The organism is Streptomyces sp. NPDC032472 (assembly GCF_040636955.1).
Lineage (GTDB): Bacteria > Actinomycetota > Actinomycetes > Streptomycetales > Streptomycetaceae > Streptomyces.
Genome location: NZ_JBEZVK010000015.1, coordinates 31,294 through 87,955, shown reverse-complemented (window position 1 = coordinate 87,955; position 56,662 = coordinate 31,294). Strand labels below are relative to the sequence as shown.

Below are 56,662 nucleotides of genomic sequence, written 5' to 3'. Positions count from 1 at the left end.
GTCATGCGCTTCCCACTCCTCCGACGAGATCCCTGCGTTCCGACATCCGGCACAACGCCGAGGGTGCGGCCCGGCATTCCCGGGCGGCGCCGCGTCGGTGCGCAGTCCGTCACATCGGGCGGGACGGAGGGGTCGGGGTCACGGGGACAGCCGATCCAGCCAGGCGGCGACCGCTTCCGTGATCACGGTGAGGGTCTGCTCCTGGGTCACCCCGGCCTTCTTCGGGACCGCGAAGCCGTGGTCGGCCTCCGGCACCTCGACGAGCTCGTACGGGGCCTGCGCGGTCGGCGGCGGGAACTCCGCGGGCCGGCCGAAGGGGTCGCGCCCGCCCTGGACGACGAGGGCGGGCCGCCCGGCCCCGGTCAGCTCCTCGGCCCGGGACTTCTCGGGCTTGCCCGGCGGGTGCAGCGGGAAGGACAGCGCGAGCACGGCGGCCGCGTCGAGCTCGGCGGCGGTCCGGCAGGCCACCCGGGCTCCGGCGCTGCGCCCGCCGGCCACGACCGGCAGGCCGGGCTCCGCCAGCGCGGGCCACAGCCCCCGCCAGCCGTCGTCCAGCACCTTGGGCGCGGCGGCCACCTTCTTGCCGGCGACCCGCCACGGCTGCTCGACCAGGGCGACCGTGATGCCGCGGGGCGGCAGGGCGGCGGCCAGCGCCTGCAGGTCGCGGGCCTCGATGCCGCCGCCCGCGCCGTGGCCGAGGGCGAGGACGTGCCGGGCGCCGCGGGCGGTGTGCCAGGTGATGCGGGCCGGGCCCGCGGGGGTGTCGAGGCTCTGGGTGCGCGTGGTCATGCCCCCCATCCTGCCGGGGCTAGAAGAGGGTGCCCTCTTCCGGCGCGGCCAGTTCCCGGAGCAGCTCCGGGCCGTTGTTGCGGACGTTGCTCACGGCGGTGGAGACCGGGAAGGCGCGCATCAGCCCGCCCGGCGGGGGCGCGAGCAGCTGCTGCAGGGAGCCCTCGGTGTCGGTGTTCGCCGGGTCCAGCCAGGCGTCCCAGCGGTCGGGGGTGAGCATGAGCGGCATCCGCGGGTGGATCTCGGACAGGGAGCGCGGCCCGTCGGCGGGGGCGACGGCGAGCGGTCCGGTCTCGGCTTCGGTGGTGATCACCGAGCAGGTCGCCCACCAGGCCTGCGGGTGCTCGTCCGGCAGGGTCCGGTCGCGCCAGAACTCGTATATGCCGGCCATGGCGAAGACGGAGCCGTCGGCGGGCAGGACGAAGTAGGGCTGCTTGCGCGCCCGCTTCTTCCTGCCCTCGACCTCCAGGCGCCGTTCGTCGTGGTCGGTGACCCACTCGTAGTAGCCGTCGGCGGGGATGATGCAGCGGCGCTGCGCGAAGGGGCGGCGGAAGGACGGCTTCTCGGCCAGGGTCTCGGACCGGGCGTTGATCATCCGGGCGGCGCCGTCGGGGTTCTGGGCCCAGGAGGGCACCAGGCCCCACCTCAGGACGCGCAGCTGGCGAACCGGACGCGGGCTCGCGGCGTCTTTGAGGGGGCGGTCCAGGACGACGTGGACCTGCTTGGTCGGCGCCACGTTGAAATCGGGGGCCAGGGACTCCTCGGGCTCCCACCGCTCGACGCCGAAGGCCTCGGCCAGGTCCTCGGGGCCGCGACTGGCTGCATACCGTCCGCACATGGCTGCCACACTGCCATGTCCCCCCGTCTCCACCGCAAGGAGTCCGCCACCCCATGGACAGCACCACCCCGGCCGGCCTGTGGGACCGGCTCACCGGCATACAGACCCCGCCCGCCCTGTGGCTGGTGATCGCGACCGGCCTGGCCGCGCTGGCCGCCGTCGCGCCGCACCCGGTGTGGCGGGTCTCCCGCAACGCGGTCACCATCGCCCACGAGGGCGGCCACGGCCTGCTGGCCCTGCTCACGGGCCGGCGCCTGCAGGGGATCCGGCTGCACTCGGACACCAGCGGGGTCACCCTCAGCCGCGGCAGGGCGACCGGCTTCGGGATGGTGCTGATGCTCGCCGCCGGCTACACGGCTCCGCCGCTGCTCGGGCTCGGCGGGGCCGCCCTGCTGTCGGCGCACCGGATCACGGTGCTGCTGTGGGCGGCGACCGCGCTGCTGCTGGCGCTGCTGGTGATGGTCCGCAACGCGTGGGGTCTGCTGACGGTGGTGCTGACCGGCGGCACCTTCGTGGCGGCGTCCTGGCTCGCCTCCGCCGAGGTCCAGGCGCTCTTCGCGTACGCGGTGGTGTGGTTCCTGCTGCTGGGCGGGGTCCGGCCGGTGTTCGAGCTGGGCGCGCAGCGCCGGCACGGCGGGGCTCCGGACTCGGACGCGGACCAGCTGGGGCGGCTGACCCACACCCACCCGGTGGTGTGGCTGCTGCTGTTCCACGTGGTCTCCCTGTGCTCGCTCATCGGCGGCGGGCGCTGGCTTCTCACCCTCTGAGACCGTGCCGCGGGCGCGGCTCGAACACGATGGGGGCTGCAACGGAGCCACTAAAGTGGTGGTCATGACCGAGACCCCCGCGCTCCCCGCCCTCTGGCCTGCCCCGCACGCCGACGGAACCGTCCACGCCACCGTCACCGTGCCCGGGTCGAAGTCGGTCACCAACCGCGCCCTCGTGCTCGCCGCGCTCGCCGCCGAGCCGGGCTGGGTGCGCCGCCCGCTGCGCTCGCGCGACTCCCAGCTGATGTCGGACGCGCTGCGCGCGATGGGCGTCGGCATCGAGGAGACCGCGTCCTCCAGCTCGCGCGGCGGCGCCGGCGGCGAGGCCTGGCGGATCATCCCCGCGGCCCTGCACGGCCCGGCCACCGTGGACGTCGGCAACGCGGGCACGGTCATGCGCTTCCTGCCCCCGGTCGCCACGCTCGCCTCCGGCGACATCCGCTTCGACGGCGACCCGCGCTCCTACGAGCGCCCGCTCGGCCAGGTCATCCAGGCCCTGCGCGGCCTGGGCGCCCGCATCGACGACGAGGGGCGGGGCGCGCTGCCCCTGACCGTCCAGGGCGGCGGGGCGCTGGAGGGCGGCTCGGTCGAGCTCGACGCGAGCAACTCCTCGCAGTTCGTCTCCGCGCTGCTGCTCTCGGCCCCGCGCTTCAACCAGGGCGTGGAGGTCCGCCACGTGGGCGCGACCCTGCCGTCGATGCCGCACATCCGGATGACGGTGGAGATGCTGCGGGCGGCGGGCGCCCAGGTCGACACCCCCGAGGCGGGCGGCGAGCCGAACGTGTGGCGGGTCGCGCCGAGCGCGCTGCTGGGCCGCGACATGGTGGTCGAGCCGGACCTGTCCAACGCCCAGCCGTTCATGGCTGCGGCCCTGATCACCGGCGGCACGGTCACCATTCCGGACTGGCCGAGCCGCACCACGCAGCCCGGCGACGAGCTGCGGCGGATCTTCACGGAGATGGGCGGCTCCTGCGAGTTGACGGACTCGGGGCTGGTTTTCACCGGCAGCGGCAAGATCCACGGCATCGACGTGGACCTGCGCGAGGTCGGCGAGCTGACCCCCGGCATCGCGGCCGTCGCGGCGCTGGCCGACTCCCCGTCCACCCTGCGCGGCGTGGCGCACCTGCGCCTGCACGAGACGGACCGGCTGGCGGCGCTGACCGCGGAGATCAACGGGCTCGGCGGCGACGTCACCGAGACCGAGGACGGCCTGCACATCCGGCCGCGCCCGCTGCACGGCGGTGTCTTCCACACGTACGACGACCACCGGATGGCCACCGCGGGCGCGGTGATCGGCCTGGCCGTGGAGGGCGTGCAGATCGAGAACGTCGCGACCACCGCGAAGACCCTGCCGGACTTCCCGAGGATGTGGACGGACATGCTCGCGGGCTCGGGAGCGTAGGGCAGCGTCATGCGCAGGTACGGCAAGCACACCGACGAGGACGACATCCGCTCCCGCCCCAACCCGAAGGGCAACCGGCCGCGGACCAGCAAGCGGCCCAAGCACGAGGACGCCGCCGAGGGGTTCGTCCTGACGGTCGACCGCGGTCGGCTGACCTGTCTGGTGGAGGACCGCACGGTCGTCGCCATGAAGGCCCGCGAGCTGGGCCGCAAGGCGGCCGTGGTCGGCGACCGGGTCTGGCTCGTCGGCGACCTGTCGGGCAAGAAGGACACCCTGGCCCGGATCGTGCGGATCGAGGAGCGCAAGTCGGTCCTGCGGCGCACCGCCGACGACGACGACCCGTACGAGCGGGTGGTCGTCGCCAACGCCGACCAGCTGGCGATCGTCACGGCGCTGGCCGACCCGGAGCCGCGGCCCCGGATGATCGACCGCTGTCTGGTGGCCGCGTACGACGCGGGGCTGGAGCCGCTGCTGGTGCTGACCAAGTCGGACCTGACCTCCCCGGACAAGATCCTGGAGATCTACGCGACGCTGGGCGTGAACTACGTGGTGACCAACCGCGAGGAGCTCGCCGCCGGGGACGCGGCGGAGCGGGTGCGCGAGCGGCTGAACGGCCGGATCACCGCGTTCGTCGGCCATTCGGGCGTCGGCAAGACCACGTTGGTGAACTCGCTGGTCGGCGAGGGCCGCCAGCGCGCCACCGGCCACGTCAACGCGGTGACGGGCCGCGGCCGGCACACCACGACCTCGGCGCTGGCGCTGCCGCTGCCCTCCGGGGACGGCTGGGTCATCGACACCCCGGGCGTGCGCTCGTTCGGCCTGCACCACGTAAACCCCTCCCGGGTGATCCTGGCCTTCCCGGACCTGGTCCCCGGTACGGAGGACTGTCCGCGCGCGTGCAGCCACGACGAGCCGGACTGTGCGCTCGACGCGTGGGTGGCGGACGGGCACGCGGATCCCGCCCGGCTGTTCTCGCTGCGGCGGCTGCTGGAGACGCGGGAGCGCCGCGAGGGGGACTGACCGTCCGGCACCGGTTCGAGCGGGTTTGCCGAGTGCACCGTCGGGCTAAATGCTTAATCGCACCGTGTGACGCGATGTCACCTGACGCGGGGAGGCATTCGCCATGGCGTGGCTGCTGGTCGTCGCCGCCGGACTGCTGGAGACCGGTTTCGCGGTCTGCCTCAAGCTGTCCCACGGGTTCACCCGCCTGTGGCCGACGATCGCCTTCGCCGCCTTCGCCCTCGGCAGCTTCGGCCTGCTGACCCTGGCCCTGAAGAAGCTGGACGTCGGGCCGGCGTACGCGGTGTGGACGGGCATCGGGGCCGCCGGCACGGCCATCTACGGCATGGTCTTCCTCGGCGACCTGGTCTCCACCCTCAAGCTCGTCTCGATCTCGCTGGTCATCCTGGGCGTCATCGGCCTCCAGCTGTCCGGCTCGGCTCACTGACCAGCCGCAGCAGTCCCATCAGTTCCCCGAGCCCCTGCTCCTCGGCCGGGGCTATCACGTACGACAGCGCCAGCCGCACGGCGAGCTCGCAGCGCTGCGCCCCTTCCGCCGCGGCGAACGCGGCCGCGGCCCGGTCGCGCACGGCCCGGGCCAGGTCCCCGGGCCCCGGCGCGGGCACGCCGGGCCGTGCCCCCCGGCCGGGCGGCACGGGCAGGTTCCCGTCCCAGCTGCCCGTCAGCAGGGCCCGTACGAGCGGACGGGCGCGGGCGGCGCGCACGGTCCACTCCGCGACCGAGGCGAGGCGCTCGCCGCTGCCGGCCGGGGACCGCAGGACCCGGTCCACGCCGTCGAGGTACCAGTCGGCCTCGCGGCGCACCAGAGCGCGGCCCAGCCCCGCCTTGCCGCCGAACTCGTTGTAGAGGGTCTGCCGGGACACCCCGGCGGCGGCCGCGACGTCGACCATCCGCACGGACGGCCAGGGGCGCGCCAAGAGCGCCACTCCCGCCGCCTCCAGCAAGGACTCCCGGGCTGCCGGCATCTGTGCCTCCCCGCTCGACTCCCCCGCCAGGATTTGACGGGCCGCCAGATCCTGTCAAGGGCGCCTGGGGGTCGCACTGTGGACGTCGTTCGCCCGCCCTGCACCGTCCCGATACTGTTCGGCCATGCCCGACTATGACGATGACCTGCGCCTTGCCCTCGAACTCGCCGACGCGGCGGACGCCGTCACCATGCAGCGCTTCCGCGCCCTGGACCTGAAGGTCGAGACGAAGCCGGACATGACCCCGGTGAGCGAGGCCGACCGGGCCGCCGAGGAGGCCGTGCGGGCGGGGATCGAGGCCGCGCGGCCGGCCGACGCCATCCTCGGCGAGGAGTACGGCCTGAAGGGCAGCGGCCCGCGCCGCTGGGTCGTGGACCCGATCGACGGCACGAAGAACTACGTGCGCGGCGTCCCGGTCTGGGCGACGCTCATCTCGCTGATGGAGGAGGGCGCGGACGGGGTCTTCCGGCCGGTGGTGGGCGTGGTCTCGGCTCCGGCGCTGGGTCGCCGCTGGTGGGCGGCGCAGGGCTCCGGCGCGTACGCCGGGGGTGCGCTGGGCGAGCCCGCGCGGATCGGCGTGTCGCAGGTGGGTTCGCTGGCGGACGCCTCGTTCGCGTACTCCTCGCTGAGCGGCTGGGAGGAGCAGGGCCGGCTGGAGGGCTTCCTGGACCTGACGCGGCAGTGCTGGCGCACGCGCGGCTACGGGGACTTCTGGCCGTACATGATGGTCGCGGAGGGCTCGCTCGACCTGTGCGCGGAGCCGGAGTTGAACCTGTGGGACATGGCGGCGATCGCGGCCGTGGTCCAGGAGGCGGGCGGCCGGTTCACCAGCCTGGACGGGGTGGACGGCGTCCACGGCGGGAACGCGGCGGCCTCGAACGGACTGCTGCACGACGAGATGCTCGGCTACCTGCGCCCCCGCGCCTGAAGCGGCCGCCGGTCCTGCGCCCGGACAACCGGGTGCGCCCTCTTGATGACCCTCCGTGGCCATGGGAATCTGAGAATCCTCCGCTTGTGCGCTTGTGAAGGCCTTCTCTAAGTCCCGGTCCTCCGGCCCTCCGGGCCTGCCGGGACGGCCTGCACGCGCCGCACCCCACCCGGGCGGAGGGACACTCCCAGGAGGTGGCTCTCTTCATGATCGTCCGTGACGCCATGAGCACCGTGATCCTCACCCTCGGCCCCGCACACACCCTCCGCCAGGCGGCCTGCCTGATGTCCGGCCGCCGGGTCGGCGCAGCCGTCGTCCTCGACCCCGACCACAGCGGCATCGGCATCCTGACCGAACGGGACATCCTCAACTCCATCGGCGCGGGACACGACCCCGACCGGGAGTCCGTGGGTGCGCACACCACCAACAACGTCGTGTTCTGCACCCCGCAGGCGACCCTTCAGGAGGCCGCCGAGGCCATGGCCCACGGCGGCTTCCGGCATCTGATCGTGCTGGAGCACGGCGGGCCCGTGGGCATCGTGTCCGTCCGCGACATCATCCGCTGCTGGGTGCCGGCCCGGCGCAGCACCGTGGCGGCATAGCCGCAAGGGCCGGACCCCCTCGGGGGTCCGGCCCTTCAGCTCTCGGCGAGCAGCGGTCAGCCGCGGAGGGCCTGGACCGCGACCTGGAGCCGCTTGCCGAAGTCGCCGTCCGCCCGGCGGAAGTTGTCGATGGCGCGCTCCGCGATGTCCTCACGGGAGACCTGGGCGATGAAGCCGGCCAGGTTCTCGACGAGGCGGCCCTTCTCGTCCTCGGACATCAGGCGGTAGAGGTTGCCCGCCTGGACGAAGTCGTCGTCCTCGGAGTGGACGGGGGCCGCGTGGTCGCCGGTGGCGCCGGAGACCGGGATCGGCTGCCACAGCGGGCGGTCGATCTGGTGCGGGCCGCCGAAGCTGTTCGGCTCGTAGTTCTTCGCGCCCTTGTGGCGGCCGTCGTAGAGGAAGCCGTCGCGGGAGTTGGTGCGCGCCTCGGTGGCGTGCGGGCGGTTCACCGGCAGGTGGTCGGCGTTGATGCCGACGCGGTAGCGGTGGGCGTCGCCGTAGGCGAAGAGGCGGCCCTGGAGCATCTTGTCCGGGGACGGGCCGATGCCCGGCACGAAGTGCGCGGGGCTGAAGATCGACTGCTCGACCTCGGCGAATATGTTCTCCGGGTTGCGGTTGAGCTCCAGCTTGCCGATCTCGATCGGCGGGTAGTCCTCGTGCGGCCACACCTTGGTGAGGTCGAACGGGTTGAAGCGGTAGGTCGCCGCGTCGGCCGCCGGCATGATCTGGACCTGGACGGTCCAGGTCGGGAACTCGCCGCGCTCGATGGCCTCGCGCAGGTCGCGCTGGTGGCTGTCGGGGTCCTCGCCGGCGAGCAGGTTGGCCTCGGCCTGGGTGAGGTTCTTGATGCCCTGGTCGGTCTTGAAGTGGTACTTGACCCAGAAGACCTCGCCCGCCTCGTTGTTCCACTGGAACGTGTGCGAGCCGTAGCCGTTCATGTGGCGGTACGAGGCGGGGATGCCGCGGTCGCCGAACAGCCAGGTCACCTGGTGGGTGGATTCGGGCGACAGGCTCCAGAAGTCCCAGACGTTGTCCGCCTCGGTCGAGCCGGTGTACGGGTCGCGCTTCTGGGTGTGGATGAAGTCGGGGAACTTGATGGCGTCCTTGATGAAGAACACCGGGGTGTTGTTGCCGACGAGGTCGTAGTTGCCCTCTTCGGTGTAGAACTTCAGCGCCCAGCCGCGGGGGTCGCGCACGGCGTCGGCGGCACCGAGGTTGCCCGCGACGGTGGAGAAGCGCAGGAACGTTTCGGTCTGCTTGCCGACCTCGGAGAGGAACGCGGCGCGGGTGTACTGCGTGACGTCCGCGGTCACCGTGAAGGTGCCGTAGGCGCCGGCGCCGCGGGCGTGCACGACGCGCTCCGGGATGCGCTCGCGGTTGAAGTGGGCGAGCTTCTCGAGCAGCAGCTGGTCCTGGACGAGGACGGGCCCTCCGACGCCGGCGGTCTCGCTGTTCTGGTTGTCGGCGACCGGAGCCCCGGCCTCCGTGGTGAGCGGTCCCTGCGTCACGTGCGCCTCCTGCGTCTTTGGTGCCATGCCGTGCATGTCCTGTCCTTGGCCTTTGCCGTACTCGATCCTACGATGGACTTTGTCTAAGTCAAGCAAGCATCCAAGTCCACACGTGATCGGGAGTTACACCCGGTCCCTCACTGTTAGGCTGGTGCCATGAGTGACCTGCTGGAACGACTTCGCGAACGCGGATGGCGCATGACCGCACAGCGGCGCGTGGTGGCGGAGGTGCTCGACGGTGAGCACGTGCACCTGACGGCGGACGAGGTCCACGCGCGCGCGGTGGACAAGCTGCCCGAGATCTCCCGGGCGACCGTCTACAACACCCTGGGCGAGCTCGTCTCCCTCGGTGAGGTCCTGGAGGTCTCCACGGACCGACGGGCCAAGCGGTACGACCCGAACGCCCACCGGCCCCACCAGCACCTGGTGTGCGCCCGGTGCGGCGCGATCCGCGACGTGCACCCGGCGGGCAACCCGCTGGCCGACCTGCCGGACGCCGAGCGCTTCGGCTTCGTGGTCTCGGCGGTCGAGGTGACCTACCGCGGCGTGTGCCCGGAGTGCGCGGGCGCGTAAGAGCGAACAACAAGGGCCGGATCCTGCGGATCCGGCCCTTGTCCGTGCACGGGACCCGGTCGGCCGGTCGCCATCGGTACCGGTACCGGGAAACGCCGAAGGCCCGGATCCAGGGGATCCGGGCCTTCGGTCTTCAGTAGCGGGGACAGGATTTGAACCTGCGACCTCTGGGTTATGAGCCCAGCGAGCTACCGAGCTGCTCCACCCCGCGTCGGTAAACCCAACCGTACGGGACGTCCCCCGGCAGATGCAAATCGGTTGAACGGTGTCCGATCGGTCCGGTCAGGCGGACTGCTCTTCGGCGAGGGCGTCGCGCAGCCGGGCGGCCCGCTCCGCGACCTCCGCGGGCCCCAGTTCCATGGCGCGCACGCACCACTTCTGCCCCTCGGCCAGGTCCCCGTGCCGGGCGGCGAGCAGCCCCAGGCGCAGGGCGGCCCGGCCGTGCCCGGCCACCGCGGCCCGCGTCCACCACAGGGCGGCCTCCGGCTCGTTGCCCTCGCGGGCCAGGAGCAGCCCGAGGTTGAACGCGCCGTTGCGGGAGCCGGCCTCGGCCGCCTCCCGGTACCAGCGCGCCGCCACGGCCATGTCGCCGCGGGCCGCGGCCAGCATCCCGACCCGGACCTGGGCGCGCCGGTGCCCGAGCTCCGCGGCGCGCTCGTACCACTCCTCGCTCTCCGTGCGCGCGGCGCCGCCGACCGGCTCGCCCAGCGCCGGCGGCTCCGGCGGCGGGGCCAGCGACTCCAGCAGCGCGGCCAGGCGGAACGCCGCCTCCGCGCTGCCGCCGCCCGCGGCGCACCGCAGGTGCCGCTCGGCCGCCCGCTCCTCGCCGTCGCGCACCAGGGCGATCCCGACCTGGAGGGCGGCGTCCGTGTGGCCGGCCGACGCGGCCCGCTCGTACCACTTCAGCGCGGCCCGGTCCTCGTCGCGGCTCGCGAAGAGGATCCCGAGGTTGAAGGCGGCGTCCACGCTGCCCGCCTCCGCAGCCTTGGAGAACCACGGCTCGGCCCCGGCCGCGTCCCCGGCCTGGAGCAGCATGATCGCGAGCGCGTTGGCCGCCTCGCGGTGGCCCGCGTAGGCGGCCCGCCGGTACCAGTGCTCGGCCTGCGCGGTCCGGTCCTGTGCGGCGCACAGCAAAGCAAGGTTGTACGCCCCGTTCTGGTCGCCCGCGTCCATGGCGGTCCGGTACCACTTCTCCGCGGTCTCGGTCTCGCCGCGGGCGGCGTGCAGGGCGCCGAGCGCGTTGGCCGCGTTGCCGTCGCCGTCCTGGGCGGCCCGCTTCCACCAGGAGATCGCGCTCTCCTCGTCGCCGGCGTCGCGCAGCAGGAAGCCCAGCGCGCACGCGGCGCGCGCCTCGCCCTGCTTGGCGGAGGTCAGGTACCAGCGCCCGGCCTCCTTGAGCTCGCCGCGCGCCTCCAGCAGCGCGCCGAGGTGGAGCGCGGCGCCGCGGTGGCCGCGGGCGGCGGCCTGGCGGTACCACTGCTCGGCCTCGGCGGGGTCACCCTTCCTCAGGTGGCGGGCCAGGCGGTACGCGGCCTCTCGGTGCCCCTGTTCGGCGGCCTGCCGCAGCCAGCGCTCCACGCCCTTGTCACCGCGGTGCTCCAGGAGGTCGGCCAGCCCGTACGCGCCCAGGGCGTGGCCGGATTCCGCCGCCTGGCGCAGCCAGTACTCGGCGGCGGGCTCGTCCCCGCGCTCGCGGAAGTGGCGGCCCAGGGCGTGCGCGGCCGGGGCGGATCCGGCCACGGCGGCGACCCGCCACCAGCCGGCGGCCTCGTCGGGGTAGCCGCGCTGGAGCAGCAGGACGCCGAGGTTGTTCGCGGCCGCGCGGTCCCCCTCCGCAGTGGCGCCGCGCAGGTACGGCTCGGCTGCGTCCAGGTCGCCGCGGCGCAGCAGCAGGGCTCCGAGCACGCTCATCGCGCCCGGGTCGCCCCGGTCGGCGGCGACCCGGTGGCGGGCCTCGAGCTCCGTGTCGCTCGAGGCATCGGCCTCGGCAAACAGCTCGTCCGCGAAACCCGCATCGGTCAGTGCGGTCTGCGCGTTAACGACCGGTGCCCCCTTGGTGACTGCTGCATCCGCTTCGGCTTCGGCCCTCACAAACCGCCCTGTCTCCAGCAGAGTTGACCTGTCCCCCATAAATCCCATCGTCGCATCACCTGCTACCCGCGTACACCTGGTATGTCGCAGCCTGTGAGGTCACTACAGCGTTTTGTCGACATGCCCACAGAGAGACAAGTCAAACACGCTCCCATGACAACTCACCCGCCCCAGCTACCCCGTGACCCGACGTGTCGATCGCAGACATGACGAAGGCCCGGATCCACCAGGATCCGGGCCTTCATCTTCAGTAGCGGGGACAGGATTTGAACCTGCGACCTCTGGGTTATGAGCCCAGCGAGCTACCGAGCTGCTCCACCCCGCGTCGGTGAAACCACAGTATCACGACGCGGGACGGGATCCTTACGGCTTGGGTGCCGGCTGCTTCGCCTCCGCGTCGATCGCCCGCTTCAGCGCCGCCTGCAGATCGGCCTGGGCCTTGCCGTACGCCGCCCAGTCACCGGCCTTCATCGCCTTGTCGGCCTCCTCCACGGCCTTCTGCGCATCCGCGAGCGCGGCCTTGACCGTCGGGTCCTGGGCCGTTTGCGGCGGGGTGGTCGTACCCGGGGGCGTGGTGGTGCCCGGCGGGGTCACCGGGGTCGTCGGCACCGTCGGCGCCTCCGCCCCGAACACCACGTTCAGCGCCTTCTCCAGCGAGTCCTCGAACGCGGTCTGGCCGCCGTACGTCACCAGCACCTTGCGCAGCAGCGGGTACTTCAGCCCCGAGCTGCGCACGTACACCGGCTCCACGTACAGCATCCCGCCGTCGAGCGGCACCGCCAGCAGGTTGCCGTACTCCACCTCGGAGTCGCCGCCGCGCAGCAGCCGGATCGACTCGGCGATCTTCGGCTCGGACTGGAACTTGCTCTGCACCTGCTTGGGGCCGTCGACCGGCTTGCTCGTCGGCAGCTTCAGGATGCGGATCTTGCCGTAGTCCGCCGAGCCCGGGTCGGCGTTCACCGCCATGAAGGCGCTCAGGTTGTCCCGCTCGTTCGGCGTGAACGTCGTCGTGAGCGAGAAGACCTGGTCCTTCTCCTTCTGGTCCGGCATCTTCATCGACAGGTAGTACGGCGGGACCGCCGTGCCGGCCTTGGTCGTCGGGTCGTCCGGGACGTCCCAGGCCTCGCTGCCGCTGAGGAAGGTCTGCGGGTCCGTGACGTGGTACCGGGTCAGCAGCTCGCGCTGGACCTTGAAGAGGTCCTGCGGGTAGCGCAGGTGGTCCATGAGCGGCTTGGCGATCTCGCTCTTCGGCTTGACCGTGCCGGGGAAGGCCTTCATCCAGGTCTTCAGGACCGGGTCCTCGGTGTCCCACTGGTAGAGGCTGACCGTGCCGTCGTACGCGTCGACGGTCGCCTTCACCGAGTTGCGGATGTAGTTGACCTGGTTCTCCTGCGCCACGACTGCGCGCTGGCTGTTGGTGAGGGAGTCCGCGGTGCTCTGGCCGAGCGTGGTGCGCGAGGCGTACGGGTAGCCGTTGGTCGTCGTATAGGCATCGACGATCCACTTGATCCGGCCCTCGACGACCGCCGGGTACGGGGCGCCGTCGATGGTCAGCCACGGGGCGACGGCCTCGACGCGCTCCTTGGGCGTGCGGTGGTACAGGATCCGCGAACCGTCGCCGATGGCACCGGAGTAGAGGATCTGCGGCTCGTTGAAGGTCAGCGCGTACGCCGCCCGGTTGATCGGGTTGTCGAGGTTGACGCCGGAGTCGCCCTTGTAGCTCGTCTCCTTCTCGCCCTTGTCGTCCGAGTAGTCGAGCTCCTTCTGCGGTCCGCCGACGATCGAGTACTGCTTCGTCTGCTCGCCGTAGTAGATGCGCTGCTCGAAGTCCGTGCCGAAGAGCCCCTTGGAGGGCAGGTCGGACTGGGTGAAGTCGGGGGCGCCCTGGTCGCCGACGGTGGTGCCCTTGGCCGCGACCACGCCGTAGCCGTGCGTGTACTTGAAGTGGTCGTTGATCCAGTTGTTCTTCGGGATGCCGCCGATGTTCAGCTCGCGCAGGCCGATCACCGTGTCCTGGCCGCTGTAGCGGTCCACGGCCAGCGTGGACGGGAAGGCGTAGTAGCCCTTGACCTGCTGCAGCTGTTGGAAGGCCGGGGAGACGATGTTCGGGTCGAGGAGGCGGACGCTGGCCGTGGTGTTGGCCGCCTGGCGCACCTTGGCCTTGTCGTCGCTCTGCGGCACGCCCTGGTAGTCCTTGACCTCGGACCCGTCGATCCCGTAGGCGTCGCGCGTCGCCTTGATGTTCTTCTCGACGTACTGCGATTCCTTGGCCTGCTCGTTGGGCTGGACCTGGAACTTCTGCACGATCGCCGGGTAGAGCCCGCCGATCAGGATCGCGGAGAGCACCATCAGGCCGAAGCCGATCACCGGCAGCTGCCAGGTGCGGCGCCACAGCGTCGCGAAGAACAGCACGGCGCAGATGGCGGCGATGGCGACGAGGATGGTCTTGGCCGGCAGGTAGGCGTTGGCGTCGACGTAGCGCAGGCCGGTCCAGTTGTCGGCGGCCTTGAAGTCGCTGGACTTCACGGCCAGGCCGTAGCGGTCGAGCCAGTAGGCGACGGCCTTCAGCGTGACGAAGAGGCCCAGCAGCACCGAGAGGTGTCCGGTCGCCGCGGCGGTGGCCCGGGCGCCGGGGCTGGTCACGCGCAGACCGCCGTACAGGTAGTGCACGACGACCGCGGCGATCACCGACAGCACGACCGCGGCGAAGCCGAAGCCGAGCAGGAAGCGGTACCAGGGCAGGTTGAAGGTGTAGAACGACACGTCCAGGTGGAACTGGGGGTCCTTCGTGCCGAAGGGCACCCCGTTCACGTACATCAGCCAGGTCTTCCACTGGCCCGCCGCCGAGGCGCCCGCGATCATGCCGACGAGCGCGGCGATGCCGAAGAGCAGCCACTTCCGGTACGGGGCGACGCTCATCCGGTAGCGGTCGAGGCTCTGCTGCTCCATCGACATGGCCGAGAGCGGCGGCCGCAGCCGGTACGCGAGCCAGATGTTCAGCCCGACCGCACCCGCCATCAGCAGGCCGAAGACGGCGAAGAGGCCGATCTTGGTCCACAGGGTGGTGGTGAAGACGGAGGAGTACTTCACGGAGCGGAACCAGAGCCAGTCGGTCCAGAAGCCCGCGAACATGATGAAGGCCATGCCCAGGACGGCCAGCACGCCCAAGGTCATCAGAAGCGTGCGGGCGCGCCGGGAGGGGCGGCCGACTCTCATCCGTGGCCCGGAAGGGCCTGAGCCGCGGTCCGGCATCTGGAAAGCCAAGGTGCGCACCTCGAAAGCTGGGTCTCGTTACTGGACATTTCTAAAGCTGGGCACCCGATCGTAGAGCCCACTCATGCAACTCACTGAGGCTTTGGCCAGTTCCCGGTATCCGCCGGAAAGGAGGCAGGATGTTGTCCATGTCCAACGTTTCCCCCTCCTCCGGCACCCCCATGGCGGCCAGCCCGCTGACCCGTGCCTGCCTCGAGATCGACGAGTACGCAGCCGGCCTCGGCTGGGACCAGCCGGCCCGGCTGTTCGCGCTGGTCGACACGGCCCGGCTGCGCAAGCAGGAGCCCCGCCTGGCGGCCCAGCTCGGCCTCGACACCGACGACGCGGGCCGGTCCTCCCTCACCCCGATCGAGCAGGACAAGCTGCCCGCCGGGACCGCTCTCGACAAGTTCCTCGGCACCGTCGCCTGGCCCGACGCGGTGGTCGGCTGCGCGCTGACCGTGGAGCGGCTGATGCTGCCGCCGTCCGCGGAGGCCTCCGTACCGGAGGGGCTGAGCGACAAGCAGCTCGCGAAGTGGGTCGCCGGGCACCCGGAGCGGCAGGAGGTCCGCCTGACCGTGGCCGTGCTGCGCGACGGCTCGCGCGAGTCGGCCGTACGGCTGCGCGAGAAGGACTCGCCGAACGAGGTGCTCACCGGCGCGAGCCTGGTGCCGGGGCTGGCCGAGGCGCTGGCCGCGACCTTCTCGTAGCGGCCGCCGACGTCCGCGGCCGGGGCGGGCGGTCAGGGCTTGTCGCAGCGCGGCAGCCCGGCCGTGTCCCCCTTGCCGATCTTCTCCACGGCCTGCTTCGCCTCGGCGAGGGTGGAGACCTTGACCAGGGTCAGGCCGCCGGGGGTGTCCTTGGCGGCCGCGGCGCAGTTCTCGGCGGGGGTCAGGAAGTACCGGGCGCCGGCCCTGCGGGCGCCGATGGTCTTCATCTCGATGCCGCCGATGGGGCCGACCTTGCCGGTCTCCTCGATGGTGCCGGTGCCCGCGACGAACTTGCCGCCGGTGAGGTCGCCCGGGGTGAGCTTGTCGACGATGCCGAGGGAGAACATCAGGCCCGCGCTGGGGCCGCCGACGTCGGCGAGCTTGATGTCGATCGGGAACGGGAAGGTGTGGGCGGTGCCCGCGCGGATGCCGACGATGGCGTGGCCGTCGTCCGGCGCCTTGCCCGTGGTGACCGTGAGCTCGGTGGTGCCGGTGGGCTCGCGGTGCGCCTTCTGGGCCTCGGCCGCCTCGGCGGCGGGCACGAGGGCGAAGGTGACGGGCTCACCCGGCTTGTGCTTGGTGACCAGCTTGGCCACGTCCCCGGGGGCGGTGACGGGGGTGCCGTCCACGGAGCGGATCACGTCGCCGGCGTGCAGCTTGCCCTCGGCGGGGCTGGCCTTGACGACGGAGGAGACCACGACACGGGTCGGGACGTCGATGCCGAGCTCCTTCAGGGCCGCCACCTTGGCGGCCTCCTGGGACTGGCTGAACTCCTCGGCGTTCTCCTGCGTGGACTGCTGCTCGGTCTTCCCGTTCGGGTAGAGGTTCTCGTGCGGGACGACGATGTTGTCGCCGGACATCCAGCCGTAGACCGCTTCGATGACGTTCATCTCGTAGTCCGCACCGGTGACGCGGACGGTCGTCATGTTCAGGTGCCCGGTGGTCGGGTACGTCTTGCGCTCGCCGATGCTGATGACCGGCTCGCCGTGCGAGTCGCCGAGCGTGTTCACGGTGGGGCCGGGGCTCATCTCGGAGTACGGGACCGTGGTGAACACCCCCGTGCAAAGCAGCGCGAACAGCATGAGGGTGGCGGCGAGCATCGTCGCAGTGCGGCGTGGCATGGATCGACAGTACGGGACGGCCCTTGGAGGCGGCCGCCGGGGCCGGTCCGCACAGGGGCCGGGCACGGAGGTCTCGGGGCGTTCTCGGCGAAGTATGGGAAGCTTCTCGGCGGAAGCCTCGGCGGAAGTCTCAGGCCGTTCTCACGGGACGCGTCAGACCGCGTCGGAACCGGAGTGGGCCGCTGCCTTCGCCCTGGTCTGCTCGGACCTGTCCATGGCCTCCCGGAACCGCGCGTACCCCGCCAGCTCGGATATGTCGCCCTGGGTGCGGTCGCGGGCCGCCCAGCTGCCCCATATCGCCGCGCCTATCGCGGCGACCAGCGGAATCAGCAACCACGCCAATGACGCCATGGACGTGCCTCCCTGCCCCGAAAGTACGTGTCGTCGTGGCTTCAACGCTCGTGCCCGTGGGGGGGTTACGCAAATCGAGGGCGTGTTGCGCGGCCGATCGGGTGGACAGTACTCCCTGCGTGGGACGGGGCCGCGGGCGGGGGGCCTGTGCGTCGCCCCCGCCCGGTACGGCGGCCGCGGGCCGGCGTCAGCAGGCGCCGACCCACTCCTCGGTGCCGTCCGAGAAGCGCTGGTGCTTCCAGATCGGGACCTCGTGCTTGAGGTCGTCGATGAGCATTCGGCAGGCCTCGAAGGCCTCGCCCCGGTGCGGGCAGGAGACCGCCACGACGACCGCGAGGTCCCCGACGGCCAGATCGCCGATGCGGTGGACGGCGGCCAGGGCGCGGACGGGGTACTTGTCCACCACGCGCTCGGCGATGCGGCGCATCTCGGCCTCGGCCGTGGGGTGGCAGGAGTAGCCGAGCGCGTCCACGTCGGCCCCGCCGTCGTGGTTGCGCACCGTGCCGACGAAGAGCGTCGTGCCTCCCGTGGCGTCGTCGCCGACGGCCTGGAAGACCTCGTCGATCGACAGCGGGGTCTCGCGGATCGCGAGCAGCCGGATCGGATCCGGAGCGGCCTGCTCGCCGGGGTGGTCGAAGTGCGGTGCCATGCAGCCATCGTGCACCACCGCTCTCATGTCGCGGTATAGCCGATTCGACCGGGTGTACGGACCAGGGGTATGGAGCCTCCTACAGGATCAGCGGCCGGGCGACGGGGCCGTACCGCCCCGGACGGGCCGCGGGCACCGGACGGGGCGCGGTCAGATGCCCCGGCGCCTGCGGGCCCGGCGGACCACGGCGGCGGCGCCCAGCAGGGCCACCGTCGCACCGGCGGCGCCCGCCGCGGTGGCGTCCTTGCGGCCCAGCCGGCGGCCCGCGACGGTGTGCCGGCCCGCGACCTCCTGGAGCAGCTCGGCCAGCACCTCCTCGTTGGTCCAGCGCGGCCGCCAGCCCGCCGCGTGCAGCCCGCTGACGCTGACCACCCACGGGTGCATCGTGTACGCGAGGTCGCCCGCCGGGGACGGCGTCAGCCCGATCCGGTGCAGCCGGGCCGCGGCCCCCAGCGCCACCGCCGAGGGGAGCTCCATGCGGCGGATGCCGCTGAGCTCCTCGACCTCCTCCTGCTCCAGCCAGCCCTCGCAGCCGACCGCGAGCTCGCCCTCGACCTTCTCCAGGGCGGCGTACTCCAGCGCGCTGACGAGGTCCTCGACGTGGCAGAACTGCCAGGTCGGGCGGGATCCGGCGACCACGAGCAGGCGCGGGGACTCGAAGTAGCGGGTCAGCGCCGTGTCCGTACCGCCGACCAGCACGGCCGGGCGGATCACCGTGACGTTCAGCCCGGGGTGGGCGCGCGGCGCGCGGCGGCCCAGCCGCTCGATCTCCAGCAGGTCGCCGACGCCGGTGGCCTCGGCCGTGGCCCGCAGCTCGGAGTCCTCCGACAGCGGGATGTCGTTGTCCGGCAGCGCTCCGTAGACCATCGCGGAGGTGCACAGCACGACGCGGCGCACCCCGGCCGCGGCGGCCGCCGTCAGCACCGTCTGGGTGCCGCGCACGTTGTACGCCGTACGGGCCGCCGGGTCGGTCTCGAGGTCGAGGTCGAGCGCGAGGTGGACGACCACGTCGCTGCCGCGCAGCTTGTCGGCGATCGCGGGGTCCCGTACGTCCAGGACGTGCCACTGGGCGTCCGCGCAGTCGCCGCGCCGCTCGTCGATCGCGACGACCTGCTTGACCTCCTCGGAGGCGGCCAGGCGGCTCACCAGGGCCGCGCCGACGCCCGACGCGGCGCCGGTCACGGCGATCACCGGGCCGGACCGCCGGTGAGCCGGGTGGTTTCGCGGCTGGCGAACACCCTGGGCGCTGTCGCCGTGCTCAGGGCGGTTCTCGTCGTCGAGCGGCGCACGGCCGTGCTTATCCGAAAACTGCGGATCCGGGGAACTCACCAGGCGTCTCCAGCGGTTGTCTTCAGTGGGGACGCGCCGTGACGCGTACCCACCAGGTGATGTCCATCCTGCCGCAGCCCAGGAGTCGGCGGAGCACCGAGCCCGGAACCGGGTGTGGTGTCTACGCTGGGTGGTGTTGTGGGACCACTTGCCCGCCGGCACCGCCGGCGGCCCTACGAGCCGAGGAAACCCGTGAGCGACACCCCATTCGGATTCGGCCTTCCGCCGGAGGAGCCGGAGAGCGGCGACGAGGGCAAGAAGAAGGGCGGCGGCCAGGGCGGCCCCAATCCGTTCGGGTTCGGCGGCTTCGGCCTGCCGGGCGGCGGCGGCGCGGGCGGGCAGGGCGGCGCGGACAACCCCTTCGCCGCGATGTTCGGCCAGATGAACCCGGCGGACCTGGGCGCTGCCTTCCAGCAGCTCGGCCAGATGCTGAGCTACGAGGGCGGTCCCGTGAACTGGGACATGGCCAAGGACATCGCCCGCCAGACCGTCGCCCAGGGCACCTCGGACGGCGTGAAGGACACGAGCGTCGGCATCGCGGAGCAGTCCGCCGTGGCGGAGGCCGTGCGCCTCGCCGACCACTGGCTGGACGACGTGACCTCGCTGCCCTCCGGCGCGACCACGTCCGTCGCGTGGAGCCGCGCCGAGTGGGTCGAGGCGACGCTGCCCGTGTGGAAGGAGCTCGTGGACCCGGTCGCCGAGCGCGTCGGCGCGGCCATGGGCAGCGTCCTGCCCGAGGAGATGCAGGCCATGGCGGGCCCGCTGCTCGGCATGATGCGCTCCATGGGCGGGGCCATGTTCGGCCAGCAGATCGGCCAGGCCGTGGGCGTGCTCGCGGGCGAGGTCGTCGGCTCGACCGACATCGGCCTGCCGCTGGGCCCGGCCGGCAAGGCGGCCCTGCTGCCGCTGAACATCGAGAGCTTCGGCAAGGACCTCGGCGTCCCGTCGGAGGAGGTGCGGCTGTACCTGGCCCTGCGCGAGGCGGCGCACGCCCGGCTGTTCGCGCACGTGCCGTGGCTGCGCTCGCACCTGTTCGGCGCCGTCGAGGGGTATGCGCGCGGCATCAAGGTCGACACCTCCAAGCTGGAGGACGTGGTCGGCCAGATCGACCCGACCAACCCGGAGCAGCTGCAGGAAGCCCTCCAGGGCGGCATGTTCCAGCCGCAGGACACCCCCGAGCAGAAGGCCGCGCTGGCCCGTCTGGAGACGGCCCTGGCGCTGGTCGAGGGCTGGGTGGACGCGGTGGTGCACGAGGCGGCCAAGCCGCGGCTGACCTCGGCGGACGCCATGCGGGAGACCATGCGCAGGCGGCGCGCCTCGGGCGGCCCGGCGGAGCAGACGTTCGCGACGCTGATCGGGCTGGAGCTGCGCCCGCGCCGGCTGCGGGACGCCTCGCGGCTGTGGGCGTCGCTGACCGACGCGCGCGGCGTGGAGGGGCGCGACGGTCTGTGGGAGCACCCGGACATGCTGCCGACGGCCTCCGACCTCGACGACCCGGACGGCTTCGTCCACCGCGAGCAGCTGGACTTCTCCGAGATCGACAAGATGCTCGGCGAGGCCGCGCAGCGGCGTGACCAGGGCGACCAGGGCGACCAGGGCGACCAGGGCGACCAGGGCGACCAGGGCGAGGGTGGAGACAAGAAGTGAGCCTGTACGAGGACGCCGTCCTGGTCCTGAAGGGGTACGAGGGCCGGGACGAGCAGCAGAGCGCCCTGCGCGAGGTCTACCTGGAGCACCTGGCGGCGCATCCGGACGGGGTCTACAAGCCCTGTCAGGCCGGGCACGTCACCGGCAGTGCGCTGGTGATCGACCCGGTGGGCGGCCGCGTGCTGCTGACCCTGCACAGGAAGCTGGGCCTGTGGCTGCAGATGGGCGGGCACTGCGAGCCCGGTGACGCCACGCTCGCCGGGGTCGCGCTGCGCGAGGCGGTCGAGGAGTCGGGCATCGGCTCCGGGCTGACGCTGCTGGCGGGCGGGCCGGTGCGGCTGGACCGGCACCCGATCCCGGCGCCGTGCAACTGGCACCTGGACGTGCAGTACGCGGCGCTGGCTCCGGCCGGCGCGGTGGCGGAGATCAGCGACGAGTCGCTGGACCTGCGCTGGTTCCCGTACGAGGAGGTCGCGGCGGTGGCCGACACCTCGGTCGTGCGGCTGGTCGAGGCGACCCGGGCGCGGCTGGGCGCGTGAACGCGTGAACTGACGCCGCGAGGGGCGGGGCCGCCGGTGCGGCCCCGCCCCTCGGCGGTGGTGCGGCGGTCAGTTCCAGACGTTGTTCTGGTTCTGGGCGTGGGCCCCGTGCTGGCCCATGCCGAACTGCGCGGCGAGGCCCTGCCCGAGCTGGGCGCTCTGCGGCGGCAGCACCTCGCTGGGCTGCACCAGCGCGAAGCCGGTGCCGAGGAAGCTGAGCTCCCAGCCCTCGCCGGTGTTGCCACGGCGGCGCCAGACGCCCGAGGAGTGCGTCTGGGCCTGCATCTGCACGCGCAGCGAGGTGGACCAGGCGACGATCGCGTCGGCGTCCGCGTTGACGTACTTGTCCGGGGTGACCTGCATCATCAGCGGCTGCCCGGAGGTCATCAGCGCGACCTTGCCGCGGCCGGTGATGTTGAGCTGGTACTTGCCGGAGCCGGAGATCCCGTACTGGCTGTCCACCGCGATGACCTCGGTGTGCAGGGTGGAGTCCATGGCCAGGACGTAGCTGCTGTCGACGGTGAGGCCGTCCTGCTCCACGTCGAGGACGTGCACGTGCTGGGCGAGGTTGGCGAAGTAGACCGTGCCCTGCCCGGAGCAGCGCATCAGGTCGAGGCCCTCGCCGGTGCGGCTGCGGGCGTTGCGCTGGTTGTTGGTCTGGTATTCGCCGTCGAAGTCCATGATCCCCTGGTAGGCGACCATGGAGCCCTTGCGGGCGAGTACGTCGTCTGAACCGGCCAGGGTGACCCGCAGCAGCTGCGGGTTCTGGACGGTGTACCGGTCCTGGGACTGCTGCTCGGCGTGGCCGAAAAGTGAGCTCTGCATGATGTGTGTCCGCTCCCCCTCAGCCCCGGGTCCGGAGCCGGTCGGTGCTGTCCTCGCTGGGCTGTACGACGACGATCCCCTGGCCGGAGAAGGCCATCTGGTAGGCCTCCCCGCTGCCGCGGCCGATCATCGACGAGGCCTTGAAGCTGCGCTTCCCCTTCACCTTGAGGTTCGGCGACCAGGCGACGAGCGCGTCCGGGTCGACGTACGTCTCGTCCTCGCCGCGGCCGCAGTCGACGACGATCGGGGTGCCGCGCGAGGTGATCGCGACCCAGCCGGTGCCTGAGATCTGCACGTTGAACAGGCCCTGGCCGGCGAACTTTGCCATGCCCTTGACCCGCTCGACGCCCCACTGGAGGTGGGCGTCGAAGGCGAGGACGTTGGTGCCGTTGACCGAGAGGGCGTCGTTGTTCAGGTGGATGACGACGACGTCGGCGCCGTAGTCGGCGAGGTAGAGCAGGCCGTCGCCGGTGCACTTCATCAGGGGGGCGCCCTCGCCGGTGAGCCACTGCGAGGCCATCTGGCGCAGGGCCGGCGGGTTGGGCTCGTACTGGACGAAGCCCTCGTAGGCGACCATCGAGCCGGTGCGGGCGAAGAGGTCCTGGCCGCTCTGCATGGCGACCTTGAGCATGGCGCGCCCGTGGTTCTCCATGCGGGCCGTGACGGGGGTGGGGGCGTAGCCCGCGAGCTGCTGGTTCATTGCGTTCATGACGGGCTCCCTCAGACCTCGTACGGCTGGACGACGATGAAGTTGCCGGGGGCGCCGCGGAACTGGAGGTTCACGGTCTCCCCGCTGTGGCCCGGGTAGGCGTTGCGGCGCAGCCGGACCTGGCTGGAAACGATCACCTGGGAGGCCGCGGACCACGCCACGATGGCGTTGCTGTCGGCGAAGGTGGTCGGCGTCACGGGCAGGACGACGGGGGTGCCGTGCGTCTTGACGATCACGGTGCCGGTGCCCTGGAAGAGCATGGTGAACAGGGCGCCGCCGGGGATCCCGTGGCCCTCGATGCGGCGGACCTCGTGGTGGAGGGACTCGTCGAAGGCGAGGACGCTCTCGGAGGAGACGCAGATGCCGTCGCCCTGGAGCTCGATGGCGTGCAGGTGGGCGCCGTTCTCGGCGAGGAAGACCTGGCCGCGGCCGCTGCAGCGCATCAGCTGCATCTCCTGGCCGGTGGCGTTGCCGACGATGCGGCCCGCGAAGCCGGCTCCCTTGTAGCTGAAGTCGACCTTGCCCTGGTACAGGACCATGCTGCCCTGGCGGGCGAGCACGGGCTGGCCGCCCATCGCCAGGTCGACGCGCATGAGCTGCTGGTTCTGCGCCGTCCAGCGGGCGCCCGTGGGCACCTCCTTGTACGGCTGGAGTGCGGCGCCGAGGCCGCCGCCGGGGGCCTGCGGGGCAGCCTGGCCGTAACCCGGCTGGGGCTGCTGGCCGTACGGGGGCGGCTGCTGGCCGGGGACCTGGCCGTAGCCGGGCTGGGGCTGCTGGCCGTAGGGCGCGGGGGCCGGGGCCGGCGGGGGGACCTGGCCGTAGCCGGGCTGCTGGTGGCCGTAACCGGGCTGAGGGACCTGGCCGTAGGAGGGCGGGCCCGGCTGCTGCGGCGGGTGGGGCGGCTGTCCGTACGGGGCGGGGGCCTGCGGCGCCTGCGGGGTGACGGGGCCCACCATGGTGGGCGCCGAGTGCACCGGGGCGGCCGGGGCCGGCTGCTGGTACTGCGGGGCGGGCGCCTGGGGCTGCGGGGCCTGGGGAGCCTGCGGGGCCTGGGGCGGCTGGGGAGCCTGAGGCGCCTGGGGCGGCTGGGGGGCCTGGACCGGAGCCCCGAAGGACGGGGCGGGGGCGGGGGCGGGGGCGCCACCCGGCGGCGGGGCGAATCCGGGGGCGCCGGCCGGGGCCGGGGCGGCCGGCTGTGCCTGCGCCTGCTGCTCCTGCTCGTCCTCCTCGGCGACCTCGCCGCCGAAGTTCTTCAGCAGCGCTGCGAGTCCGCCGTCGAAGCCCTGGCCGACGGCGGCGAAGCGCCACACGTCCTTGAGGTAGAAGTCGCCGAGCATCACCGCGCGCTCGGTGCTGAACTCCGCGCCCGTGAAGGAGTACCGCACGACCTCCTCGCCGCCGGCCACGATCCGGATGTAGCCCGGGCCGATCTGCGACATCTGGCCGGCGCCGTCGATGGTGGCGGTGAAGGACAGCTTGTGGATGGCGGCCGGGATGCGGTCCAGCGTCACCCGGAACGACTCGGTGTCGCCCGCCTGCGGGCCGAGCTGCTGGATGGACTCCTCCGGCGACTTCGGCTGGTTGTAGAAGACGAAGTAGCGGTCGTCCGACAGCCGCTCATCGGCGTCGAGGCCGAAGCAGCTGATGTCGAAGGCGAGTCCCGGCCCGGCGATCTGGACGCCCACGTACAGATCGGTGCCTGCCGTCAGATCGCTGATCCTGGCCTTGTGACCGCGTTGGAATTCCCTGGCCATACGTAACGACCGTCCCCCATCCCGACAGTGGATTGCGTGCCGCTCAGGCTAGCCCCATCCGCGGACATCCGGCCAAGTCGGTACCGACCCGGTACACGGCGCCTCACCCGCCGCGGGGCTCCGGGACCTTGGGGAGGCGCTCGGCGGCGGCCACCCCCTCCAGGTAGCCGCGGGCCCGCTCGGTGCGCGGGTAGGCCTCCAGCAGCTCCCAGAAGCGCGGCCCGTGGCCCGGTACGAGGAGGTGGGCCAACTCGTGCAGCAGCACGTAGTCGACGACGTACTCCGGCATCCCCTGGAGGCGGTGCGAGAGGCGGATGCTGCCCTCGGCGGGGGTGCAGGAGCCCCAGCGGGTGTTTTGGTTGGTGACCCAGCGCACGGAGCGCGGGCGGGCGCGGCCGCCGAGGTACTGCTCGGACAAGCGCTCGGCGCGCCCGGTCAGTTCGGCGTCCCCGAGGGTGCGCCGGCTCTCCTGCGCCGCGAGCCTGTCGAGCATGACGCCGACCCAGCGCTGCTCCTCGGCCTCGGACATCCGGGCAGGGATGAGCACGACCGTACGGTCACCCTCGCGGTAGGCGGACACGGTCCTGCGGCGACGCGCGCTCCGGCGGACTTCGACGGCGCGCTGCATGGGGTCGGCGGACACGCCCATGACCGTACCCGCTCGCCGCGGCCGACGTCCCGCCGCTCCACGGTTCGAACATGATCGATTCGAAGCCGGTGTGGAATGCACCCTCAATCTCCATCTCATATGCCTTATAGGGGCTGCCTGTGGACAAATGCGCGCACGGATCGCGGAGGGCGGGCACTCTGCGGGGGACGGCAGAACGTGTGCGGGAGGGGGCAAGGCCATGTATCCGAAGGTGAAGCCGGCGCTGGCCAGGGCGTGGCGGGATCTTCAGACGGTGCAGTTCGGGGTGACGCCGGCGCATGCGGTGGTGCTGGGTCCGGTGGACACGGCGACCGGGTCGCTCATCGACCGGATCGACGGGACGCGGGGCATGGACCGGCTGCGGGCGGAGGGGTCGGGGATGGGCCTGCCGGAGGGGCAGGTGGACGCGCTGGTGCGGCGGCTGGCCGCGGCCGGGCTGGTCGACGACGCCACGGCGGGCGGTCCGCAGGCCCAGGCGGTTCGCAAGCGGCCGGAGACACTGGAGCGGCTGGGGCCCGACCTGGGTTCGCTGTCCCTGGTGCACCGTGAGCCGGGCGGGGACCTGCGGGGTGTCGCGGCGCGGCGGAGGTTACGGGTCCAGGTGCGCGGCAGCGGCCGCGTCGGCGCGATGATCGCCGCGGTCCTGGCGGGAGCCGGTGTGGGGCGGGTCGAGGTGCTCGACGGGGGCCGGGTGGAGCCGGCCGACGTGGCCCCTGGCGGGCTCGGGCCCGGCAGCATCGGCCGGCTGCGCGCCGAGGCCGCGGCGCGGCTGGTGCGCGAATCGGCTCCGGGGCGGGCGCCCGGGGCCTCTGAGCGGGAGGGCCCCGAGGGGGCGACGGCCCTGGTGGTGGTCGCACCCCGGGACGGGTTGCAGTCCTGGGCCCCCGACCCCGGCACCGCGGCCGACTGGATCGCCGCCGGTACCCCGCACCTGTACGCCGGGGTGCTGGAGGGCACCGGGCTGGTCGGGCCGCTGGTGCTGCCGGGGGTCACGGCGTGCGCGGGCTGCATGGAGCGGGAGCGCATCGAGCGGGACCCGGCCTGGCCGCGGATGCTCGTGCAGTGGCGTTCGGCGCACCGCCGGCGGGCCACCGCCGCCTGCGACCTGGGGGTGGCCACGGCGGTGGCCGGCCTGGCCGCGGCCCATGCGCTGTCGTTCCTGGACGGGGAGCTCCCGGCCTCCACCGCGGCCCGCTGGGAGGCCGCCCTGCCGGGGCTGCACTGGGAGCGCACCGCGGTCCGGCCCCATCCGGACTGCCCGTGCGCGGCGGCCTCGCTCGCTGCGGAGCAGGAACCCTCGGCGGAGCAGGAGCAGGAGGTCCGGCCGTGAGGCGGCTGTCACCCGAGCGCGGCGAGCCGCTCCTCGACGACGCGGCAGAACTCCGGGATCCGCGGCTGCGCCCAGGCGAGCACCGGAATCAGACCCCGCAGGGTGATGAGCAGCTCGTGCACCGTCCCCCTGGGCGGGTTGAGGTCCAGGAACTGCGCGAGGTACCGCTCGGCTTCGTCCCAGCGGGGCCACATGCAGTGAACGAGTACGAGGTTGCTGTAGTCGTCAGGATCACCGGGGGCGGAGAGGAGTTCGGCCGCCCGTTCCAAGTGGTGGTCGCGCTCGGGGTGCCGGAGCACGTGCAGCACCACGGCCGTTTCGAAATGGGTCCAGCCGTCGTCGGGGTCGAGTGCGATCGCCCGCGTGAGGTCGGCCAGAGCCTGGTCGTACTGTCCGAGCACGCGCCGGGCAAAACCCAAGCGGATCAGCACGGGCGCGCTGTCCGGGCGGACCTCGTCCGCACGGCGGTAGGCCGCCAGGGCCTCCTCGGTCCGTCCCAGCTTGAAGAGGACGTCCCCCCAGTCGCTGAGAGCCCAGGGGTCATCGGCCCCGAGTTCGATGGCACGGGCGTGGTCGGCCAGGGCTTCGTCGTACCGGCCGAGCAGTTCATGCGTCAGTCCCCGGCGCTGGTAGGCCCATCGGTAATCCGGGCTGAGCTCGATTGCGCGATCGAAGCCGACCAACGCCTGTTCGAGCATGTTCATCAGCCGGTAGGTCTCGCCGCGGTCGGCGAGGGCCCAGGCGTAGTCCGGTGCGAGCTCGATGGCCCGGGTCAGGTCGGCGAGCGCCTCCTCGTACCGGTCTGCCAGCCGGAGGGTGTCCCCCCGGGCAGCGAACGCCACAGAGTGGTCGGGCTCCAGTTCGAGGGCACGGGTGTAGTCGGCCAAGGCCTCCTCGTACCGTTCGCGGGCCCGGTGGCAGTCGCCTCGGGCGACGCGGGGCCAGGCGAAGTCAGGATCGAGCTCGATCGCCCTGTCCAAGGCGGCCAGAGCCTCCTCGTACTGCCCGGTGTTCGCGAGGACCCAGCCCCGGTTCGCCAGGGCCCAGTCGTTGTCCGGGTCGATCTCGAGGGCGCGGTCGAAGTCGGCGAGAGCCTCGCTGAACCGGCCGGTGCTGCGATGGAGGACGCCGCGCTGGATGAACGCCCCGTAGTTGTCCGGAGCCAGCTCGACGGCCCGGTCGAAGTCGGCCAGTGCCTCCTCGTACCGGCCGAGGTTGTGGCGGCAGTAGCCTCGGCAGATCAAGCTCCAGACATCCGGGTCGAGTTCGAGGGCGCGGGTGTAGTCCGCGACGGCTTCTTCGAAGTGTTCCGTGAGCTCGTGGGTCCGGCCGCGGCCGTAGTGGGCGCGCTCGGTCTCCGGGTCGAGGGCGAGGGCCTGCGCGTAGTCGGCCAGGGCCTCGGGGTACCGCTCGGCGTTGCGGTGGTCGCGGCCGCGGAGGGTGAAGGCGAGGCAGCGGCCAGGGGTGTCGAGCGCGGCACGGGTCAGCAGGAGGGTCAGGGTGGCGGTGCCCGGGTCCGGCTGGTCCAAGGCCGTGCGGAGGCGTTCGCCCCAGACGGCGAGGTCCGCGGACTCGGAGTCCCGGCCGGCCTGGTCCAGCGTCTCGACCCAGCGGCGCAGGGTGGTGATGCCGTCGTCGTAGGCGTCGAGGAGCTCCCTGAGAGCGGCGGGGAGGGCTCCGCGGGCGTCGGCGCAGAGCCGGTGGTAGGTCTCCTGGAGGCGGTGGCTTCGCCAGTTCTCGTCCGACCACCAGCCGTCCGATGGGGCGGCGGCCTCCTCCAACCGGTCGCGGCGTTGCCGGAAGGCGTCGGCCAGGCGGCCGTGCAGCTGTTCCCAGCGCGCGGGGGACTGCCGGCGCTGCAGGCGCAGCATCGCGGTGCGGACGACCTGGTGGTAGCGGCAGTGGCCGGAGCGGTCGGTGACGAAGGGCATCGAGCGCAGCCAGCCGAAGAGTTCGGCCGCCTCCTCCTCGACGGCGGCCCGGTACACGTCCTCGTCCAGCTCCTGGGGGAACGCGCAGGCCAGGGCGGCAGCCCGGCGGGCGGGGTCGGTCTCCCACTTCAGGAACCGCTCCACGGCGGTGCCGCTGGGGTCCCCGATCTCCTCCACGCTGCCGGGCTGGGTCTCGGCGAGGGTGGACACCAGAACCGGGAGCCGGCCCGACAGCCGCAGGATCACCTCGACGACCCGTTCGTCCGTGACCCCCTTGCCGGCGAGCAGCGTGCGGGCCTCGGTGTCGGTGAAGACCTCCAGCGGCCATTCGGTGACCAGGTCGTGCCAGTCCTCCCAGCAGCGGGCGGCGAGGCGGGACTGTCCGGCGAGGACGACCAGCACGTTCGCGGGGAGTTCCCCGTGGCGGTCGCTGACCAGGATGTCGCGCAGCCACGTGTCGAGCATCGGCCCGGTGCGCTCGTAGGTGTCGAAGAAGAGCACGATCCACGGGTTCTTCCGTGCGACCTCGGTGAGCTCTTCCAGGAAGACGGGGGTGAGGGCGTCCAGCGGGGAGAGGACCAGTTCGACGTCGCCGTGGCTGCGCAGCCGGGTGCTCAGGAGGGCCTTGACCCGGTCCGCGCCGGCGGCGACCTGGTTGGGGTCGACCGCGCCGGTGAAGGCGCCGACCCCGGGGATCATGCCCAGCCCGACCAGGCCCAGCTGGGAGGCGACCACGCTGGAGGGAGAGGGAGAGGGGGCGCCGCCGGCGGCCGGATCGGTTCCGGGGGCGGCTATTCCGGCGTCGGCCTCGTGCCGGCGCTGGCGGTAGGTGGCCAGCAGTTTGTCGAAGCCCTTCAGCGGGGCGCCCTGCTGGGCGAACTGGGCGCTGATGAGCTCCATCGTCTCGATGACGTCGGCGACGGATTCGTCGGCATAGGCGGTGACCGCCTGGCCTTCGCGGGCGATGGTCTCCAACTGGCGCACCAGGGTCGACTTCCCGACGCCGGCCTGCCCGCGGACGTGGAAGAGGAACTGCGCCGCCTCGTCCGGGGGCCGGCGCAGGGTGTCGCGGAAGGCCGACACCTCCCCCTGGCGGCCGATGAAGCCGCTGGAACGCCGCCGTCGGATCAGTTCCTGCCTCGAAGGCCCCCGCCCCGCCATCCACAGCCCTTTCGCGATCGGTCACGGTTGCTGCCCGACCATGGTGTCCCACCCGGGGGGACCGCGGTCCCCGATGGCCGGATTCGAGCCCTGGCGGAGGGGAGCCGGTGCGGGCCCGACGGGTGGGAAGGGCCATGACAGGATGCGTTTTGACCGCAGGCACGGGGAGGGCACCCCTGAACCGCCGCTTGCGCCACGGCTGTCTGGGAATTGGAGGGGCGCATGTCTGATCTTCCCCGGAAGGCGGTCACCCGGACCGTCAAACTGGCCGCTCTGCCGCTCGGCATAGCGGGTCGGGCCACCTGGGGGCTCGGGAAACGGATCGGGGGCAAGTCGGCGGAGATCGTGGCGCGGGAGATCCAGCAGCGCACTGCCGATCAGCTGTTCCGCACGCTCGGGGAGTTGAAGGGCGGTGCCATGAAGGTGGGGCAGGCCCTGTCGGTCTTCGAGTCGGCGCTGCCCGAGGACTTCGCCGGGCCGTACCGGGCGGCGCTGACCAAGCTGCAGGAGGCGGCTCCGCCGCTGCCCGCGCAGACGGTGCACCAGGTTCTGGCGGAGCGGCTGGGTGCCGATTGGCGGGATCTGTTCGAGGAGTTCGAGGACAAGCCGGCCGCGGCGGCCTCGATCGGGCAGGTGCACCGGGCGGTGTGGCACGACGGCCGGCAGGTCGCGGTCAAGGTCCAGTACCCGGGAGCCGGGGAGGCGCTGGTGTCGGACCTGAAGCAACTGGGCCGGTTCGCGGGGCTGCTGGGGCCGCTCGTTCCCGGCATGGATCTCAAACCCCTGATCCAGGAGATGCGCGAGCGCGTCGTGGAGGAGCTGGACTACGAGCTGGAGGCCGAGGCGCAGCGCACCCACGCCGATGCGTTCGAGGGCGATCCGGACGTGGTAGTACCGGATGTCGTGCACCAGGGCGATCAGGTGCTGGTGACGGAGTGGTTGGAGGGGACCCCGCTGTCGGAGGTGATATCCGACGGCACGCAGGAGGAGCGCGACCGCGCGGGGCAGTTGCTGGCCCGGTTCCTCTTCACGGGGCCCGCGCGCACGGGGCTCCTGCACGCCGATCCGCACCCGGGGAACTTCCGGCTGCTGACGGGGCCGGACGGTCGGATGCGGCTGGGCGTGCTGGACTTCGGCACGGTCGACCGGCTGCCGGGCGGGTGGCCCAAGCCGATCGGCACCTCGCTGCGGATGACGCTGGAGGGGGACGCCGAGGGGATCTACGGGCACCTGCGCGCCGAAGGGTTCGTGCGGGAGTCCATAGAGCTGGCCCCGGAGGCGGTGCTCGACTACCTGCGGCCGATCATCGAGCCGGCCGAGGCCGAGGAGTTCACCTTCACCCGGTCGTGGCTGCGCGGGCAGGCGGCCCGCATAGCCGATCCCCGCTCCCCCGCCCACCAGTTGGGTCGGCAGATCAACCTGCCGCCCTCGTACCTGCTGATCCACCGGGTCACGCTGAGCACGATCGGGGTGCTCTGCCAGCTGGGGTCGACGGTGCGGCTGCGGGCCGAACTGGAGGCCTGGCTCCCGGGGTTCCTGCCGCCGGAGTGAGCGGACGGGGGCTGCGTACCGGGTCGGTCACCACCAGGACGAGTCGAGGCGGCCCTCGATCGCCCGGAGGTTGGCGCGCGCGCAGTCCACGCAGAAGTACTGTCTGGCACCGTTCTCCACGGAGCAGGTCCAGGTCGGCGGGGCGACGTTGTCGGGGGCCCGGGTGCCGCAGCGCGCGCAGACGACGGGCTGCGCCTCGGGTCCCGGCGAGGCGGGATGGGGAGTCGGCTGGTCCACCTCCAGACGATATCCCCGCGGGGCCGCGGAGCGGTCCGCAACGCACCGGGGGGACCGGTCCGTTCGGACCGGTCCCCCCGGGAGGCTGCCGCGCCGCCGGCCGACGGCGGTCGTTGTCGGCCGGCGGCGGTCGTTGTCGGCCGGCGGCGGTCGTTGTCGGCCGGCGGCGGTCGGCGGCGATCGGTGGCCGTCAGTGCATGACGGCCATCGCCAGTGCACGGCGGGCGCGCAGGGAGACGCGCTCGGCTCGCCGCTGCATGCGGCGGGCGGCGACCAGGCGCAGGGCGCGACGCTCGGCGTCGACCTCACGCATCCGGTCCTCCATATGTGCACGGGCCAGGGCTTCTGGGATGAGTTGCATTTCGCGGGTCCTGTTCTGACGCGAGGTGATCGCGCCGGCGGTGATGAAGTCTGCGGTGGCGGAGCCGTTCGGCTTCTCGCTCGTCGTGTGGGCGGTCATGGGGGCCTGCTTCAGGGGGTCGTGCGTCAGGGGGCGGTCGATGGTTCCGATGGCGGTCATGCCGAGGCAACCGGGTTCTTGCGCGGGCGGCCACGGGGACGCTTGCGGGCGACGACCACACCCTGGACGAAGAGCTCGCCACCCCAGACACCCCAGGGCTCGCGGCGCTCGACCGCGCCGGCGAGGCAGGCCTCGACCAGCGGGCAGGTGCGGCACAGGGACTTGGCGTACTCGACGTCGGCCGGGGACTCGGCGAAGAAGACCTCGGGGTCGTAGGTGCGGCAGGCGACGGGTACGCCGAGGTTCTCGATGGCGTCGTCGAGCGCGGTGAGCGCGGTGAGGGGAGTCAAGGTGGAGTCCTCCGGGACTGCGGGCGGGGAGATCGTGTGGGTCTGCGGTACGGACGGGGCGTGCGCTTCGAGTTGCACGGTGTTTTCTTCCTCGTCTTGTTCGTCTAGTCGTTCCGGCCGGGTCGGCCGGGGGCGGCTGGTACCTGGTCTTGCCAGTCCCGAGGCTCCTTCGGGCTGCCGGCCCCCGTTCGGGGGCAAACAGAAGGGCCGCGGATCCCGGGTGGGGTTCCGCGGCCCTGAAGGCGCCGGCCTGATCATCGGATCAGGCTGGATCACTCCAGGGTTCGAGCCCACGGAAGGCCCACATCAGGTCGTGCTGGTGCTTCGTCTGCTTCGTCTGCTTCGTCTGCGTTCCGGCACCGGCCGCGGCGGCAAAGCCATAGGCCTGGGCCTGGGCTTCTGCCAGTACTGCCACCGGTGCCTGGGTCGGTCGCTCATTCCGCTCGCTCGCGAGCAGCGCGGCAGGCGCGGCCGCCATGGCGCGGTTGCCGGCGGAAATCGCAGACAGACCGGTACCAGGGAGCGGGAGGAGGGAGACGGAACCGAGCAGGGTGGAGCCGAGGGTGCAGGAAGCGACGACCGAGCGATCGGTCATTTTGGTGCTGGTCATGAAGCTGGTCACTGGTCTCGCCTCCTCTCGGCGTCTCGGGGACGGGGGCCCGGGGGCCTGTCCCATGCGTATTCGGATAAGTACAGCACGGATCCGGAGCTTCGTGTGAAGCCACCGTTTCCGTTGCTAAGAACCTATGGGGATCCGACGGGCATGTGCAAACTATTTTTCCGACGAGTTTCTACGCGTCGGCCCCGGCGCCGTCGCCGGGTTCCTGACCTGCGCAGATCGCCAGAACATCGGCTCCGTACCGGTCGAGCTTGCGGACCCCCACTCCGGGGATCGAGGCGAGCTCCCCGTCCTCGCCCGGTGCGGCCTCGGCGATCGCCATGAGGGTCTTGTCCGTGAACACGCAGTACGCGGGCAGTCCCTGCTCCTTGGCCCGGGCGGCGCGCCACTCCCGCAGCCGCTCGTAGAGCCCCTCGTCCATGTCCGAGGGGCAGTCCTCGCAGCGCAGCAGCTTGAGCTCGCCGGCCTCGGTCAGCGTCCTGCCGCAGACCCGGCAGCGGGCGGGGCTGCGGCGGGCGCGGCCGCGCCCTGGGGCGGCCGGCCCGGCGGCCGGGGCGCCGGCCCGCGGGGCGAGGGCGCCGGAGCCCGGCCGCAGGCCGTTCAGGAAGCGGCTGGGCCGACGGGTCGCCCGGCCGCCCGGGGAGCGCGAGAGCCCCCAGGAGAGCGTGAGGTGGTGCCGGGCACGGGTGACGCCGACGTAGAGCAGCCGGCGCTCCTCCTCGATCTGCTCGTCGGTCTTGGCGTACGTGATCGGCACCATGCCGTCGGTCAGGCCGACGAGGAAGACCGCGTCCCACTCCAGGCCCTTCGCGGCGTGCAGCGAGGCGAGGGTGACGCCCTGGACCGTCGGGGCGTGCTGGGCGGCCCGGCGCTCCTCCAACTCGATCGCGAGGTCGGCGAGGGTGGCACCGGACCGGGCGCGGGCGAAGTCCTCGGCGAGGCGGACCAGCGCGGCCAGCGATTCCCACTGGTCGCGCACCGCGCCGGAGCCGGCGGGCGGCTCGGCGGTCCAGCCGGTGGAGCTGAGGACGGCCCGGACCTGGGAGCCGAGCTCGACGACGTCGTCGAGCAGCGGGTCGTTGCCGCCGGAGCGGGCAGCGCCGCGCAGCGCGAGGAGCGCCTTCTGCACCTCGGCCCGCTCGAAGAACCGCTCGGCGCCCCGCAGCTGGTAGGGGACCCCGGCGTCGGCGAGGGCCTGCTCGTACACCTCGGACTGGGCGTTGATGCGGTAGAGCACGGCGATCTCGCCGGCCGGGACGCCGGCGGAGATCAGCTGCCGGATCCGGGCGGCGACGCCCTCGGCCTCGGCGGGCTCGTCGGCGTACTCGGCGTAGACCGGGGCGGGGCCCGGCTCGCGCTGCGAGACCAGCTCCAGGCGGTGCTCGGCGGCGCGGCCCCGGGCCTGGGCGAGCAGCCCGTTGGCCAGGTGGACGACCTGCGGGGTGGAGCGGTAGTCGCGGACCAGCTTGACCAGGGTGGCGTTCGGGTAGCGGGTGCGGAAGTCCAGCAGGTGGTCGGGGGTGGCGCCGGTGAAGGAGTAGATCGTCTGGCTGGCGTCGCCGACGACGCAGAGGCTGTCGCGGTCGCCGAGCCACAGCTCCAGCAGGCGCTGCTGGAGCGGGCTGACGTCCTGGTACTCGTCGACGACGAAGTGCTGGTACTGGCTGCGGATCTGCTCGGCGATGTCGTGCCGGTCCTGGAGGATGCCGACCGTCAGCAGCAGCACGTCCTCGAAGTCGATCATGGCGCGGTCGCGCTTGAGCTGCTCGTACGTGGCGTAGATCTGGGCGATCTCGGCCATGTCGCGGGGCGCCTCGCGGCCCGCCTTGAGGGCGGCCGCCGGATAGTCGGAGGGCACGGTCTGGGTTACCTTCGCCCACTCGATCTCGCCGGTGACGTCGCGCAGCTCCCCGCGGTCCAGCCGCAGCCGGCAGCGGGCCCCCGCCTCGGCGACCAGCTGCACCTTGCGCTCGACGAGCCGGGGCAGGTCCCCGCCGATCGCCCGGGGCCAGAAGTACTGCAGCTGGCGCAGGGCGGCGGAGTGGAAGGTCCGCGCCTGGACCCCGCCCGCGCCCAGGGAGCGCAGGCGGCCGCGCATCTCGCCGGCGGCCCGGTTGGTGAACGTGACGGCGAGCACACTGGCGGGCATGAGCTGCCCGGACCGGACGCCGTAGGCGATGCGGTGGGTGATCGCCCGGGTCTTGCCGGTCCCGGCGCCGGCCAGCACGCACACCGGCCCGCGCAGGGTCGTCGCGACCTCGCGCTGCTCCGGGTCCAGGCCCAGGAGCACCGCGTCGGCCGACTCGGCCGCTTCGGCGCCGGCGGGGAAGGACGGGAAGTGCGTTGCTGCTGTCACCCCAACATGCTGCCAGGTCCGGTGCGGCGGGCGGGACCTTCGATCCACAGGGCACCCCCGCCGGTCGTACTTGACGTACCGGTCGCCCCGCGGGTGCGGGAATGGCTCCCCGGTCCCGTACGTTCGAGTACTCGGCACCACGCCCAGAGACCCACCCACGAAGGAGCGCAGCATGCAGGACACGGGTTCCGTGACGATGTACAGCACGACCTGGTGCGGCTACTGCCGCCGGCTGAAGACCCAGCTGGACCGGGAAGGCATCGCGTACAACGAGATCAACATCGAGCTGGACCCGGAGTCCGCGGCGTTCGTCGAGAAGGCGAACGGCGGGAACCAGACCGTTCCCACCGTGCTCGTCGTCTCGCCCGCCGGCACCGAGTCGGTCATGACGAACCCGAGCCTCGCCCAGGTGCAGCAGGCGCTCGCCGTCTGACCGGGTCCGCCGCGACCCGCTGCCGGCGCCACGGAAAGGCCCCCGCCCCAGGCGGGGGCCTTCCGCTGTGGTGACGAACCTCGCGGGGTGGACGAACCTCGCGGGGTGACGAACCTCGCGCCGCGGCTACGCGGCCGGCCGGGGCAGCGGCTCGCCGTACCAGCGCTCGACCAGCCGGGCCGCGATCGAGATCCCCGACGGCGGCAGCACCTCGCCGGACTCGATCGCCGCGCGCAGGTCCTCGCGGGAGAACCAGCGGGCCTCCTCGATCTCCTCGCCGTCGACGTTGATCTCGCAGGAGACGGCCCGGGCGGTGAAGCCCAACATCAGGCTGTACGGGAACGGCCAGGGCTGGCTGGCGACGTACTCGACCTCGCCGACCTGCACGCCCGCCTCCTCCCAGACCTCGCGGACGACGGACTGCTCGATGGACTCGCCCGGCTCCACGAAGCCGGCCAGCGTCGAGAAGCGGCCCTCCGGCCAGTGCACCTGTCGGCCCAGCAGCGCGCGGTCCCGGTCGTCGGTGACCAGCATGATCACCGCCGGGTCGGTGCGCGGGTAGTGCTCGGCACCGCAGCCCGGGCAGCGGCGGATGTGCCCGGCGGCCGCGACCACCGTGCGCTCGCCGCAGCGCGAGCAGAAGCGGTGCATCCGCTGCCAGTTCTCCAGCGCCACCGCGTGCACCATCAGCCCGGCGTCGCGCGGGGACAGCAGCAGCCCGGCCTCGCGCAGGCCGGCCGGGCGGGCCGACTGGTCCATGCGGCCCGGCAGGGCGTCCTTCTGCAGCGCGAAGTACCGTACGCCGTCCTCGTCGGTGCCCAGGAAGTAGCGGTGCGTCTCGGTGAGCGGGGCCTCGAAGGCCGGGGTCATGACGATCCCGGTGCCCCCGTCGGGGGTGTCGTCGATCAGGACCTGGCCGCCGGAGACCACGAAGACCCGCGTCGTCGGGTGGCTCCACGCGGCGGCGAGCCAGGCCTCGTCGAGGCGGTGGTGCGCGGCACGGTCGATCCCGCTGGGCGCGGCGAGCGAGATCGGGTGCTCGGTATGGATGCTCACAGGTACTTCCAACTCCCCCGGTGGCTGGGACGGGCAGGCTCGGTGACGCGTGACGGGCGGGCGGTGCGGGCGCGGGCGCGGGCGGTGCGGCCGCGGGTGGTTCAGGCGGGCTTCCAGGTGGCGGCCAGGTCGCTCCACAGGTAGGCGGCCGTCTCGACGCCCTTCAGGAGGAGGTCCAGCTCGACCTTCTCGTTCGGCGAGTGCCAGCCGTCCGACGGCACCGAGATGCCGAGGAACAGCACGGGCGCGGACAGCACGTCCTGCAGGTCGGCCGCCGGTCCGGAGCCGCCCTCGCGGGTGAAGCGGACCTTCTGGCCGAAGGCGCGGCCCATGGCCCGTACGACGGACTGCAGCGCCGGGTGGTCCAGCGGCGTCAGGCACGGGCGGGTCGGGGCGCCGAAGACGATGGAGTGGCGGATTCCGTCGGGGATGCGGGCCGCGACCCAGTCGCGTACGGCGGCCTCGACCTCGTAGGGGTCCTGGCCGGACACCAGACGGAACGACAGCTTCAGGTGGGCGGAGGCGGGCACGATGGTCTTGCCGCCGGGGCCCTGGTAGCCGCCGCCGATGCCGTTGACCTCGGCGGTCGGGCGGGCCCAGACGCGCTCCAGCGTGGAGTAGCCCCGCTCGCCGGCGGCCGCGTGCGACTTCGCGGTGCGCAGCCACTGCGCCTCGTCGAACGGCAGCTCGGCGATCAGCGCCCGCTCCTCGTCCGTCAGCTCGGCGATGTTGTCGTAGAAGCCCGGGATCGTGACCCGCTCGTCCGCGTCGTGCAGCGCCGCGACCAGGCGGGCGGCGACAGTGGCCGGGTTGGGCACGGCCCCGCCGAAGGCGCCGGAGTGGATGTCCTGGTCGGGCCCGTGCAGGTCGATCTCGCAGTCGGCGACGCCGCGCATGCCGGTGCACACGGTCGGGGTGGTCTCGGACCACATGCCGGTGTCGGAGACGATCACGACGTCGGCGGCGAGACGGGCCGCCTCGCGCTCCACCAGGGCGCGGAAGTTCGCGGAGCCGGACTCCTCCTCGCCCTCGATCAGCAGCTTCAGGTTCACGGCGGGGGCGTCGGCGCCGGTCGCGGCCAGGTGGGCCCGTACGCCGAGGGTGTGGAAGAACACCTGGCCCTTGTCGTCGGCGGCGCCGCGCGCGTACATCCGGCCGTCCTTGACGACGGGCTCGAACGGCTCGGTGTGCCAGCCGTCGGCCAGGGCGGCGGGCTGCACGTCGTGGTGGCCGTAGACCAGGACGGTCGGGGCCTGCGGGTCCCGGCTGGGCCACTCGGCGAAGACGGCGGGCGCGCCGGCGGTCTCCCAGACCTCGGCGGTCGGGAAGCCGGTCTCCTTGAAGTGGGCGGCGAGCCACTCGGCGCTGCGTCGTACGTCGTCCGCGTGCTCGGGCTGCGCCGAGACCGAGGGGATCCGCAGCCACGCCGCGAGGTCCTCGAGGAAGGCGGTGCGGTGCGTGTCGATGTACGTGCGGACGACGTTGTCCGCCGGGAGGTCGCTCATGCCACGAGCCTATCTGCCCGTCCGGTGGCCGCTGTCGGGGCCCGATCCGCCTTGGAGGATCCGCTCAAGGCGGGCCCGTCCGGGCAGGTTGCGGGGCCGGACCACCCGGCCGCTGCGGACGTGGAGGAAGGCGGCGCCGACCCGGTCGAGGGGGGTGCCGGTGGCCTCCGCCCAGGCCAGGCGGTAGATCGCGAGCTGGAGGGGGTCGGCCTCGGTGGTGCGGCCGGTCTTCCAGTCGACGACCTCGTACGCGTACGGGGCGCCGGGCTCCGGATCGCGGTACACGGCGTCGATCCGGCCGCGGACCACCCGGCCCGCCAGGGTGAGCTGGACCGGGACCTCCAGGCGGTACGGGGTCCGCTCCGCGTACGGGCTGCGCTCGAAGGCGGCCTTGAGGGCGTCGAGGTCGGCCTCGTCGGCCACGTCCTGGTCGGAGCCGGGCAAGCCGGTCTCCGGGTCGAGGACGTCGAGGAACGGGAGCGGGAGCTCCTCGAAGCGGGACTCCACCCACGCGTGGAAGCGGGTGCCCTGGCGGGCGGCCGGCTGGGGGGGCCTGGGCATGGGGCGGGCGAGGTCGCGGGCGAAGCCGGACTCGTCGGCGGCGAGGCGCAGGAGCTGGCTCGCCGAGAGGGCGGACGGGAGCTCGACGTCGCGGACCGCTGCGCGGGCACGGCGGAGCTCGCCCTCCAGGGCGTCGAGGTCCCGGTCCCAGGACGCTACGGCGCGTGCCTCCTCGGCACTGAGCCCGTGCGCCCCGGCGGGGGCGTCCCCGGCCTCTGCTGCCGCGTCGCCGGGCGGCCACAGATCCGCGTCGTCCCCCGGCGAGGTGGGCGCGGGGAGCCACGGCCCGGCGTGCGGGCTGCCGGGGGCGCCTTCCTTCCCCGCCCCGCCCCTTCCCGAAACCGGGGCTCCGCCCCGGACCCCGGAGCGGGGCACGGCCGCTTCCCGACCGGCGTCGGTGAGGTGCTCGCCGGGCAGCCACAGGTCGCCCTCCCGCTCCGCCGCGGGCGCGCCGGTGCCGTCGGCGGGCAGCCGGAGGTCGTCGGCCCCGGTGTCTCCCACCGGCGCGTCCGGACCGGCCGCGGGCGCGGCTGCCTCCGCCCAGGGGTCACCCGGCCACCACAGGTCGTCGGCCGGCTCCGGCGGGGCGTCGGTGGGCCAGGGTTCCTCGGCGTAGGAGGGGTCCTCGCAGTGCGGGGGCCACAGGTACGGGTCCTCGGCCGCCGCCGGGGCGGGTGCTGCCAGGTGGGACTCGACCAGGGCTGCCGCCTCCCGGCGCAGGGCCAGGGACACGGGGTCCAGGGGCAGCGGCCAGGAGTGGTCGGGGGCCGAGCCGGCCGCCAGGGCGGGGTTCTCCTCGTCCGGGTCCGGCTCCGGGGCCCAGGCCTCGATCTCGCCGTGGCCCGCCACGCAGTGGGCGTACAGCGCCTGGAGGAACGGCGACGGCCCCCGTCGCTTCTTCTGCGTCGGGCCCCACCAGTGGCCGGAGGCCAGCAGCAGGGAGCGCGGGCGGGTGAACGTGACGTAGCCGAGGCGGAGCTCCTCGACCTCCTTGTGCTCCTTCAGGGCGGCCTTGAAGGAGCTCAGGCCGGCCGAGGTCCACTCCGGATCCCCGGGCAGGGTGGCGGCGTCGCCGCGCAGCGCGTACGGCAGCACCTTCGGGTAGGAGGTCCAGGCCTCCGGCGGCTTCTGCTTGGGGAAGGAGCCCGCGCACAGGCCGGGGACGACGACCACGTCCCACTCCAGCCCCTTGGACTTGTGGGCGGTGAGCACCTTCACCGTGTTCTCCCCGCCCGGGAGCGCGTGGTCGAGGCCCTTCTCGTACTGCACGGCGGTCCGCAGGAACCCGAGGAAGGCCAGCAGCGACGCCTCGCCGTCGAGGGAGGCGAAGCCGGCGGCCACGTCCAGGAACGACGACAGGGTTTCGCGGCGGCGCGCGGCCAGCGCGTGCGGCGACGCCGACAGCTCGACGTCCAGGCCGGTCGCGGCCAGCACCCGGTGCAGCACGTCCATCAGCGGGTCGGCGAGGGAGCGCCGCAGGTCGCGCAGCTCCTGCGCGAGGTGGGCGAAGCGGACCCGGGCGGCCGCCGAGAACGGCAGGTCGTCCGGGCCCTCCCCCGCGCCGGAGCCGCCGCCCGCGCCGTCCAGGAACGTCTCCAGGGCATCGGCCAGCGAGACGACCTCCGCCGGGTCCACGCCCTCCACGGCCGCGGCCAGCCGCCCGTCGGGGTCCACCTCGCCCGCCGCCCGGCCGACCAGCTGCCGCGCCCGCCGCCCCAGCAGGGCCAGGTCGCGGGCGCCGATGCGCCAGCGCGGCCCGATCAGGAGCCGGACGAGGGAGGCGTTGGCCCCCGGGTCCTGGAGCACCTCGCACACCGCGACCAGGTCGGCGACCTCGGGCAGGTGCAGCAGCCCGGACAGCCCGACCACCTCGACCGGCACGTCCCGGGCCACCAGCGCCGCCTGGATCTGCGCGAAGTCCCCGGCCGAGCGGCACAGCACCGCGATGTCACGCGGCTCGGTCCCGGTGCGGACCAGGTGCGCGACCGAATCGCCGAGCCAGTCGAGCTCCTCGGCGTGGGTGGCCAGCAGCGCGCAGCGCACCGAGCCCGCCCGCTCCTCGCCCGGCGCGGGCCGCAGCGCCTCGACGCCCTCGTGCATGGCCCGCAGCGGGGCGGCCAGCCCGTTGGCCAGGTCGAGGAGCCGGCCGCCGCTGCGCCGGTTCTCGCTGAGCGAGAACCGGGTGGCCGGGCGGCCGTCGGCGTGCGGGAAGTGCTCGGGGAAGTCGTCGAGGTTGGCCACGGACGCCCCGCGCCAGCCGTAGATGGCCTGGCAGGGGTCGCCGACGGCGGTCACGGCGTGCCCGGTGCCCCCGCCGAACAGGCCGGACAGCAGCAGCCGCTGCGCGACGGAGGTGTCCTGGTACTCGTCGAGCAGGACCACCCGGAACTCCTCGCGCAGCAGCGCCCCCACCTCGGGCCGGGTCGTGGCGAGCTCCGCGCACAGGGCTATCTGGTCGCTGAAGTCGAGCAGGTCGCGGGAGCGCTTGGCGGCGCGGTAGCGCTCGGTCAGCTCCAGCAGCTCCAGGCGGCCGCGGACCGCCTCGGGGACCTTGCGCAGGTCGTCGTTGGTGAGGCGGGCACCGGCCAGCTCGTCCAGCAGGGCGGTGTCGTACGCGCGCAGCCGCCCGGGGGTGACCAGGTGCTCGGAGAGCTCCCCGTCCAGCGCGAGCACGTCGCTGACCAGGTCGGGCACCGACTTCGTCAGCGCCGGGTACGGTCCGGGCGCCTCGCGCAGCACACGGGCGGCGAGCTGGAAGCGGGTGGCGTCGGCGAGCAGCCGGGCGCTGGGCTCCAGGCCGATGCGCAGGCCGTGGTCCTTCAGCAGCTGGCCGGCGAAGGCGTGGTAGGTGGAGATGCGGGGCTCGCCGCCGACCGCGTCGGGATGGTCGGCCGGTGAAGGGTCCGGGTCGGTGACACCGGCCCGCGCGAGGGCACCCCGTACGCGCTCGGCCAGCTCGCCGGCGGCCTTGTTGGTGAAGGTCAGGCCGAGGACCTGTTCGGGCGCGACCGTCCCGGTGCCGACCAGCCAGACCACACGGGCGGCCATGACGGTGGTCTTGCCGGAGCCCGCGCCGGCGACGATGACCTGCGGGGCGGGCGGGGCGGTGATGCAGTCCAGCTGTTCGGGGGTGAACGGGATGCCGAGGAGCTCCTTGAGCTGCTCGGGGTCGGTGAGGGGGGACGGGCGCGCGGACACCCGGAAAGGCTAGCCGTCCGCGCCGACACTGCCCGCGACCCGCATCACACGTGGGGACGGCCGGCGGGCCGGGCGGGCTCACTCCACCGTCTGGCGGCCCTCGGGCCGGGCGCTGCACGCGCTGCGGAAGGAGCAGTGGTCGCAGTGGCTGCCGGTGGCGGGGGCGAACCGCTCGTCGAGGACCCGTCCGGCGGCGGTGGCCAGCAGGTCGCCGACCCACTCGCCGGAGGAGCCGGCCGACAGCGCCTCCTGCGCCTGCACCTTCGGCACCGTCTCGCCGCCGTCGCGCTTGGCGGCGCCTTGGCGCAGATGGACGAGCTCGGCGCCGCCCGGCTCGGGCCGTGCGCCGTCGAAGACCTCGTCGACGGCGCCCTCGCGGACGGCGAGCTGGTAGACGGCGAGCTGGGGGTGGCGGGCCACCTCGCCCTTGGTCGGCGCGGACTTGCCGGTCTTGAAGTCGACGACGTACGCACGCCCCTGCGGGTCCGCCTCGACCCGGTCCATGGAGCCCCGGATCCGGACGGCGTACTCGCCCGCTTCGAGCGTGACGTCGAAATCGTGCTCGGTGGCGACCGCCGCCCGGCCCCCGCGGTCGGTGGTGTGCCAGCGCAGGAAGCGCTCCAGCGCGGCGCGGGCGTTGTCCTTCTCCTGGCGGGACTTCCAGGGGGCGTCGAAGGCGAGGGCGTCCCAGACGGAGTCGAGGCGCTCCATGAGCACGGCGAGGTCGGCGGGGGTCCGGCCGGAGGCGACCTCGTCGGCGAGGACGTGGACGACGTTGCCGAAGCCCTGGGCGGCGGTGGAGGGCGCGTCGGCCTTGACCTCGCGGCCCAGGAACCACTGCAGGGAGCAGGTGTTGGCGAGCTGGTCCAGGGCGCTGCCGGAGAGGGCCACGGGGCGGTTGCGGTCGCGCAGCGGGACGCTGCTGCGGGTGGGCTCGTACAGGCCCCACCAGCGCTGCGGGTGCGCGGCGGGCACCAGCGGGCGGCCCTCGTCGTCGGTGAGCGCGGCGAGGCGGGCCAGGCGCCGGGCGGCCGCGTCGCGCAGCGCCGGCGAGGCGTCGGGGTCGACGGTGGTGGCGCGCAGCTCGGCGACGAGCGCGGGGACGGCGAGGGGGCGGCGCGGGCGGCCGGTGACGTCCTTGGGGGTGACGCCGAGCTCCGCCAGGAAGCGGGAGGGCTGGTCGCCGTCCTCGGCGGGGGCCTTCACGGCGGTGACGACGAGCCGGTCGCGGGCGCGGGTGGCGGCGACGTAGAACAGGCGGCGCTCCTCGGCGAGGAGGGCGCCGGCGGGGAGCGGCTCGGCGAGGCCGTCGCGGCCGATGCGGTCGGCCTCCAGGAGGGAGCCGCGGCGGCGCAGGTCCGGCCACAGGCCCTCCTGGACGCCGGCGACCACGACGAGGCGCCATTCGAGGCCCTTGGAGCGGTGGGCGGTCATCAGCCGGACGGCGTCGGAGCGGGCGGCCCGGCGGGTGAGCGTGTCGGCGGCGATGTCCTCGGCCTCCAGCTGCTCCAGGAAGTTCAGGGCGCCGCGGCCGCCGGTGCGGTCCTCGGCGCGGGCGGCGGTGTCGAAGAGCGCGCAGACCGCGTCGAGGTCGCGGTCGGCGTTGCGGCCGGCGGGGCCGCCGCGGCGGGCGCTGCGTTCGAGGCGCTGCGGCCAGGGCGTGCCGTCCCAGAGGGTCCACAGGGCCTCCTCGGCGGTGCCGCCGCCCTGGAGGAGCTCGCGGGCCTTGCGCAGGAGCAGGCCGAGGCGCTGTGCGCCGCGGGCGTACGCGGGGTCGTGCGCGACGAGCCGTTCCGGCTCGGCGAGGGCGCGGGCGAGCAGCACGTCGGAGGGCGCGGGCACGGCGATGCCGGCGGCGCGCTCCTCGTCCCGCAGCGCCCGTCCGAGCCGCCGCAGATCGGCGGCGTCCATCCCGCCGAGCGGCGAGGTCAACAGCACGAGCGCCGCCTCGACCCCGACCCACCCGGCGTCCACGGCGGCCGATCCGGCCTCACCGCCGTCGCCGCCGCCACCACCGCTGCCGGGCACGGCGCCGTCGCCCACGGGGGCGACTGCGGCGCCTGCGCCGACCGCGGCGGCAACCGCGGGCTCCGGCCCGTCGGCGGGTGCCGCGGGGTCGGGGGCGGCAGCCTGTTCGGCGGGGGCGGGGCCGGTCGGCTCGGGGGTGGTCAGGGACAGGGCTGCGGTGCGCAGGGCCGTCAGGAGGGGGGTGATGGCCGGCTCGTGGCGGAGCGGGGTGTCGGTGCCGTCCGTTTCCGCCGGGACTCCCGCCGCGATCAGGGCGCGCCGCATCGCCGGCAGGGTGCGGCCGCCGGAGCGGACCAGGACGGCCATGTCCTGCCAGGGCACGCCGTCCTCCAGGTGGGCCCGGCGCAGGATGTCGGCGATGTTGTCCAGCTCGGCGCCGGCCGTCGGGTACGTGTACACCTCCACCCGGCCGCCCTCGCGGGTCGGCGCCAGCCCGCGGTGCGCCCGTACGGCCTCCGCCGGCAGCCGCGGCACCGGCATGCGCGCGGCCAGCAGGCGGGTGGCCGCCAGCAGCTCGGACGCCGAGCGGCGGCCCACCGTCAGGGCGCGGACGGCGGCCCCGGGGAAGGAGCCCTCGAAGTCGAGGATGTTGTTGATGTCGGCGCCGCGGAAGGCGTAGATCGACTGGTCGGGATCGCCGAAGGCGACCAGCGTCCCGCCGGGCCCGGCCAGCGCCCGCAGCAGCCGCAGCTGAGATGCGTCGGTGTCCTGGTACTCGTCGACGTAGATCACGTCGTACGCGGCGGCCAGCGCCGGCGTCCGCTCCGCCAGCAGCACGGCCCGGTGCAGGAGCTCGGCGTAGTCGAGGGTCCCCTGCATGTCCAGGACGTCCAGGTACTCGGAGAGGAAGGCGGCCGCGGCCTTCCAGTCGGGCCGGCCGATCCGGGCGGCGAAGGCGTCCAGCGCCGCCGGGCCGAGCCCCAGCTCGCGCGCGCGGGCGAGCACGGCGCGCACCTCGTCGGCGAAGCCGCGGGTGGTCAGCGCGGCGCGCAGGTCGTCGGGCCAGCGGATGGACCGGATCTCGCGCTGGCCCTCCAGCAGGGTGCGGACCATGACGTCCTGCTCGGGCCCGGACAGCAGCCGCAGTGGGTCCGCGAACAGCTCGGTGTCCTGGTGGGCGCGGACCAGCCCGTAGCAGAAGGAGTGGAAGGTGGTGGCTTGCGGGGCGCGGGCCCCGCCGAGCCGCAGTGCGGCCCGGTCGCGCAGCTCGACCGCCGCCTTGCGGCTGAAGGTGAGGATCAGGATCCGGGCCGGGTCCGTGCCGGCCTCGACGCGGGCCGCGGCCGCCTCGACCAGGGTGGTCGTCTTCCCTGTGCCCGGTCCGGCCAGGACCAGCAGCGGGCCGGCGGTGTGATCAACCACCGCCTGCTGGCTTGCGTCCAGGACAGGGGGATCCACCCGCTTCGGTCCGCTGCGCACGAGGCGGTACGCGTCGGGGATCCGCGTACGCCGCCGCTCGGAGCGGTCGGAGGAAGAGGTGATCACGTGGGGTGCCGGTCCTGGTGGGTCTGCTGCTGCGGTGGTGCGTACGGGCGTCGGGGCCGCTGCGCGGGCGCCGCGACGGGCCCCGGCGGCGACCGCCGAAGAGGCAACGCTACGGCAAGCGGCCCGCCCCGTGCAGTTCCCCGAGGTCGGCGGGGGGACCCCGCCGCGGCCGCCGTCCGTCCCCCGTACGGGCCCCCCGCCGGGCACCGGGCCGGACGCGCGGGCGCCCGATGGCGGAAGCTGTCAGGTGTGACCCCCGTCGCCCCCGGCGCCCCCCGCTCCGCCGGCCCCGCTGCCGTCCCAGCGGGCCCGCCGCATGTCCAGCCGGGCCTCCCCGCCGGCGGTCAGCCGCAGCGGGGTGGACTCGGCGCGGTAGTGCTCCAGGGCGCGTGGCTCGCTGCCCGGCAGGGGCCGCCCGTCGGCGCGGACCACGCGCCACCAGGGCACGGCTCCCCCGTACAGGGCCATCACGCGGCCCACTTGGCGCGGGCCGCCCTCGCCGAGCCACTCGGCGACGTCCCCGTAGGTCATCACCCGCCCGGGCGGAATCCGGTCGGCCACGTCCAGCACGCGCTCCGCGTACGCGGGCAGCTCTTCGCTCATTCCGCCCATGGTGCCGGACCGGCCGGGGCGGCTTCGCGGAGCCCTTCCTTCCGCACCGGCGCGCACCCTGATGCCCCGCAGGCCCGCCCGTCCGTGCCACCATCTTCCGGGCGGTGACTGGTGATACGTGATCAAGAAGAGACGGATGTGACGACGAAGGAGCAGGGTGTGAGCCCTCCGGACGGCGCGAGCGAGGACGGCGGCACGCGGCCGGGCCCGCGTCCCGGCGAGCCCGCGACCGAGCACTCCGGCGAGCCTGAAGCCGAGCCCTCCGGCGAGCCCGCGACCGAGCGCTCCGGCGAGCCTGAAGCCGAGCCCTCCGGCGAGCCCGCGGCCGAGGGCCCCTCCGGGCTGCGCGCCGGGTTCCCCGGCGGACACCACGGCGAGCCCGTGTCCGAGCCCGCCGCCGAAGCCGTATCCGAGCCCGCGGCCGAGCCCGCGGCCGAGCCCTCCGCAGGGCCGCCCGCACCGCTCCCGGCCGAGCACCCCGAGGGGGCCGTCGAGGTGGACGAGCCGCTGCTCGCCGCCCGCGTGCACCGGCCGTCCGACCTGGTCCGCCTCTTCGTCGGCATCCTCGGCGTCGCCGTCGTCCTCGGCATCGCCGCCTTCGCCCACGGCACCACCGCCGGCCTTGAGGCCGACATCTCCCAGGGCACCGGCGCCGCCCCCGACCTGCTGATCAAGGTCGCCGGGCTGGTCTCGAGCATCGCCGTGCTCCTCGTCCCCGTCGCCTTCGCCATCGAGCGGCTGATCAAGCGCGACGGGCTCCGCATCGCCGACGGGGTGCTCGCCGCCGTCCTCGCGCACGGCGTCACCCTGGCCACCGACCTGTGGGTCTCGCAGGGCGCCCCGGAGACCATCCAGGACGCCCTGACCCGGGCCGCCGGCGCCGGCGGGGCGCCCACCGACCCGGTGCACGGCTACCTCGCGCCGGTCATCGCGTACATGACGGCCGTCGGGATGACGCGTCGGCCGCGCTGGCGGGTGGCGCTGTGGGTGGTGCTGCTGTTGGACGCGTTCGCGATGCTGGTCAGCGGCTACACCACCCCGTTCTCGATCATCCTGACGGTGCTGATCGGCTGGAGCGTCGCGTACGGCACCCTGTACGCCGTCGGCTCGCCCAACGTCCGGCCCACCGGGCAGAACCTGCTGGCGGGCCTGCGCCGCGTCGGCTTCCAGCCGGTCAGCGCGATGCGCGCCGAGCTCCCCGAGGGCGCCGACGCCTCCGAGGCCAGCGACCGGGGCCGCCGCTACCACGTCACGCTGGAGGACGGCCCGCCGCTGGACGTGACCGTCGTCGACCGCGAGCAGCAGGCGCACGGGTTCTTCTACCGGGTCTGGCGCCGGATGACGCTGCGCGGGATCACGACCCGGCGCTCGCTGCAGTCGCTGCGGCAGGCGCTGGAGCAGGAAGCGCTCCTCGCGTACGCGGCCATCGCAGCCGGGGCGAACGCGCCGAAGCTGATCGCCACCTCCGAGCTCGGCCCGGACGCCGTGATGCTCGTGTACGAGCACCTCGACGGCCGGCCGCTGGACGCCCTCGCGGACGAGGAGATCACCGACGAGCTGTCCCGCAACGCCTGGCAGCAGGTACGGGCCCTGCAGTCGCGCCGGATCGCGCACCGCCGGCTCACCGGGGACGCGCTGGTGGTGGATCGTTCCGGCACGGTGGTCCTCACGGACCTGCGGGGCGGCGAGATCGCGGCCGGCGACCTGGTGCTGCGGATGGACATCGCCCAGCTGCTGACCACGCTCGGCCTGCGCGTCGGGGCGGAGCGGGCGGTGGCCTCGGCGGTGTCGGTGCTCGGCCCCGACACGGTGGCGGACTGCCTTCCGCTGCTCCAGCCGATCGCGCTGAGCCGCTCCACCCGGGCGACGCTGCGCCGGCTGGCCCGGGAGCGCGCCGACCGGCAGCGCGAGGCCGTACTGGAGTCCTCGCGGGCGGCGAAGGCCGCGCGGGAGGCGGCCGGGGCGGAGGCGGCGGCCACCTCGGCGGCCGACCGCAAGGCCGAGAAGAGGGCCCTGGACGACGCGCTGGAGGGGGCGCGGGAGGAGGACCTGCTGAGCCAGATCCGCGCCCAGGTGCTGCTGATCCGTCCGCAGGCGCCGGTGGAGCCGGCCCGGCTGGAGCGGATCCGGCCGCGGACGCTGGTGTCGTTCATCGCGGGCGCGTTCGGTGCGTACTTCCTGCTGACGCAGCTGGCCCACGTGGACTTCGCGACGATCGTCGGCACGGCGGACTGGGGCTGGGTGGGGGCCGCGCTGGCCTTCTCGGCGCTCAGCTACTGCGCGGCCGCGATGAGCCTGCTGGGGTTCGTGCCGGAGCGGGTGCCGTTCCTGCGGACGGTGGTCGCGCAGGTGGCCGGCTCCTTCGTGAAGCTGGTCGCGCCGGCCGCGGTCGGCGGTGTCGCCCTGAACACCCGCTTCCTGCAGCGGGCCGGGGTCCGGCCGGGCCTGGCCGTGGCCAGCGTCGGGGCCTCGCAGCTGTTCGGCCTGGCGAGCCACATCCTGCTGCTGCTGGCGTTCGGCTACCTGACGGGCACCGAGAAGACCCCGGAGATGACCCCGTCGAGGACGGTCATCGCGGGCCTCCTCACGGTGGCGGTCCTGGTCCTGGTGGTGACGGCGGTCCCGTTCCTGCGCAAGTTCGTCGTCACCCGCGTCCGGGCGCTGTTCGCGGGCGTGGTGCCGCGCATGCTGGACGTCCTGCAGCGGCCGCAGAAGCTGATGACCGGCATCGGCGGCATGCTGCTGCTGACCGGGTGCTTCGTGATGTGCCTGGACGCGTCGATCCGCGCCTTCGGCGGCGGCGAGACCCTCAGCTACGCGAGCATCGCGGTGGTCTTCCTGGCCGGCAACGCCCTGGGCTCGGCGGCCCCGACCCCCGGCGGCATCGGCGCGGTGGAAACCACCCTGACCCTGGGCCTGATCGCAGCCGGCCTGGAGAAGGAGGTCGCGATCTCCGCGGTCCTCCTCTTCCGCCTGATGACCTTCTGGCTCCCGGTCCTCCCGGGCTGGATCTCCTTCAACTACCTCACCCGCAAGGAAGCCATCTAGTCCCGCGGCGCGCCGCGACCCACCCGGGCGCGGGGGCCGCCCCCCGTCGCACCCGGATGGGCCCGTGCGCGGGCGGGGGGTCGGGGGGCCGCGCAGGATGGGGGTATGGCGAGACGTGGCGTGTGGGTGGTCGCTGTTGGGGTGGTCGGCGTTGTGGTGGCCGGGTGTTCCGGGCCGGGGGCTGCGCCGCGTGCCGGGGGGACCAAAGGGCCTCCGCCGCTGAAGTGGGGGGAGTGCGCGGCTCCCGATGCCGCCCAGGGGGGCGGGCAGGCGCCGCCCAAGGACTGGCAGTGCGCCACGCTCCGCGTGCCCCTCGACTACGCCAAGCCCGAGGGGGAGACCATCCCCCTCGCGCTCATCCGGGCGCGGGCCCGGGACAAGGACAAGCGGCTCGGGTCGCTGGTGTTCAACTTCGGCGGGCCCGGAGGGTCCGGGATCAGTACGCTGCCCGGCGCGGCCAAGGAGTACGAGGCCCTGCGCAGCCGCTACGACCTGGTGGGCTTCGATCCCCGGGGGGTGGGCGGCAGCGCGCCCGTGCTGTGCGAGACCGACAAGGAGCTGGACCGGTACTACGCGCAGGATTCCTCGCCCGAGACGGCAGCGGAGGAAGCTGCGTTCGTCGAAGGGATTCGCAAGTATCAGGCGGCGTGCAAGAAGCGGTCCGGGAAGGTGCTGCCCTACGTCGGGACCGAGAACGCCGCCCGGGACCTGGACCGGATCCGCCAGGCCCTCGGCGACGAGAAGCTGAACTACTTCGGGATCTCCTACGGCACCGAGCTCGGCGGGGTCTACGCCCACCTCTTCCCGAAGAACGTCGGGCGGGCCGTCTTCGACGCCGTCGTGGACCCGACCAAGACCTCCGAGGAGGGGGCGCTGGCCCAGGCCAAGGGGTTCCAGCTGGCGCTCGGCAACTTCGCGCAGGACTGCGTGGACCGGGGCGAGGACTGTCGGCTCCAGGGCAGCACCGCGAAGGAGATCGAGGACAACATCGTCGCGCTGCAGAAGCGGCTCGCGCAGAAGCCCATCGCCGGGCTCGGCGGCCGCAAGCTGACCGACTCCGCCGCCACCAACGGCATCGCCCAGGCGCTCTACTCCAAGGAGCTGTGGCCGCTGCTGGAGCAGGGGCTCGACGAAGCCGACGGCGGGCAGGGGCAGCTGCTGATGGCGCTGTCCGACGCGCTCAACGGCCGGGACCGCTACGGCCGCTACAGCAACATCGGTGCGGCCAACACCGCCATCAACTGCGCCGATTCCAAGGACCGGTTCACGCTGGAGCAGACCAAGGCCAGGCTGGCGCGGTTCCGGGCGGCCTCCCCCGTCTTCGGGGACTTCCTGGGGTGGGCGCTGATGAGCTGCACCAACTGGCCGGTGGCCGGCGCCTGGCAGACGCCGGACGTCTCCGCGCCCGGCTCCGCGCCGATCCTGGTGATCGGCAACACCGGCGACCCGGCGACCCCGTACGAGGGTGCCCGCAGGATGGTCGAACGGCTGGGCCCGGGCGTGGGCGTGGAGCTCACGTACAAGGGGCAGGGGCACGGGGCGTACAACAGCGGCGATGCCTGCGTGCAGAAGGCCGTCGACCTCTACTTCCTGGAGGGGAAGACGCCGGGCCGCAATGCCGTCTGCAGCACCGCCACCGCACCACCCTCCGATACCGCCGCAGCCTGACACGGGCAGGGCGTGGCGAAGGGCCGTACCCCGTCGCAGGTACGGCCCTTCATGCACTCAAACGGAATCCGGCTGCTAGTAGACCGGCTTCTGCGGTTCGATCTGGTGGACCCAGCCGATCACGCCGCCGCCCACGTGAACCGCGTCCGCGAAGCCCGCGGACTTCAGGACCGCGAGGACTTCCGCACTGCGGACACCCGTCTTGCAGTGCAGGACGATGCGCTTGTCCTGCGGGAGGTCCTGCAGGGCGGTGCCCATCAGGAACTCGCCCTTGGGGATCAGCCGTGCGCCGGGGATCGAGACGATCTCGTACTCGTTCTTCTCGCGGACGTCGATGATCTCGATGTTCTGGCCCTCGTCGATCCACTCCTTGAGCTGCTTCGGAGTGATCGTCGAGCCGATCGCCGCCTCCTGGGCCTCCTCCGACACGACGCCGCAGAAGGCCTCGTAGTCGATGAGCTCCTTGACGGTGGCGTTCGGGCCGCAGACCGCGCAGTCGGGGTCCTTGCGGACCTTGACCTGGCGGTACTGCATCTCCAGGGCGTCGTAGATCATCAGACGGCCGACGAGCGGCTCGCCGACGCCCGCGAGCACCTTGATGGCCTCGGTGACCTGGATGGAGCCGATGGACGCGCAGAGCACGCCCAGCACGCCGCCCTCGGCGCAGCTCGGGACCATGCCCGGCGGCGGGGGCTCCGGGTAGAGGCAGCGGTAGCAGGGGCCGTGCTCGGACCAGAAGACCGAGGCCTGGCCGTCGAAGCGGTAGATCGAGCCCCACACGTACGGCTTGTTCAGCAGCACGCAGGCGTCGTTGACCAGGTAGCGCGTGGCGAAGTTGTCCGTGCCGTCGACGATCAGGTCGTACTGGCTGAAGATCTCCATCACGTTCTCGGCCTCGAGCCGCTCTTCGTGGAGGATCACGTTCACGTACGGGTTGATGCCCAGCACGGTGTCGCGGGCGGACTCGGCCTTGGAGCGGCCGATGTCCGACTGGCTGTGGATGATCTGGCGCTGCAGGTTCGACTCGTCGACCTCGTCGAACTCCACGATGCCCAGCGTGCCGACGCCGGCCGCGGCCAGGTACATGAGGGCGGGCGAGCCGAGGCCGCCCGCGCCCACGGCCAGCACCTTGGCGTTCTTCAGACGCTTCTGGCCGTCCATCCCGACATCGGGGATGATCAGGTGGCGGGAGTACCGACGGACCTCGTCAACGGTGAGCTCAGCAGCTGGCTCGACCAGGGGTGGCAGCGACACGGGGACTCCGTAGATGGGTATGCATGAACGGTGGCTCTTCCGTAACACTGCCACGCCCTTCTTCATTCCGAGACACCCGGTCCGATACGTGAGACGATTTCGTCCCAGTACGCGGGCATTGACGCCCATGGGTCCTGATCGCGGGCACCGCGCCGGTCGGTGAACCAGATGGTGCCGGCGCCCTGCCAGCGGGCGATCCGGACGGCTTCCTCCAGGTGGGTGCGCGGCACCCCGTGGACGAGGTGGCAGAACCGCTCCGGCGGGTGCTCGGCGGTCCACTCCGCCACCTGCGACCAGCGGTAGTCGGCCCACGCCCCGGCGAAGGTGACCAGCTGGTCGGCGGCCTCCGCGTACCCCTCGTACGGGTGGGTGCCGTGCCCGAGCACGATCCGCAGCCCCTCGCCGAGGCCGCGCAGGCTGTCGGCTACGCGGCGCACCGCGGCGAGCTCCTCGCGCCCGGCGGGGGCCCGGTCCAGGTAGAAGCCGTCGACCCGGTACCAGTCGGCGTAGCGGTGGGCGTCGGAGAGCAGCTCCCCGAAGGACCGCGCCCCGTCTCGCATCGCGAGATGCCCCAGGACGGTGCCGCCGGCCTCCCGGAGCCGGCCGACGGCCTCGGTGCAGTGCGGGTCGGGGCGGGCGCCGGGGCCGTCCGTGACGTTGAGCACGGCCCAGTGCAGCGGGGTGCCGGGGCGGGTCAGCTCGGCCCATTCCACGGGGGCGAGCAACGGGTGCGCGTAGCCGGGGATGCCGAGGCCCAGGCGGCCGGCCTCGGTGGCGGCGGTGGCCGCGGCCCGGGTGGTCAGATGCGGCATGCCGCCTCCATCCAGATGTCCGCGAGGGACTCCTCCAGGTTGATCCGGGGCCGCCAGCCGAGCCGGTCCCGGGCGGTGCGCACGTCGGCCTGCTGCCAGGCGCCGCAGCCGTCGGGGTAGGGGTACGAGGCCGGCGGCGGGGCCGCGCCGGCCAGCTGCTCGGGGGTGGCCTCGGAGCGGGGGGCGCCGATGGCCGCGAGGGCGGAGGGCCGGCCGGGGTGGCCGGGGTGACCCGGGTGGCCGTGGCCGTGCTGCCCGTGCGGCTGGCGCTCTCCCGGGGCGCCGGGGCCGCCGTGCGGCAGGTCGAGTTCGTGCAGGGCGCCCCCGTACCCGGCGACCCGGGCCAGGATGGCGGCCGCGTCGCGCAACCGGACCGCGCGGCCGGTGCCGATGTTGACGACGCCCTGGGCGGCGGAGAGCGAGGCGGCGTGCACGGCCCGCGCCACGTCGCGTACGTCCACGAAGTCGCGCTGGACGCCGAGCCCGCTGAGCTTGAGCTCGCCGTCCCCGGACTGCATGGCGCGCCGCATGGCCTCGGCGAGGCGGCCGAGCGGGGAGCCGGCGGGGGTGCCGGGGCCGACGGGCGAGAAGATCCGCAGGACGACGGCGTCGAGCCCGGAGCCGAGCACGAGCTCGGTGGCGGCGAGCTTGCTCACGCCGTACGGCCCGCCGGGTCTGGGGACGGCGTCCTCGGCCGTGGACGATCCGGGCTGGCTGGGCCCGTACTCGGCGGCGCAGCCGAGCTGGACGAGCCGGGCCCCGCAGCCGCTGCGGCGCAGGGACTCGCAGATGGTGGCGACGGCGACGGTGTTGTGCCGGGTCAGCTCGCGGGCGCCGCCGCGGGTGGCGCCGGCGCAGTTGATGACGACCCCGGGGTGGACGGCGTCGAGGAACCGGGTGAGGGCTCCGGGGCTGCCGGTGGCGAGGTCGAAGCGGACGTCCGCGTCGTCGCCGCGGCCGAGCGCGGTGAGCTGCACGGCGGGGTCGGCGAGCAGCCGGTCGGCGACGTAGCGGCCGAGGTATCCGTTGGCTCCGATCAGCAGCACCCTCATCGCGCGGCCCCTTGGTCGGTTGGCTGGCCGGTCATCGTGTGTCTCCTTGGTCGACGGTTCGGGTTGAGGGATCCGGTGGGTCCGGGGGCGGTGCAGAAGGCAGTGCGGCGTTCGTTCGGTTCGAGCCGGGCGGTACGCCGCTCAGTGCCGGGCGTGCGCGGAGGCGCGGGCCAGCACGGGGACGGCGAGGAGGAGGAGCCCGGCCGCGGCGGCGGCCCCGGCCAGGGCGGCCGGGACCAGGGCGAGGGCCAGGGCTGCGGCGACGGGCCGGCGCGGGGCGCCGTGGCCGAGCAGCAGCCGGGTCAGGAAGAGCAGCACGGCGAGCGGTACCGCGACGGGGAGCGGGATCCCGGCGAGCGCGGCCGCCCCGGCGGCGGCCGCAGTGAAGGCGGCGACGCAGCACAGGAGCAGCGGCCTGGCCCCGTCCGCGAAGTCCTCCAGGGCGCGGCTCGCGGCGAGCCGGCGCCGGGCGCGGGCGGCGAAGGCGGCGGCGGCCAGGTGGGCGGGGGCCGCGGCCAGGGCGAGGGACACCCCGAGGGCGGTGCCGTGGCGGTGGACGGCCCAGCCGACGACGGCCGCGGCGAGCAGGTACACGGCGGCGAGGGCGGCCCGGCCGGAGGCGTCCCGCGGCGCCGGTCCCCGCCGGACCACCAGGGCGGCGACGGCCGCGAGGGCGGCGAGCGGGCCCGCGTACGGCAGCCCGGCGGCGGCCGCCCCGAGGGCGAGGGCGCCGGGCAGCAGGGAGCAGCCGAATCCTCGTAAGGCGCGGGCGTCGGCGCGACGGGCGGCGGCCGGGGCGGCGGGCTCGTCCCCGCGCGGGGTGCGGGCGTAGAGCTCCTCGGCGAGGGAGAACACGTCGCGGTGGCGGAAGCGGGCGGCGGTGCGGTCGGTGATCCCGTGGGCCTCCAGCCCGGCGGCGATCTCCAGCGGATCCACGGCCTGCTCGCACAGCACCCGGTGCCGGTGCAGCAGCGCCTTGACGGGATCGCCTCCGGCCCGCCGCCGGGGCGCTGCCGCGAGCGGGGCGGCTTCGTCGAGGGTCATACGGTCGCCTCCGTGATCGGGGCCCCGAGCGGGGCCGGGGCGCCGGGCGTTCCCGCGGCCGGTTCCGGGGTGGCGCCCGGGGCTGCGGCCCGGGCAGGGTTCGTGGCGGTGTCGTGGGGCGGTTCCGGGTCGGCGGCGGCCGCCTCGGCGTCGGCCGCCGGGGCCGGGGTCCAGGTGGGGCTCGTCCAGTGGCCCGGGACACGGGCCTCCGGGGGGCGGCCGAAGGGGACCGCGGTGTCGGGACGGGCCGGGCCGCGGGCCAGCAGGTGGAGGTAGATCTCCCGGAAGGCGGCCACGTTCTGCTCCACGGTGAACAGTTCCAGGGCCCGCGCCCGGGCGGCCGCGCCGAGCCGCTGGGCCCGTTCGGGATCCTTCAGCAGCGCCACGCAGGCGTCGGCGAGGGCACGGGGGTTGCGGGGCGGGACGACGAGGCCGGTGCCGCCGATGACCTCGCACACCGCGCCGACGTCGGTGGACACGGTGGCCCGGCCGCAGAACATCGCCTCGGCCAGCGTGATGGGGAAGCCCTCGATGACGGAGGACAGCACCACCACGCGCCCGCAGCCGTACGCGTCGGCCGCCGACGGGGCCTCGGGCCCGCCGATCTCCTCGAAGGTGACCGGGCTCTCCCCCACCGTGACCGCGTCGGCGGCCTCGTCGGGGAAGAGCTGCGCGGCGAGCGAGCGGCAGTCGGCGAGGTAGCCGGGCACGGCCGCGGTGGCGAAGATCCGCAGCCGGGTGCCCGGTGCGGCCCGCCGGATGTCGGCGAAGGCGTGCAGCAGGGCGATCAGGTCCTTGGCGGGTTCGATCCGCCCGACCCACACCAGGGTGTCCGGGTCGCCGCAGTCGGGGTCCTCGCCGACGGTGGCGAATCGGTCCGCCTCCATCCCGGGGTACACCGTCCGCAGCCGGTCCCGCGCGGCCCCGCACCGCTCCTGCCAGCGGCGGGCGTGCGCGTTGCCGGGGGTGAGGAGGTCGGCCCGGGCGTAGATCTCGCAGGCGAGCCGTACGTGGAAGGCCGCGAGGAGGGCGCGGACGGCGGGCCGGGCGTCCTCGGACCGCTCCAGGTAGTGGGCGCGCAGCCGGACCCCGTACTCGGTGACCAGCAGCGGAACCCCGAAGAAGCGTTTGGCCAGGAGCCCGGCCAGGGCCGCGACCCCGCCTGCGGTGGCGTGGCAGACGTCCACCTCGCGCAGGTCCTCGTACCAGTCGAGGGACAGCGGCCGCAGCAGCCGCTCCAGCGCGTCGACGAACTCCAGGAGGTCCGCCACCTGTACCCGCTGTACGGAGCGCCGCGCGCCGGGGGCCCGGCAGGCGGACTCCACGGCCCGCACGGCGGTCTCGGAGCGCAGAGCCGCGTACAGCCCGCCCTGGTCCCGGGCGAGTTCGGCGAGGCCGTAGAGCCCGGCGGCGAAGGCTTCGGCGTCGCCGGCGCAGATGCCGCGGACCAGCTCCCTGAAGACGTCGGCGAACCGCCGCCGCTCGCGCCGGGAGTAGCTGCGCCCGTCGTCGGCGGGGGCCCACAGCGGGGCGGTCCAGACGCGGGTGACGTGCTCGGGGAGCACGACCCGGCCGCGTTCCTCCTGCTCGGCGCTGCGGCTCAGCGCGTACAGCTCGAACTCGTGCTGCGGCAGCCCGCGCACGAGGCGGTCGCACCAGAGCCTGGCCTCTCCCGTCGCATACGGATAACCACCTTCGGTGAGAAGTCCGATCCGCACGAGTGGCACCCCCGATCTCCCGTCCAGGCGGCCGCCGTCGGTCCGGTGACCGCCGCGGGGAGAACTCAAGCGGATGTGCCGGTGGCGGGGGGGGCGGGGTGTGGGGGGGGGCGCGCGGGGGGGGGAGTGGAGTAGGATGTAGGGGAGCGGGGGGGGGGGGGGGGGGCGGCGGCGC

The 56,662-nt window shown here is 73.6% G+C and carries 45 protein-coding genes and 2 tRNA genes; 15 read left to right on the top strand and 32 right to left on the bottom strand.

Annotation, left to right across the window (positions count from 1 at the left end):
- Positions 1–138: 138 nt before the first annotated feature.
- Together AB0F11_RS12510 and AB0F11_RS12505 are read right to left on the bottom strand one after the other, a co-directional pair.
- The gene (locus tag AB0F11_RS12510; protein WP_362171401.1) at positions 139–789 is read right to left on the bottom strand and encodes an alpha/beta family hydrolase; all 651 of its coding nucleotides are present in this window, start codon (positions 787–789) and stop codon (positions 139–141) included.
- Positions 790–808: 19 nt separating this feature from the next.
- Positions 809–1,627, bottom strand: a complete 819-nt coding sequence (locus tag AB0F11_RS12505; RefSeq protein WP_362171398.1) for an SOS response-associated peptidase — start codon at positions 1,625–1,627, stop codon at positions 809–811.
- 53 nt (positions 1,628–1,680) lie between these two features.
- On the opposite strand from AB0F11_RS12505, the gene AB0F11_RS12500 reads away from it, so the two are divergent.
- From AB0F11_RS12500 to AB0F11_RS12485, 4 genes are all read left to right on the top strand, one after another.
- Complete coding sequence (locus tag AB0F11_RS12500; protein WP_362171395.1) at positions 1,681–2,394, top strand: M50 family metallopeptidase; 714 nt, start codon at positions 1,681–1,683, stop codon at positions 2,392–2,394.
- Positions 2,395–2,458: 64 nt separating this feature from the next.
- The gene (gene aroA, locus AB0F11_RS12495) at positions 2,459–3,796 is read left to right on the top strand and encodes a 3-phosphoshikimate 1-carboxyvinyltransferase (RefSeq protein ID WP_362171392.1); all 1,338 of its coding nucleotides are present in this window, start codon (positions 2,459–2,461) and stop codon (positions 3,794–3,796) included.
- A gap of 9 nt (positions 3,797–3,805) precedes the next feature.
- Positions 3,806–4,816, top strand: coding sequence for a ribosome small subunit-dependent GTPase A (rsgA, locus tag AB0F11_RS12490; RefSeq protein ID WP_362171389.1), 1,011 nt, complete (start codon positions 3,806–3,808; stop codon positions 4,814–4,816).
- A 103-nt stretch (positions 4,817–4,919) separates the two neighbouring features.
- Positions 4,920–5,243 carry a multidrug efflux SMR transporter gene (locus tag AB0F11_RS12485; protein WP_361914558.1) on the top strand — a complete coding sequence of 108 codons (324 nt, stop codon included), beginning with the start codon at positions 4,920–4,922 and terminating at the stop codon, positions 5,241–5,243.
- Here the strand turns inward: AB0F11_RS12485 and AB0F11_RS12480 are convergent.
- Positions 5,209–5,781, bottom strand: a complete 573-nt coding sequence (locus AB0F11_RS12480; RefSeq protein WP_362171386.1) for a TetR/AcrR family transcriptional regulator — start codon at positions 5,779–5,781, stop codon at positions 5,209–5,211. The two genes, AB0F11_RS12485 and AB0F11_RS12480, sit on opposite strands and share 35 nt — an antisense overlap.
- A gap of 124 nt (positions 5,782–5,905) precedes the next feature.
- Between AB0F11_RS12480 and hisN the strand changes: the two genes are divergently transcribed.
- Both hisN and AB0F11_RS12470 read left to right on the top strand, forming a co-directional pair.
- Positions 5,906–6,709, top strand: a complete 804-nt coding sequence (hisN, locus tag AB0F11_RS12475; protein ID WP_362171383.1) for a histidinol-phosphatase — start codon at positions 5,906–5,908, stop codon at positions 6,707–6,709.
- 206 nt (positions 6,710–6,915) lie between these two features.
- Positions 6,916–7,311, top strand: coding sequence for a CBS domain-containing protein (locus AB0F11_RS12470; RefSeq protein ID WP_362171380.1), 396 nt, complete (start codon positions 6,916–6,918; stop codon positions 7,309–7,311).
- A gap of 56 nt (positions 7,312–7,367) precedes the next feature.
- On the opposite strand, the gene AB0F11_RS12465 is transcribed toward AB0F11_RS12470, so the two are convergent.
- Positions 7,368–8,819, bottom strand: coding sequence for a catalase (locus tag AB0F11_RS12465; RefSeq protein ID WP_362171377.1), 1,452 nt, complete (start codon positions 8,817–8,819; stop codon positions 7,368–7,370).
- Between the two features lie 156 nt (positions 8,820–8,975).
- Between AB0F11_RS12465 and AB0F11_RS12460 the strand changes: the two genes are divergently transcribed.
- On the top strand, positions 8,976–9,392 hold the full coding sequence (locus tag AB0F11_RS12460; protein WP_362171374.1) for a Fur family transcriptional regulator: 417 nt from the start codon (positions 8,976–8,978) through the stop codon (positions 9,390–9,392).
- Positions 9,393–9,529: 137 nt separating this feature from the next.
- On the opposite strand, the gene AB0F11_RS12455 is transcribed toward AB0F11_RS12460, so the two are convergent.
- The 4 genes from AB0F11_RS12455 to AB0F11_RS12440 all read right to left on the bottom strand — a co-directional run bounded on the left by AB0F11_RS12455 (position 9,530) and on the right by AB0F11_RS12440 (position 14,735).
- A tRNA-Met gene (locus AB0F11_RS12455) sits at positions 9,530–9,603 on the bottom strand.
- 71 nt (positions 9,604–9,674) lie between these two features.
- A complete protein-coding gene (locus tag AB0F11_RS12450; protein WP_362171371.1) occupies positions 9,675–11,531 on the bottom strand; it encodes a tetratricopeptide repeat protein in 1,857 nt (618 codons plus the stop codon).
- Between the two features lie 203 nt (positions 11,532–11,734).
- Positions 11,735–11,808, bottom strand: a tRNA-Met gene (locus AB0F11_RS12445).
- A 38-nt stretch (positions 11,809–11,846) separates the two neighbouring features.
- Entirely contained in the window at positions 11,847–14,735 is a 2,889-nt protein-coding gene (locus AB0F11_RS12440; RefSeq protein WP_362171556.1) for a UPF0182 family protein, read from the bottom strand.
- Between the two features lie 140 nt (positions 14,736–14,875).
- Here AB0F11_RS12440 and AB0F11_RS12435 point away from each other — a divergent pair, with 140 nt between their 5' ends.
- Entirely contained in the window at positions 14,876–15,445 is a 570-nt protein-coding gene (locus AB0F11_RS12435) for a PPA1309 family protein (protein WP_362171369.1), read from the top strand.
- Positions 15,446–15,477: 32 nt separating this feature from the next.
- Here AB0F11_RS12435 and AB0F11_RS12430 read toward each other — a convergent pair whose 3' ends face one another.
- The 4 genes from AB0F11_RS12430 to AB0F11_RS12415 all read right to left on the bottom strand — a co-directional run bounded on the left by AB0F11_RS12430 (position 15,478) and on the right by AB0F11_RS12415 (position 18,757).
- Positions 15,478–16,566, bottom strand: a complete 1,089-nt coding sequence (locus AB0F11_RS12430) for a PDZ domain-containing protein (RefSeq protein ID WP_362171366.1) — start codon at positions 16,564–16,566, stop codon at positions 15,478–15,480.
- Positions 16,567–16,719: 153 nt separating this feature from the next.
- The gene (locus AB0F11_RS12425) at positions 16,720–16,917 is read right to left on the bottom strand and encodes a hypothetical protein (protein ID WP_361908759.1); all 198 of its coding nucleotides are present in this window, start codon (positions 16,915–16,917) and stop codon (positions 16,720–16,722) included.
- Positions 16,918–17,104: 187 nt separating this feature from the next.
- Positions 17,105–17,566 (bottom strand): molybdenum cofactor biosynthesis protein MoaE, encoded by a 462-nt coding sequence (locus AB0F11_RS12420; protein ID WP_362171363.1) that lies wholly within the window; start codon positions 17,564–17,566, stop codon positions 17,105–17,107.
- 150 nt (positions 17,567–17,716) lie between these two features.
- Positions 17,717–18,757 (bottom strand): SDR family oxidoreductase, encoded by a 1,041-nt coding sequence (locus tag AB0F11_RS12415; protein WP_362171360.1) that lies wholly within the window; start codon positions 18,755–18,757, stop codon positions 17,717–17,719.
- Between the two features lie 330 nt (positions 18,758–19,087).
- On the opposite strand from AB0F11_RS12415, the gene AB0F11_RS12410 reads away from it, so the two are divergent.
- Positions 19,088–20,542 carry a zinc-dependent metalloprotease gene (locus AB0F11_RS12410; RefSeq protein ID WP_362171357.1) on the top strand — a complete coding sequence of 485 codons (1,455 nt, stop codon included), beginning with the start codon at positions 19,088–19,090 and terminating at the stop codon, positions 20,540–20,542.
- Entirely contained in the window at positions 20,539–21,081 is a 543-nt protein-coding gene (locus AB0F11_RS12405; RefSeq protein ID WP_362171354.1) for an NUDIX hydrolase, read from the top strand. The genes AB0F11_RS12410 and AB0F11_RS12405 overlap by 4 nt, the downstream gene beginning before the upstream one ends.
- Positions 21,082–21,150: 69 nt before the next feature.
- Here AB0F11_RS12405 and AB0F11_RS12400 read toward each other — a convergent pair whose 3' ends face one another.
- The 4 genes from AB0F11_RS12400 to AB0F11_RS12385 form a co-directional block, all read right to left on the bottom strand.
- Positions 21,151–21,906, bottom strand: a complete 756-nt coding sequence (locus tag AB0F11_RS12400) for an AIM24 family protein (RefSeq protein ID WP_362171351.1) — start codon at positions 21,904–21,906, stop codon at positions 21,151–21,153.
- A 19-nt stretch (positions 21,907–21,925) separates the two neighbouring features.
- A complete protein-coding gene (locus tag AB0F11_RS12395; protein WP_361908788.1) occupies positions 21,926–22,606 on the bottom strand; it encodes an AIM24 family protein in 681 nt (226 codons plus the stop codon).
- A gap of 20 nt (positions 22,607–22,626) precedes the next feature.
- Complete coding sequence (locus tag AB0F11_RS12390) at positions 22,627–24,369, bottom strand: TerD family protein (protein ID WP_362171348.1); 1,743 nt, start codon at positions 24,367–24,369, stop codon at positions 22,627–22,629.
- Between the two features lie 103 nt (positions 24,370–24,472).
- Entirely contained in the window at positions 24,473–25,018 is a 546-nt protein-coding gene (locus AB0F11_RS12385; protein WP_362171345.1) for a M48 family metallopeptidase, read from the bottom strand.
- Between the two features lie 199 nt (positions 25,019–25,217).
- Between AB0F11_RS12385 and AB0F11_RS12380 the strand changes: the two genes are divergently transcribed.
- Complete coding sequence (locus AB0F11_RS12380) at positions 25,218–26,348, top strand: ThiF family adenylyltransferase (RefSeq protein ID WP_362171342.1); 1,131 nt, start codon at positions 25,218–25,220, stop codon at positions 26,346–26,348.
- Positions 26,349–26,356: 8 nt separating this feature from the next.
- On the opposite strand, the gene AB0F11_RS12375 is transcribed toward AB0F11_RS12380, so the two are convergent.
- The gene (locus AB0F11_RS12375; protein ID WP_362171339.1) at positions 26,357–29,440 is read right to left on the bottom strand and encodes a tetratricopeptide repeat protein; all 3,084 of its coding nucleotides are present in this window, start codon (positions 29,438–29,440) and stop codon (positions 26,357–26,359) included.
- Between the two features lie 222 nt (positions 29,441–29,662).
- On the opposite strand from AB0F11_RS12375, the gene AB0F11_RS12370 reads away from it, so the two are divergent.
- Positions 29,663–30,991, top strand: coding sequence for an AarF/ABC1/UbiB kinase family protein (locus AB0F11_RS12370; protein ID WP_362171336.1), 1,329 nt, complete (start codon positions 29,663–29,665; stop codon positions 30,989–30,991).
- A gap of 27 nt (positions 30,992–31,018) precedes the next feature.
- Here the strand turns inward: AB0F11_RS12370 and AB0F11_RS12365 are convergent, their stop codons facing one another.
- The 5 genes from AB0F11_RS12365 to AB0F11_RS12345 all read right to left on the bottom strand — a co-directional run bounded on the left by AB0F11_RS12365 (position 31,019) and on the right by AB0F11_RS12345 (position 35,013).
- Positions 31,019–31,228, bottom strand: coding sequence for a hypothetical protein (locus tag AB0F11_RS12365; RefSeq protein WP_362171333.1), 210 nt, complete (start codon positions 31,226–31,228; stop codon positions 31,019–31,021).
- 190 nt (positions 31,229–31,418) lie between these two features.
- On the bottom strand, positions 31,419–31,748 hold the full coding sequence (locus AB0F11_RS12360) for a hypothetical protein (RefSeq protein WP_362171330.1): 330 nt from the start codon (positions 31,746–31,748) through the stop codon (positions 31,419–31,421).
- The gene (locus AB0F11_RS12355) at positions 31,745–32,116 is read right to left on the bottom strand and encodes a WhiB family transcriptional regulator (RefSeq protein ID WP_361908720.1); all 372 of its coding nucleotides are present in this window, start codon (positions 32,114–32,116) and stop codon (positions 31,745–31,747) included. Before AB0F11_RS12355 ends, AB0F11_RS12360 begins: the two co-directional genes overlap by 4 nt.
- A gap of 184 nt (positions 32,117–32,300) precedes the next feature.
- Positions 32,301–32,660 (bottom strand): hypothetical protein, encoded by a 360-nt coding sequence (locus AB0F11_RS12350; RefSeq protein ID WP_362171327.1) that lies wholly within the window; start codon positions 32,658–32,660, stop codon positions 32,301–32,303.
- Between the two features lie 169 nt (positions 32,661–32,829).
- Positions 32,830–35,013, bottom strand: coding sequence for an ATP-dependent DNA helicase UvrD2 (locus AB0F11_RS12345; protein ID WP_362171324.1), 2,184 nt, complete (start codon positions 35,011–35,013; stop codon positions 32,830–32,832).
- A gap of 172 nt (positions 35,014–35,185) precedes the next feature.
- Between AB0F11_RS12345 and AB0F11_RS12340 the strand changes: the two genes are divergently transcribed.
- On the top strand, positions 35,186–35,446 hold the full coding sequence (locus AB0F11_RS12340) for a mycoredoxin (RefSeq protein ID WP_361908712.1): 261 nt from the start codon (positions 35,186–35,188) through the stop codon (positions 35,444–35,446).
- Between the two features lie 126 nt (positions 35,447–35,572).
- Here AB0F11_RS12340 and nudC read toward each other — a convergent pair whose 3' ends face one another.
- The 5 genes from nudC to AB0F11_RS12315 all read right to left on the bottom strand — a co-directional run bounded on the left by nudC (position 35,573) and on the right by AB0F11_RS12315 (position 45,891).
- Entirely contained in the window at positions 35,573–36,514 is a 942-nt protein-coding gene (gene nudC, locus AB0F11_RS12335; RefSeq protein ID WP_361908709.1) for an NAD(+) diphosphatase, read from the bottom strand.
- An 89-nt stretch (positions 36,515–36,603) separates the two neighbouring features.
- The gene (locus AB0F11_RS12330; RefSeq protein WP_362171320.1) at positions 36,604–38,007 is read right to left on the bottom strand and encodes a dipeptidase; all 1,404 of its coding nucleotides are present in this window, start codon (positions 38,005–38,007) and stop codon (positions 36,604–36,606) included.
- A 9-nt stretch (positions 38,008–38,016) separates the two neighbouring features.
- Positions 38,017–41,766, bottom strand: coding sequence for an ATP-dependent DNA helicase (locus AB0F11_RS12325; protein WP_362171317.1), 3,750 nt, complete (start codon positions 41,764–41,766; stop codon positions 38,017–38,019).
- Between the two features lie 78 nt (positions 41,767–41,844).
- A complete protein-coding gene (locus AB0F11_RS12320) occupies positions 41,845–45,279 on the bottom strand; it encodes an ATP-dependent DNA helicase (protein ID WP_362171315.1) in 3,435 nt (1,144 codons plus the stop codon).
- A gap of 243 nt (positions 45,280–45,522) precedes the next feature.
- Positions 45,523–45,891, bottom strand: a complete 369-nt coding sequence (locus tag AB0F11_RS12315) for an MGMT family protein (protein ID WP_362171312.1) — start codon at positions 45,889–45,891, stop codon at positions 45,523–45,525.
- 495 nt (positions 45,892–46,386) lie between these two features.
- On the opposite strand from AB0F11_RS12315, the gene AB0F11_RS12310 reads away from it, so the two are divergent.
- On the top strand, positions 46,387–48,939 hold the full coding sequence (locus AB0F11_RS12310) for a lysylphosphatidylglycerol synthase transmembrane domain-containing protein (protein WP_362171553.1): 2,553 nt from the start codon (positions 46,387–46,389) through the stop codon (positions 48,937–48,939).
- Between the two features lie 105 nt (positions 48,940–49,044).
- Positions 49,045–50,607, top strand: a complete 1,563-nt coding sequence (locus tag AB0F11_RS12305; RefSeq protein WP_362171309.1) for an alpha/beta hydrolase — start codon at positions 49,045–49,047, stop codon at positions 50,605–50,607.
- Between the two features lie 75 nt (positions 50,608–50,682).
- On the opposite strand, the gene moeZ is transcribed toward AB0F11_RS12305, so the two are convergent.
- The 5 genes from moeZ to AB0F11_RS12280 form a co-directional block, all read right to left on the bottom strand.
- Complete coding sequence (gene moeZ / locus AB0F11_RS12300) at positions 50,683–51,861, bottom strand: adenylyltransferase/sulfurtransferase MoeZ (protein ID WP_362171306.1); 1,179 nt, start codon at positions 51,859–51,861, stop codon at positions 50,683–50,685.
- A gap of 62 nt (positions 51,862–51,923) precedes the next feature.
- The gene (locus tag AB0F11_RS12295) at positions 51,924–52,673 is read right to left on the bottom strand and encodes a spherulation-specific family 4 protein (RefSeq protein ID WP_362171303.1); all 750 of its coding nucleotides are present in this window, start codon (positions 52,671–52,673) and stop codon (positions 51,924–51,926) included.
- Positions 52,661–53,725, bottom strand: a complete 1,065-nt coding sequence (locus AB0F11_RS12290) for an NAD-dependent epimerase/dehydratase family protein (protein WP_362171300.1) — start codon at positions 53,723–53,725, stop codon at positions 52,661–52,663. Before AB0F11_RS12290 ends, AB0F11_RS12295 begins: the two co-directional genes overlap by 13 nt.
- A 141-nt stretch (positions 53,726–53,866) precedes the next feature.
- Positions 53,867–54,769, bottom strand: coding sequence for a hypothetical protein (locus tag AB0F11_RS12285; protein WP_362171297.1), 903 nt, complete (start codon positions 54,767–54,769; stop codon positions 53,867–53,869).
- Positions 54,766–56,487: a DUF3492 domain-containing protein gene (locus AB0F11_RS12280; protein WP_362171294.1), complete on the bottom strand. Its 1,722-nt coding sequence runs from the start codon at positions 56,485–56,487 to the stop codon at positions 54,766–54,768. The genes AB0F11_RS12285 and AB0F11_RS12280 overlap by 4 nt, the downstream gene beginning before the upstream one ends.
- Positions 56,488–56,662: the final 175 nt, after the last annotated feature.

What these genes read in the sequence shown, in the direction of transcription:
- AB0F11_RS12510 (WP_362171401.1), bottom strand. Translation starts at nt 789, where the DNA reads ATGACCACGCGCACCCAGAGCCTCGACACCCCCGCGGGCCCGGCCCGC.
- AB0F11_RS12505 (WP_362171398.1), bottom strand. Translation starts at nt 1,627, where the DNA reads ATGTGCGGACGGTATGCAGCCAGTCGCGGCCCCGAGGACCTGGCCGAG.
- AB0F11_RS12500 (WP_362171395.1), top strand. Translation starts at nt 1,681, where the DNA reads ATGGACAGCACCACCCCGGCCGGCCTGTGGGACCGGCTCACCGGCATA.
- aroA (WP_362171392.1), top strand. Translation starts at nt 2,459, where the DNA reads ATGACCGAGACCCCCGCGCTCCCCGCCCTCTGGCCTGCCCCGCACGCC.
- rsgA (WP_362171389.1), top strand. Translation starts at nt 3,806, where the DNA reads ATGCGCAGGTACGGCAAGCACACCGACGAGGACGACATCCGCTCCCGC.
- AB0F11_RS12485 (WP_361914558.1), top strand. Translation starts at nt 4,920, where the DNA reads ATGGCGTGGCTGCTGGTCGTCGCCGCCGGACTGCTGGAGACCGGTTTC.
- AB0F11_RS12480 (WP_362171386.1), bottom strand. Translation starts at nt 5,781, where the DNA reads ATGCCGGCAGCCCGGGAGTCCTTGCTGGAGGCGGCGGGAGTGGCGCTC.
- hisN (WP_362171383.1), top strand. Translation starts at nt 5,906, where the DNA reads ATGCCCGACTATGACGATGACCTGCGCCTTGCCCTCGAACTCGCCGAC.
- AB0F11_RS12470 (WP_362171380.1), top strand. Translation starts at nt 6,916, where the DNA reads ATGATCGTCCGTGACGCCATGAGCACCGTGATCCTCACCCTCGGCCCC.
- AB0F11_RS12460 (WP_362171374.1), top strand. Translation starts at nt 8,976, where the DNA reads ATGAGTGACCTGCTGGAACGACTTCGCGAACGCGGATGGCGCATGACC.
- AB0F11_RS12450 (WP_362171371.1), bottom strand. Translation starts at nt 11,531, where the DNA reads ATGGGATTTATGGGGGACAGGTCAACTCTGCTGGAGACAGGGCGGTTT.
- AB0F11_RS12440 (WP_362171556.1), bottom strand. Translation starts at nt 14,735, where the DNA reads ATGCCGGACCGCGGCTCAGGCCCTTCCGGGCCACGGATGAGAGTCGGC.
- AB0F11_RS12435 (WP_362171369.1), top strand. Translation starts at nt 14,876, where the DNA reads ATGTTGTCCATGTCCAACGTTTCCCCCTCCTCCGGCACCCCCATGGCG.
- AB0F11_RS12430 (WP_362171366.1), bottom strand. Translation starts at nt 16,566, where the DNA reads ATGCCACGCCGCACTGCGACGATGCTCGCCGCCACCCTCATGCTGTTC.
- AB0F11_RS12425 (WP_361908759.1), bottom strand. Translation starts at nt 16,917, where the DNA reads ATGGCGTCATTGGCGTGGTTGCTGATTCCGCTGGTCGCCGCGATAGGC.
- AB0F11_RS12420 (WP_362171363.1), bottom strand. Translation starts at nt 17,566, where the DNA reads ATGGCACCGCACTTCGACCACCCCGGCGAGCAGGCCGCTCCGGATCCG.
- AB0F11_RS12400 (WP_362171351.1), bottom strand. Translation starts at nt 21,906, where the DNA reads ATGCAGAGCTCACTTTTCGGCCACGCCGAGCAGCAGTCCCAGGACCGG.
- AB0F11_RS12395 (WP_361908788.1), bottom strand. Translation starts at nt 22,606, where the DNA reads ATGAACCAGCAGCTCGCGGGCTACGCCCCCACCCCCGTCACGGCCCGC.
- AB0F11_RS12390 (WP_362171348.1), bottom strand. Translation starts at nt 24,369, where the DNA reads ATGGCCAGGGAATTCCAACGCGGTCACAAGGCCAGGATCAGCGATCTG.
- AB0F11_RS12385 (WP_362171345.1), bottom strand. Translation starts at nt 25,018, where the DNA reads ATGGGCGTGTCCGCCGACCCCATGCAGCGCGCCGTCGAAGTCCGCCGG.
- AB0F11_RS12380 (WP_362171342.1), top strand. Translation starts at nt 25,218, where the DNA reads ATGTATCCGAAGGTGAAGCCGGCGCTGGCCAGGGCGTGGCGGGATCTT.
- AB0F11_RS12375 (WP_362171339.1), bottom strand. Translation starts at nt 29,440, where the DNA reads ATGGCGGGGCGGGGGCCTTCGAGGCAGGAACTGATCCGACGGCGGCGT.
- AB0F11_RS12370 (WP_362171336.1), top strand. Translation starts at nt 29,663, where the DNA reads ATGTCTGATCTTCCCCGGAAGGCGGTCACCCGGACCGTCAAACTGGCC.
- AB0F11_RS12360 (WP_362171330.1), bottom strand. Translation starts at nt 31,748, where the DNA reads ATGACCGCCATCGGAACCATCGACCGCCCCCTGACGCACGACCCCCTG.
- AB0F11_RS12340 (WP_361908712.1), top strand. Translation starts at nt 35,186, where the DNA reads ATGCAGGACACGGGTTCCGTGACGATGTACAGCACGACCTGGTGCGGC.
- AB0F11_RS12330 (WP_362171320.1), bottom strand. Translation starts at nt 38,007, where the DNA reads ATGAGCGACCTCCCGGCGGACAACGTCGTCCGCACGTACATCGACACG.
- AB0F11_RS12315 (WP_362171312.1), bottom strand. Translation starts at nt 45,891, where the DNA reads ATGGGCGGAATGAGCGAAGAGCTGCCCGCGTACGCGGAGCGCGTGCTG.
- AB0F11_RS12305 (WP_362171309.1), top strand. Translation starts at nt 49,045, where the DNA reads ATGGCGAGACGTGGCGTGTGGGTGGTCGCTGTTGGGGTGGTCGGCGTT.
- AB0F11_RS12295 (WP_362171303.1), bottom strand. Translation starts at nt 52,673, where the DNA reads ATGCCGCATCTGACCACCCGGGCCGCGGCCACCGCCGCCACCGAGGCC.
- AB0F11_RS12290 (WP_362171300.1), bottom strand. Translation starts at nt 53,725, where the DNA reads ATGAGGGTGCTGCTGATCGGAGCCAACGGATACCTCGGCCGCTACGTC.
- AB0F11_RS12285 (WP_362171297.1), bottom strand. Translation starts at nt 54,769, where the DNA reads ATGACCCTCGACGAAGCCGCCCCGCTCGCGGCAGCGCCCCGGCGGCGG.